The following is a 57,069-nucleotide window of genomic DNA, read 5'->3' on the forward strand; positions in this document are numbered from 1 at the left end:
AGTCACTCCCCTTGAAGGCACTGGCACAGATGAGAGCGCGGCAACCCACATTGTTGATGGCAAACTCCAGCTCGTAGTTGCGATACGCTGGGTTGATGCAGACCATGATGGCGCCGATGCGGGCCGTGGCGAACTGCACCAGGCACCACTCTATGTTGTTTGGCGACCAGATGCCGACCCTGTCCCCCGGCTGGATGCCGAGCGCTAGCAAGCCCAGTGCCAGCCTGTCTATCTGGATGAGGTATTCACGGTAGTTCCAGCGGATCTGCTGGTGACGCACTACAACGGCGGGGCGGTCGGGGAAACGTTCGGCTATCTCTTGCAGATATTCGCCAATGGTCTGGTGAAGCAAGGGCTGGTCGCAAGGACCGGTCCGGTAGCTGAGCAGTGAGGTCATGGGGTGACTCCTGGCCACATTCGATGGATATTGCCTACTGCTCGGCTGGCACGCTTTTTTCAGCTTGTTACGTTAATGTAAAAACCACCCATTAAAAAGACTCACTTTGGTCTAATACTCACCATAAAAAACGGCCAACCCAAGTTGACCGTTTTAAATCCCAGACTCTTGCCTTAGAACAGCAGATGCGCCACACCGGCAATGACCGGCAGGGTCACCAGGGTGCGCAGCAGGAAGATGACAAACAGCTCCCACAGCTTGACCGGGATCTTGCTGCCCAGCAGCAGGGCGCCCACTTCCGACATATAGATGAGCTGGGTGACCGACATGGCGGCAATCACGAAGCGGGTGATGTCGCTCTCTATGGTCGAGGCCAGCACGGCCGGGATGAACATGTCGGCAAAGCCGACCATGATGGTCTTGGAGGCGGCCTCGGCCTCCGGCAGTTGCAGCAGCTCCAGCAAGGGAACAAATGGCGCACCCAGCCAGTTGAAGATGGGGGTGTGCTCGGCCAGCATCAGGGCACAGGTACCGATCGCCATCACCACCGGCAACACGCCAAACACCATGTCCAGCGCATTCTTCACCCCTTCCCGCGCGACCGCACCAAGATCGGTCATGCTGTCAGCCTTGGTCAGCGCCCGCTCTAAGCCATAGCTCATCACGCTGTGCTGATGGGGCACTGACTCCTGCTTGCGGCACAGGGGAGTGCCATCGGCATAGATGTCCTTCTTCCAGGAGAGCGGCGGCAGGCGCGGTACCACTATGGCGGCGACCACACCCGCCAGACAGACAGTCAGGTAGAAGGGAACGAACATATGCTCCAGCTTCACCTGGGAGATCACCACCAGGCAGAAGGTGATGGAGACCGCTGAAAAGGTGGTGCCGATGACGGCGGCTTCACGCTGGGTATAGAACTTGCCCTCGTACTGCTTGCTAGTCAGCAGAATGCCAACGCTGCCATCCCCCAGCCAGGAGGCGAAGCAATCCACGGCGGAGCGCCCCGGCAAACGAAACACAGGGCGCATGATGCGGGTCATCATGGTGCCGACAAACTCCAGCAGACCGAAATCCAGCAGCAGGGGCAACAACAGACCGGCGAAGATGAACACCGAGAACAGCACAGGCAGCAGATCGTGCAGTACCAGACCGCCGGTAGCACCGGAACGCAACACCTCGGGCCCCACATTGAAGAAGGTCAGCAGCACGAACACTCCACCCAGGACTCGCACACAGGCCCAGAAAGGGGAGACGTTAAACAGGCTGTTGAGGAAGGGGCGACGCACCAGGATCGCTGGCTTGAACAACCAGGCGATCAGCGTCATCAGCATGGTGGTGGTAATGATGGCACTGACCATGGCCACCAGATAATCGGCAAATACCGTTTGCACCAGCTTCGCCAGCACGGCAACCGGAATGGTGACGTTCTCGTCATAGATGACGGGGGTCATGAACAGCAGGATCCCGATGAGTGACGGGACCAGGAACATCAGCACGTTGCGACGAGTATTGAGCGCAGGCGCTTGCAGAGTCTTTTCCAGCATGGTCTACAGCCTTAATGTTACTTTTCCTTAGCCAGGTCAACTTGCATATTCATGCTCTCACCCGACAAAACGGGCGCAAGAATACTCCAAAAAAATGCACAAACAAGCCCTTAATGGATCATTTCAAGCATAAATATTTTTGCAGGCGAACCTTCCATAAGAATGACCTCAAACAGATACGCATATCAATTCATTACAAATAGTTAGTGCATTGTTTCAAAGAGGTTACATTCAGGTGCGCAGTATAATCCGTTGCGGTTGGCAGGCAATAAGTGACATGAGAAATATATCTATGTGGTGATCCGATCGATCCAGATGCGCCCCATAAAAAAACCGGAGCCTGTTGCCAGGCTCCGGTTTTTCTCATCGGTGGGCAGAAGAGCCGCACCGATCAGGCAGGATAGAGTGATCAGTCACGAACATAGATGACTTCAACGCCATCATCTTCGTCATCATCCCAGTCTTCCTCATCGAGCCCTTCATCGAAGGCCATTGAGGCGGCCAGCGCTTCGGCTTCGGCTTGGGCCAGCTGGTTCTTGTGGTAGTCATCCCACTTGAACTCCACCTTCTCGATGGCGTCCCTGGCATCTTCCGCCAGTTGACGAGGCATGGTATCCAGCAGATCCAGGATGTCGTAGCACACCTTCTTGGTGCCTTCCTTGCTGATGGCGGAGATCTGGTAGACGGGGCCTTCGTAGGCCAGCGCCGTCTTGACGCGCTCCATCACCTCGACCGCCTCTTCTTCCAGGATCAGATCCATCTTGTTGAACACCAACCAGCGCGGCTTGCCAGCCAGCTCAGGGCTGTACTTTTCCAGCTCCTTGACGATAGTCACGGCGTTCTCGGCAGGATCCGAGCCATCGACCGGGCAGATATCGACCAGGTGGATCAAGACCCGGCAGCGCTCGAGATGCTTGAGGAAGCGGATACCCAGGCCAGCACCTTCGGCGGCACCCTCGATCAGACCTGGAATGTCGGCTATCACGAAGGAGCGGGAGTTCTCGCCACGCACCACACCCAGGTTCGGCACCAGAGTAGTGAAGGGGTAATCGGCTACCTTGGGACGGGCGGCGGACACGGCACGGATAAAGGTGGACTTGCCAGCATTGGGCAGACCCAGCATGCCGACATCGGCCAGCAGCAGCAGTTCCAGCTTCAGAGTACGCACTTCACCCGGCGTACCGCTGCTCTTCTGGCGCGGCGCCCGGTTGACTGAGCTCTTGAAGCGGGTGTTGCCCAGACCGTGGAAGCCACCTTTGGCGACCAGCAGCTTCTGGCCATGATGGGTCAGATCACCCAGCAGTTCGCCTGTGTCTTCATCGCTGGCACGGGTACCGACCGGCACACGCAGTATCCTGTCCTTGCCGCGACGGCCGGTACAGTTGGCGCTCTGGCCATTCTCACCGCGCTCGGCCGCGTGGAAACGCTCGAAACGGTAGTCGATCAGGGTATTCAGGTTTTCGTCGGCAATCAGATAGACATCACCACCGTCACCACCGTCACCACCATCCGGGCCGCCGTTCGGGATGTACTTTTCACGGCGAAAGCTCACACAACCGTTACCACCGTCACCGGCATCGACTCGAATCTGGACTTCATCAACAAACTTCATAGGTAACCGTCACCTTAATTCGAAAAACCGATACGCAATTATAGTGGTACAGGCCCCTGCGGGCGATACGCATCTTAGCGATGAATGCCCCGCGCAACACCAGGCACATCTACGTTCCGTTTTTTCGTAAACTGCGTCAGAAAAACAAAAGCCCCGCCTGTTGGCGGGGCTTCGGATCCTTGCGGTCCGTAATTACTCAGCAACGATGCTAACGTACTTACGATTCAGCGGACCTTTAACTTCGAACAGGATCTTGCCAGTCGCTTTCGCGTACAGGGTGTGATCCGTGCCCAGACCAACGTTGGTGCCAGCGTGGAACTTGGTACCACGTTGACGAACGATGATGCTGCCTGCCAGAACTGTTTCGCCGCCGAAACGCTTAACGCCAAGGCGTTTAGCTTCAGAATCGCGACCGTTGCGGGATGAACCGCCAGCTTTTTTGTGTGCCATTTATCGGACTCCTCTAATTAAGCGCTGATGCCAGTGATTTTGACTTCAGTGAACCACTGACGGTGGCCCGCTTGCTTACGATGGTGCTTACGACGACGGAACTTGACGATAGTCACTTTCTCGCCACGGCCGTGAGCCACAACTTCAGCTACAACCTTGCCACCTTCAACGAAAGGAGCACCTACTTTAAAAGTGTCGCCTGCAGCAACCATCAGAACTTCATTGAAGTCGATAGTAGCGCCAGTCTCAACGTTCAGCTTTTCCAGACGAACGATTTGACCTTCGGCCACACGGTGTTGTTTTCCGCCGCTTTGGAATACCGCGTACATTTGATTAACTCCGTAAAGGCGTGTCTTTTGCTCAAGGCCAGACACGCGCAAAAACCTATAACAATGGGCCAGCATTCTACGCAAATCGATTTGCTCAGGCAAGGCCAATTTAGCAAAAAGTTTATTTTGTGCGCATATCTGCCGCCGTGAATAAACGCTTAACTGTAACCCATTGTGAAATCGTGTAGAATCCCCGCCATTACTAAAACCGCAGTTATTGCTGCCGTGACGTTACGAGACTTATGGACCAACAGACTATCCGTGCGCTCTGTGCTGCCGACATGACGGCGGTGAATGAACTGATCCTGGCGAGACTTCAGTCCGATGTCAGCCTGATCAACCAGCTGGGTTTCTATATTGTCAGTGCAGGCGGGAAACGGATGCGCCCCATGCTGACAGTGATGGCCGCCCGCGCACTGGGATACGAAGGTCAGGATCATCTCAAACTCGCCGCCATCATCGAATTCATTCATACCTCTACCCTGCTGCACGACGACGTGGTCGACGAATCCGATCTGCGCCGTGGCCGGGAGACCGCCAATGCGCTGTTTGGCAATGCTGCCAGCGTGCTGGTCGGCGACTACCTCTACAGCCGCTCCTTCCAGATGATGAGCGAGCTTTCCAACCTGCGAGTGATGGAGATCCTGTCGGATGCCACCAATACCATCGCAGAGGGGGAAGTGTTGCAGCTGATGAACTGCAACGATCCAGACACCACGGAACAGAGCTACATGACGGTCATCTACTGCAAGACCGCCAAGCTGTTCGAGGCCGCCACCCGCCTCGCGGCCGTGCTGACCCATCAGCCCGCGCCCGTCGAGCAGGCCATGACCGACTACGGCAAGTATCTGGGCACAGCCTTCCAGATCATCGATGACGTCATGGACTACTGCTCCCAGAGCGATGAGATGGGCAAGAACGTCGGTGACGATCTGGCCGAAGGCAAACCGACCCTGCCGCTGCTGCGGGCCATGGAAGTGGGCTCACCCGAAGAGCGCCAGCTGGTGCGTGATGCCATCGAGCACCGCAACGGCATGGAACATCTCGACCAGATTCTCGGGATTCTCGACCGCACCGGTGCGCTGGAGTACTCCCGCATGCGTGCCAGGGAAGAGGCTGACAAGGCCATTGCCGCCCTCGCCATCCTGCCGGACTCCCAGCACAAGCAGGCGCTGGAAACCCTGGCCCAGATGGCGGTACAACGCAGCGCCTGAGTCAGCGATATCTGCTGTTGCATAAAAAAAGAGGCCTCGGGGCCTCTTTTTTATTGTCTGTGCTGCAATGGAACTCAGAGCCAGCCACATGATTCAGTGGCCCAGCATCCAGAGGATGACGGCGCCCGCCACCACCAGAGATCCACCGATACGGCGCAGTTGTTCTGGTGGCTGTTCGCTCAGCAACCGCAGCATCTGTTGCCAGGCTTTGGGCATCAGCAAAGGGCCAAGCCCTTCAAACAGCAATAGCAGCCCCAATCCCATCAGAATGGATGTCAGCATCTCATCTCCTTGCACAAAAAAGCCGCCCGTATCCGCGGTTGGTCTCATGCCATAAAGCAAAAGGGCCTGAATCATCAGGCCCTTTGGTCTTATGCTTGTCTCTTACTGCTTGGTGCCGTGAGGAGACTTGAGGTAGCGGAAGAACTCGCTGTCTGGTTTGAGTACCATCAGGTCGTTGCCACCGGCAAAACTCTTGCGATAGGCCTCCATACTACGCACGAAGCTGAAAAACTCGGGGTCTTTCTTGTAGCTGTCGGCATAGATCTTGGCGGCTTCAGCATCCCCTTCACCACGCAGTTGACGCGCATTACTCTCGGCATCGGCGATCATGACGGTCACCTTGCGGTCGATGTCGGCACGCAGGATTTCGGCCTGCTCGCGACCCTGGGAGCGATGCTCACGGGCCACGGCCGTCCGTTCGGCACGCATCCGCTGATAGATGGAGCTGGAGACTTCCACCGGCAGGTTGATCTGCTTGATCCGCACATCAACTACCTTGATGCCGAGCTCGGAGGAGCGTGCCATCTTCATCAGGGCATCTTCCATCACGGTACTGCGCTCACCGGAGACGATGTCCTTGATGGTGCGGTTACCGATCTCGGAGCGCAGACCGTTGTTGATCTTGCGCTTGAGCAGGTCTTCGGCCTGGATCTTGTTGCCACCACCCGTTGCCAGGTAGTACTTGGAGAAGTCCTCAATCTTCCACTTCACGTAGGAGTCGATGATGAGATCTTTCTTCTCGGAGGTCACGAAGCGATCCGCCTGGCCTTCCAGGGTCTGGATGCGGGCATCCATCTTGCGAACCTGATCGATGAGCGGCACCTTGAAGTGCAAACCGGGCTCATAAAGCCGCGGCTCGCCGGATTCAACCCGCTTCACCTTGCCAAACTGGACGACAATCCCCTTCTGACCTTCATCGATGATGAAGATGGAAGAGAAGCAGACCATGGCGGCCACAGCGATGACACCAATAGCTATTTTTTTCATCTATTAGTTTCTCCCTGAGCTGAAACGGTCACCGCTACGCAGCGGGGTCGGTGTGGAATTGGCCCCTTCGTTGGACGGCGGCGTCGATTCCACCACTGACGTGCCAGCCGGACGAGCCGGTTGCACTGCAGTTGCTTTACCAGACAACTTGTCGAGAGGCAGATAGATCATGCTGTTGTTACCAGCGGGCATGTCCACCAACACCTTGTTGGCCTGTTGATAGAGCTCTTCCATCGTTTCCAGATAGATACGCTCACGGGTCAATTCAGGTGCGGCCTGATACTGGGGCAGCAACTCGTTGAAGCGAGCCACTTCACCCTTGGCCTTCAGCACTATCTGGGACTTGTAACCTTCAGCTTCCTGCTCCAGACGCTTGACCGAGCCGCGAGCCTTTGGCTCAACTTCACGGGCATAGGCTTCTGCTTCACGAATGAAACGCTGCTCATCTTCCTGGGCGGAAATGGCATCATCGAATGCATCTTTAACCTCTTCAGGCGGACGAGCCGGCAGGAAGTTGACGTCGACGATCTGAAGACCCATCTGATACGGTTCAATGATACCGTCGATCACCTGCCAGGTTTCCTGACGGACCTTTTCCCGACCCGTGGTCAGGACATCGTCCATCCGGGTGTGACCCACGACATAGCGCAGGGCGCTATCGGTGGCCTGACCCAGGCTCTCGTCAGCATTGGTGACGCTGAACAGATACTGCTCGGGATCGACCACGCGATACTGCACGTCCATTTCGACACGCACTACGTTTTCGTCCTGAGTCAGCATGAAGCCGGAGGCGGGCAGCGAGCGTACAGACTCGACGTCCACCGGGATCACCCGGTCGATGAAGGTCGGTTTCCAGCGCAGGCCCGGATCCACGTTATGGGAATACTCCCCAAAACGCAGCACCACACCCCGCTCTGCTTCGCGAATGGTATAGAAGCCGCTGACGACCCATACCACCACAGCAACCACCAGGGCGATAGAGAGACCAAAACGGCCCATCTCGCCACCTGACTTGCCACCACCCAGCAAACCACCAAAACGGCGGCTTACCTTGCGCAACATCTCGTCCAGATCAGGGGGTCCCTGATTCTTGCCGTTGTTCCCCCAAGGGTCACGGTCTTTGCCGTTGTTTCCAGGCTCATTCCAAGCCATCAGCATCTCCATTAATACAAGCGGATGGATATCAACTCTATCTGGCCATCAATCATTGATGAAGCCTGCAAACATTCATCTTCATCGACGAATCAATGCCTGATAAAGCGTTGTAAATTCTCGCCTTCCTGTTTCACGAGGCGGTTCCAGTCGGCCAGTTGCAGGCGAACTTGCAACACAAAATCCCCCTCCTCGCTGAAACCTTCCTGCTCAATGCCTTTGAGACGATAGAGCGCACTTCGCAATCTGGCGGCCGAAGGGGGTAACTGCAAGGTGTGATGCACCATGGATCCGGCCAGCAACTCGGTCAGGGCCGTAAACAGGTATTCACAGCCTTCACCGCTCTGGGCAGACAACCAGAGTCGCACCGGGCGCCCCTCATCATCCCGCTCCAGACCTGCCGGACGATCCGCCAGCTTGTCTATCTTGTTACAGATCATCAACTGGGGCCTGTCATCGGCCTCAATTTCGGCCAACACCTGCTGTACCGAATCGATATTCTCTTGCATCTGTTCGTCGGCACAGTCCACCACGTGCAGCAACAAGTCCGCTTCGCGGGTCTCCTGCAGCGTCGCTTTGAAAGCTGCGACCAGATCATGGGGCAAGTGCCGAATAAATCCAACTGTATCCGCCAGAATCACATCACCCACATCCCGGATCACCAATTTACGCAAGGTGGGATCCAGTGTTGCGAACAATTGATCGGCAGCATACACGCTGGCAGCTGTAAGTTGGTTGAACAAAGTGGATTTTCCGGCGTTGGTGTAACCCACCAGTGAAACGGTCGGTACCTCATTGCGGTTACGGGCGCGACGGCCCTGTTCCCGCTGTTTGGCCACTTTGTCGAGCCGACGCAAAATCGCCTTGATGCGCTCACGCAACAGGCGGCGGTCGGTTTCCAGCTGGGTTTCACCAGGGCCGCGCAGACCGATCCCGCCCTTCTGACGTTCAAGGTGGGTCCAGCCGCGTACAAGGCGAGTAGAAAGATGGCGTAACTGGGCAAGTTCGACCTGCAACTTGCCTTCGTGGGTTCGGGCGCGCTGGGCAAAGATATCTAGGATCAGGCCGGTTCTGTCCACGACACGGCACTGGAACAGGCGTTCCAGATTGCGTTCCTGGGCAGGGGTCAGGGCATGGTTGAAGATCACCACATCTGCGCCCAGCATCTGCACCTGGGACGCGATCTCTTCAGCCTTGCCGCTGCCGACAAAGAGTTTGGCGCTGGGCGCACTGCGGTTGGTGGTCACCACCCCCAATGCATTGACGCCGGCCGAGCTCACCAACATTTTGAGCTCTTCCAGATCCTCCCGCTCACCCTCATCACTGAAGTTGACGTGCACCAGAACGGCCTGTTCGCCGGCTTCATAACGGTCAAACAAGCGCTTGCTCCTTGACAGGAATCATGACGAATCTGAATTGGCGAGTCGTCTCGCCTCGAGATATCACGCTTCAGCTTCACCCTGTTCTTCGCCAGCTGCGCCAGGGACGTGCTGGTGATGGTTGACGGCACGGGCCGGCACCACGGTGGAAATAGCGTGCTTGTAGACCATCTGGCTCACGGTGTTCTTCAGCAAAATGACAAACTGGTCAAACGATTCGATCTGACCCTGCAGTTTGATGCCGTTCACCAAATAAATAGAAACAGGAATCCGCTCACGGCGCAGCGCATTCAAAAACGGGTCTTGGAGAGATTGCCCCTTAGCCATCTTCTTTTCCTTATAGTTTGTTGTTTTTAAACACCGGATATCAATATAACAACCTGATTATACAGGAGTGTCAAGCCACTCCGGCACGGGCAACGACCCTTGCCAGATTGCCAGACTCACCAGATTCCAGCCAGGTGACTTCAGGCCAACCGCGCAACCAGGTCATTTGACGCTTGGCCAACTGGCGGGTGGCAACAATACCGCGATAGCGCATCTCATCATACTCCACTTCCCCTGCCAGGTAGTCCCACATTTGGCGGTAGCCAACGCAGCGAATAGCTGGCAGGTCGGGGGTGAGATCGCCTCGTTCATAAAGCGCACGCACCTCTTGCTCGAAGCCACTTTGCAACATCTTGTCAAAGCGCTGTTCGATACGCTTGTGCAACAGGGCGCGATCGCTCGGGGCAATGGCAAACTGGTGTACCCGATACGGCAACCCTTCCCCCTGCACCTGAGTCAGTTCGGTCAGGGTTTTGCCACTGATGCGATACACCTCCAAGGCCCGGCTAAGACGCTGCGGGTCATTGGGATGAATGCGCGCGCCGGCAACCGGATCGATCCGCACCAGCTCATCGTGCAGCGCCTGCCAGCCGAGGCGTGCAGCCTCCTCTTCCAGCTCGGCGCGAATGGCCGGATCGGCGGATGGCAGCGGAGAAAGCCCCTCCAGCAGTGCCTTGAAATAGAGCATTGTGCCCCCCACCAGCAGCGGAATGCGGCCGCGGGCGACAATATCGTTCATCTCCCGCAGGGCATCGCGGCAAAAGTCGGCGGCCGAATAGCTCAGGGCAGGATCGATAATATCGATCAACTTGTGGGGAGCCAGAGCCAACTCTTGCGCCGTCGGCTTGGCAGTTCCTATATCCATGCCGCGATAGATAAGCGCTGAGTCCACGCTGATGATGTCGCAAGGCAGGGTTTGGCACAGGGCGATGGCGAGATCCGTCTTGCCGGAGGCCGTTGGCCCCATCAAAAAAATTGCATTCGGCAAGTCAGCCACGTTCAAATTCCTCGATCAGATTTACCAGCCACAGCGAGCACATCACGGGCTTATTGCCAGGCTGTGTGTTGGAACAAGCACTCGGCAACTCAGCCGCCATGTGCAAACGCCTCCAGCACTGTCGTCAGCGACACGGGGCGCACCATGCGAATATCTGCCAATTGGTCACTGAAATCGGCCACAAGTTCCGTCAGCAAGCGATTGGCTGTTGAAAAATCGTATATTTTTTCGTGGCTTATCCCCTGCTCAACCAGCCATTGGCATAATACTTCAGCCAGCTGGCTCGCATCACTGTCAGATCCGCTCTCGATAATTTGCAACAATTCGGGTAATAGCCGCACCAGATCGGTCTGACGCAGCAAGGCTGGCACCCGAGTCAGGATCATGGTGTCACGCCCCCCGCTTTTCAACTCCAGCCCTATCCGTTTGAGCAAACGTTCCTGCGCTTCAACCAGCGATATCAGGTTTTTCGGCAGCTTGAACGAAACTGGCAGCAACAGGGGTTGCGCAGCCAGCCCCTGGCCCCAGGCTTCCAGCAACCAGTTGCGCAGCAGCAGGCGCTCAGCCCGCACCAGAGAGAGCAAAGCCAGCTGGCCATCTCGCACCAACAACAGATAGGCCTGCTCCACCAGGGTGAGTGCCTGCCAGACTCCGGGTACGGTCTGAGCTGCTGCACTGGGCACCATTGCAGCGGTAGCGGATGCAGCAGACGCGGGCCCGGCACTAGGCAAGGTGGTGAGCAGTGCGCCCATGCCCCGCATCGCCTCCCGGCTGGGTGGCTCAGGCGGTTGGTAGTTGCCGGCACGCGCCGCGCCCCCTTCTCGCACTTCATTCGTCGAGGCAGGAGCCCGATAGCTGTGTTCGGCGCCATACCACTCGGGACGAGGCGCCTGCCCGGGATATTCAATCTGCCCGCTTACCGGTAGTTCGACCAGGGTTTCGGCCAGCGGCTCTTCCTGATGAGCGGCGCTGACCCCTTCGCGGCGCAGCGCAGTAAACAGCGCCTGGAAGATAAAATCGTGGATCAGCCGCGCCTGATGAAAGCGCACCTCGTGTTTGGCAGGATGAACGTTCACATCCACCTGGTGGGGATCCAGCTCGATATAGAGCACATAGGCGGCGAAGCGGTCGGTGGGCAGCAGCTCGTCATAGGCCTGGCGGATGGCATGATTGATGAGCTTGTCGCGCATCATGCGACCGTTCACATAGGTGTATTGCAGGTCGTTCTGCGGTCTGGCTCCCTCAGGCAGTGCCAGCCACCCCCATAGACGAACGTCGCTATGTTCGCTCTCCACCGCCAGCGCATGGTGCATGAAGGGGGTTCCACAAACGGCGGCGAGGCGACGCTCCTGCTCCGGCACCGTATTGGCGGCCTTGTACTGGCGCATCACCTTGCCGTTGTGACGCAGGATCAGGGTGACATCGAAACGGGAGAGCGCAATGCGGCGCACCAGCTCATCGATATGGGCAAATTCGGTCTTTTCACTGCGCATGAACTTGCGCCGCGCCGGGGTATTGAAGAAGAGATCTACCACTTCCACCGTGGTGCCAACCGGATGGGCCGCCGGTTTGACGGTGACGTTCATCTCTCGCCCTTCCGCCTGTGCCTGCCAGGCTTCGGACTGATCCTGGGTGCGGGAGGTAAATGTGAGACGGGAGACAGAGCTGATGGAGGCGAGCGCCTCCCCGCGAAAGCCGAGACTGCAGATCCCTTCCAGATCATCCAGGGTCGCCACCTTGGAGGTAGCGTGGCGCGACAGTGCCAGCACCAGCTCGTCTTTGGCGACGCCGCAGCCGTTGTCCCGAATGCGGATCAGCTTGGCACCGCCCTTGTCGATGTCTATTTCGACCCGGTCGGCGCCCGCATCCAGGCTGTTTTCCACCAGCTCCTTCACGACAGAGGAGGGCCGCTCCACCACCTCTCCGGCGGCAATCTGGTTGGCCAGGATCGGCGGTAAAATACGGATCGGCATGGTTTACTCCTGACTTTTAATCTTGCGGGATCCAGACACTTTCACCACTGAGCAGGACCGATCCACCGCATCACCGCCGGCGACAACCTGGTTGGCCAGGAGGAGCGGTAAAACAGGGATCGGCATGGCTGACTCCTGGTTTTTATTCTTGCGGGATATAGAGCACCTGCCCTATCTGGATATCCCGTGATTTGAGTTTGTTGATCTCCACCAGCCGGGCCTGACTCACCCTGTGCTTCTCGGCAAGGCGGGAGAGGCTCTCGCCCCGTCTGACGACGTGGCGCAGCATTCTGGACTTCTCATTGGCCTGCACGCTGGTGACAGGTACGCTCGGCTCCTTGGCGGCCACCGAGTAGGGTTTGATCACTCCGGCACCAGACGAGCTGCTGACACTGCTGACAGGCGCACCGCCATCGCGCACTGTGGCAGGCATACGATTGGTCACCACGGGCTGGGATTGTACCTGAACCGGTTTGCTCACGGCGGCAGGCTTGTTGACGGCAACGGGCCTGCTGACGGCAGCCGGCCGACTGGCCTGTCCCTTGCCAGTCAGCATGGCGCCCTTGGTCGGATGAGCACGGTAGTAATTGCGGATCCCCTCGAAGATGGCGCGGGCCAGCTTGTCTTGATAGGCGGGGGTAGCCAGCAGCTTCTCTTCCGCATGGTTGGAAATAAAACCTGTCTCTACCAGCACGGAGGGAATGTCCGGGGCTTTCAGCACAGCCAGACTGGCATGCTCCGGCGCCTTTTTGTGCAATCTGGCCACCTTGCCCATGGAGCGCAGGATCTGGCGGCTGACGTCATAGCCCTCGGCACGGGACTTGTCCATGGAGAGATCGAGGAAGGTCTGCGCCAGATAGGGATTCGGGTCGGATTCGGCCAATACCTTGCCTACCCCACCCAGCAGTTCCCCCTGTTTCTCCTGTTTCTCCAGCCAGCTGCCCATCTCGCGGTTGGCGCGGTTGGTCGACAGCACCCAGACAGAGGCGCCGCGCGGCGTCGAGTTGTGGAAGCTGTCCGCGTGAACGGAGACCAGCAGATCCGCCTTGGCCTTGCGGGCAATTTCGGAGCGCTTGTTCAGATCCACGAAGTAGTCCCCGCGGCGAGTCAGCACGGCGCGCATGCCGGGTTCCCTGTCAATGAGTGCCGCCAGCTTCTGGGATACCGCCAGGGTGACCCGCTTCTCATAGGTGTGACGGGGACCGATGGAGCCCGGATCTTCCCCGCCGTGGCCCGGATCGATTGCGATCACCACCCCCTTGCCTTTACCCCCCACAGGAGTGGCTTGCACGGCGGCGGCAGAGCGCTTCTCTTCATAAGGCAGGTCTATCACCAACCGGTGGCCATAGGGGCCTGCCGGCGCCAGCGGAAACACCACGGGTTTGATGGTGGAACTGAGATCCAGCACCAGCCGCAGTCCACCCTTTTCCAGCGGCGAGCTCTCGCGGATCTTGCGCACCAGCTCGCTGTTGTTCCCGATACGGGCCAGATTGGCGACGTTGTTCGCCCCTTTGAGGTCGATCACCAGTCGATCCGGGCCGGTCAGGGTGAAGTAGTTGTAATTGGGAGCACTGCTCATGTCGAGCACCACCCGGGTGTTATCCGGCGATGGCCATACCCGCACACTCTTGAGCTGATTCGCCCAGGAGGGTAAGGCCATCAGAGAGAGGGCAATAACAAGGATCAAGCGCACGTAGATGACAACCGTTCCAGAATGGCTTCGCCAATAGCAGTGCGGGCTTCTATCAGAGCCTCACGCTGCTCGTTTACATAAGTCAGGGTAATGTCCAGATCGGGCGCCGGCAGCCAGCCTTCCCCCTTCTCCGGCCACTCCACCAGACAGAGGGTATTGGCAGCAAAGTAGTCACGGATACCCATGAACTCCAGCTCTTCCGGATCAGCCAGACGATAGAGATCGAAGTGATAAACCTGCCAATCGGCCAGTTCATAGGGTTCAACCAGGGTATAGGTCGGGCTCTTGACCTTGCCCTGATGCCCCAGCCCTTGCACCCAGCCACGGGTCAGGGTGGTTTTTCCGGCCCCGAGGGAGCCGTGCAAGAACACCGTGGTCGCCTGCAGGCAGGCATGTGCCAGACGGCCACCCAGTGCCACTGTTGCTGCCTCGTCCGGCAGTGTCATCATCAACTGTTTTGCCATGTTCTTCTTTAACTTGTTATGGAGTCGGGATTAACCAGTCGACGGATAAAGGGCAGCAGGTCTGATGCCAGCATACCTCTCTCTCCGTCTGCGGCGGCCAGATCGGCCGCTTCCCCGTGGATCACGGCTCCCAGCCGGGTTGCCTCGACGGCAAACCAGCCCTGAGCCAACAGGGCGGCGATTATACCAGACAAGAGATCGCCCATGCCGCCACTGGCCATGCCGGGATTGCCCTCATCACAGAGCGCGATTTGCTTGCCGTCATCAATGAGCGACCCCGCGCCCTTGAGCAGCACTACGCCGCCAAAGCGCTGCTGCAGGCGCCGCACAGCGGCAAAACGATCCGCTGCAATGTCGGCAATGGAGCAGCCCAGCAGGCGTGCCGCCTCACCCGGGTGAGGCGTGAGCACCCAATTATCCTGATGACGGGGACATAGCGCCAGCCAATTCAATCCATCGGCGTCCAATACCAGCGGCAAGCTGTCATTGACCAATAATTCAAAATGGCGCCGACCCCATTCGTCCTGACCGAGTCCCGGCCCCACCAGCCGCACCGAAGCCCAGTACTCATTCGTATCAATCACTGAGTTCATCAACTCGGCTTGATAGAGGCTGACGGGCCCATGACTCGGATGCTGGCACACCCGTACCAGACCCGCTCCCGCCCGCAGGCAGGCAAGACCCGCCAGTACTATGGCTCCCTGCATGCCCACATTGCCCCCGGCCAGCAGCACCTTGCCGTGGGAGCCCTTGTGAGCCGAGCGCTGGCGCGGCGTCAGCAGGTGTTTGAGGCCGGGATAATCAATCCGCTCAGCCGCCGCTTGCAGCGTCTCCTCTGGCATGACTCCGAGGGGATCGCAGTCGAGTTGGCCCACCCCATCCACACCATCGCTGGTAAGCATGCCCTGCTTGATGCCGATGAAGGTGAGGGTGCGAGTGGCACGCACCAGCGCCCCCATGGCGCAGCCGGTATCGGCATTGAGGCCGGAGGGCAGATCCACCGCCAATACAGGCGCGCCCAAGCTATTGATTGTTGCGACGATCTTTGTCAGAAGCGGCGATAGGGGGGTATGGACACCCGTGCCAAGCAGTGCATCTATCACCAGGTCCGGCGGCGGCAGTGAATCCAGCTCGCTGGCGCCTGCCATCAGCACAGTCCCCCCCAGCGCCAACCAGTCATCGGCGGCTCGCCTGGCATCCCCTTTCAGCTCGTCAGGCGCTCTGGCGGCGATCACCCGGGGTTCAAGGCCTATCTGTCTGGCGAGACGTGCCAGCACATAGCCATCCCCGCCGTTGTTGCCCGGGCCGACAAAGATCCACCAGCGGCGGCTCTGCGGCCAATGATGGGTGGCATAGGTACGCAGCGCCGCACCGGCACGCTCCATCAGGGCGTAGAGTTCCTGCCCTTCTCGCTCGGCCCAGCGCTGCTCCAGCGCGCGGACCTGTTCAGTCCGCCACAGTGATTGTGGTAAACTGCGCACCTCTTTCCCGCTGATAGCATCCCCGATGACCTTTACCATGACGGCTCCTGACTTTCATCCATTAGCCCTGGCTGAGACGCTTCGGGCACGCGATGCGACATGACCACATCTGATTTTCACTGCCGGTTGACCCAGGACATCAAGCCTTGCGGACCAGGTGCAGCATGACCATACCTGATTTTCACCGTCGATTGACTCTGGATATCAAGCCTGTGGAGCTCGATGCAGCATGACTACGCCTGATTTTCAGCAGTTGGCTCACGATATCAAGCTATGGGCAGGCGAGCTAGGATTTGACCAGGTCGGTATCACGGACACGGATCTTACCCTCGAGGAGCCCAGGCTGCAGGCCTGGCTGGATGCAGGCCATCACGGCAGCATGGACTACATGGCCCGACACGGCATGATGCGGGCCCGCCCCCATGAGCTGCTGCCGGGCACACTGCGGGTAGTGTCGGTGCGCATGAACTACCTCCCCTTCGAGGCGGGTTTTGCCGCCACCCTGCGCGATCCGACCCTCGGGTACATCAGCCGCTACGCTCTCGGCCGCGACTACCACAAGGTGCTGCGCAACCGCCTCAAGCAACTGGGGGAGCGGATCGAACAGCGTTGTCAGGCGCTGTTTCAAACCACCCAGGACACAATGGGAGAGTGGCGCCCCTTCGTCGACTCGGCCCCCATACTGGAGCGGCCGCTGGCCGCCAAGGCGGGACTGGGCTGGGTCGGCAAGCATTCGCTACTGCTCAACGAATCGGCCGGTTCTTTCTTTTTTCTGGGGGAGCTGCTGCTCGGCCTGCCCCTGCCCATCGATGCCCCGGTGGAAAAAGAGCAATGCGGCAAGTGCGTGGCCTGCATCAATATCTGCCCGACCGGTGCCATAGTCGCGCCCTATGTGGTGGATGGGCGCCGCTGCATCTCCTACCTAACCATAGAGAACGACGGTCCCATCCCGGAAGAGTTCAGGCCGCTCATGGGCAATCGCATCTATGGTTGTGACGACTGCCAGCTCATCTGCCCCTGGAATCGCTATGCAGATGCAAGCCCGGAACCCGACTTCAAAGCGCGCCCCAACCTGCACCGCCCGCCCCTGCTGGTGCTGTGGCGCTGGGCCGAGAGCGAATTTCTCAAGCACACTGAGGGGAGCCCGATCCGGCGCATCGGCTATCAACGCTGGCGCCGCAACCTGGCGGTGGCGCTTGGCAACGGCCCGGCTACGCCAGAGGTGATCGCCGCCCTGCAACTGGCGCTCACCAGCGCCGAGCCCATGGTGGCCGAACACATAGAGTGGGCACTGACGACCCTGGCCAAACGCCAGCAGGATGACAACAAAAAGACACGCTTGCTGATCCGTTGCATCGAAAAAGGTCTGCCGGATCACGCATAAGCGATCTGCCCCTTGCCGGATGCACACCATTTTTTCATGCTCTGTCGGCGGTTAACCGTCGGCACCATAAGCACTATAAAAGGAACAATCTGATGCAGATGTTGGGAGTGGATATCGGTGGCTCAGGGATCAAGGGATGCCTGGTCGATACCGAAACAGGCGAGCTGATTGGCGAACGCCACCGTCTGGCAACACCGCAACCGGCTACCCCGGCGGCCGTGGCACATACCCTCAAGGCACTGGTAGAACACTTCCAATGGAAGGGCCCTGTGGGTTGCGGCTTTCCCGCCACCATCCACAACGGCATCGCCAAGAGCGCGGCCAACATCGACAAGAGCTGGATCGAGACCGATGCTGCCCACCTGTTTTCGGATGTGACCGGCCTGCCCTGCCATGTGCTCAACGATGCCGATGCGGCGGGTCTGGCCGAGATGCGCTTTGGTGCCGGCAAGGATCGCAAGGGGATCATCATCCTCATCACTGTTGGTACCGGCATAGGTACTGCTGTGTTCGTCAACGGCCAGCTGCTGCCCAACACCGAGCTGGGTCACCTGATACTGGAAGGCATGGTAGCCGAGCACTACTGCTCGGATGCGGTGCGCAAGCGGGAGGATCTCTCCTGGAGCCGCTGGGGAAAACGCTTCAACAAATATCTGGCCAGACTGGAGTTTCTGTTCTCCCCCGACCTCTTTATCCTGGGGGGCGGCAGCTCAGCCAAGCTCGACAAATTCATCGATCGCATCGAAACCCGGGCGCCGCTGGTGGCAGCCGCCAGTCTCAATCAGGCTGGCATCATAGGGGCTGCCCTTCATGCGGCCGAATGCAGCGCCGAACAGCAGTAAGGCGGCATCCCCTCTTTGGGTCGATGATAGAAAAGAGGCCCGGCAAATGCCGGGCCTCTTTCGTTGCACCTTTACCGCGGCTAGATGTCGTCGAGCCGATGCACACCGTGTACCAGTCGGGTCAAGCGGGTTTGTTCCAGCGACGCCAGCGAGGTCAGCAAGGCAGCTGTCTCGTCGGTCGGGCACTCACGGGCCAGATGGCTCAGCTCGCCGATGAGTTTTTCTTCCTGACGACACACCTGCTGCACTATGTCCTGAGTCTGGGCACTGGCAGGTAGTGCCAGCCGCTGGATCTCGGGCAACAGATCCTCGCTGAAGCCCCGCTCCAGCCAGGTTTCCTTGACGCCCTGACTCAGCTGTCCCTGATAATCGTGCAGATGGGCACTCGCTTCATCTTCCCGCCCTTGCAGATGCGCCAGCAACATGCGACTGCGCTCGCCATCCACTTCTGCCATCAATCGCCCATAACAGAGTCCGAGCTGGTGATGAACCTGTTCGAGGTAAGACAGCAAATCCTTGATCTGTTGAAATCGCATCACTCACTCCTCCTGCCACGCCACACCTGTTGAGTATAAAAAACAACCACACATATCCCAAACCAAAGGAGGTCGCTTTTTGTGCTGCATCAAGGGGATGGATAACAAAAGAGATAAAGGAACAAAGTGGAACGATTTGTGCCATCTTGGTGGCAGCCAAAGAGTGCGAACAGCACTCCTGCTCTCATGACCAACAAAACAGAAATTGAAAGCATATTGTCCAGGTTATATTCGGAGAAAATCAACAATAGCCAAATACAATATTGCAGCCTGATAAACCACTGTCGTCGTTAGTCATCCGGCGAGAATCCTTATCACTTTTTTAGACGTCTAGACGTAGAAACATGCGTTGACATAGCCATCCAGACATCTTAGCATCATCCTCCATGATGACAGAGTAACCCAGTGGAACCTCTGCCCTATTCACCCGCCTGTAGCGCCCTGTGCTTTAAGGCTGTTAGCACGGAAGAATCCATGATTAAGTTGATCGGTCTCAACAAAGTCTACGGTAAAGGCAGTGATGCCGTGCACGCCCTGCGTGACGTGAGCCTGCATGTGCCACAAGGCAAAATTTTCGGGGTGATCGGTGCCTCCGGTGCCGGCAAGAGTACCCTCATCCGTTGTGTCAACCTGCTGGAACGCCCGACAGAGGGGCAGGTCATCGTCGACGGCCAGGACCTGACAGCGCTGCCTGAGCGGGAGCTGACCCAGGCCCGCCGCCAGATCGGCATGATTTTTCAGCACTTCAACCTGCTCTCCTCCCGCACAGTGTTCGCCAATATCGCGTTCCCGCTGGAACTGGCAGGCTGGAGCAAGGCCCAAATCCAGACCCGGGTCGACGAGTTGCTGGCGCTGGTCGGGCTGGAAGCCCGCGCCCACGCCTATCCGTCCGAGCTGTCCGGCGGCCAGAAGCAGCGTGTCGCCATCGCCCGCGCCCTGGCACCGGCTCCCAAGGTATTGCTGTGTGACGAAGCCACCTCGGCCCTCGACCCGCAGACCACACGTTCGATCCTGAGCCTGCTCAAGGAGATCAACGTCAAGCTGGGGCTCACCATACTGCTCATCACCCACGAGATGGATGTGGTGAAGGGGATCTGTGATGACGTGGCCATCATCAGCGACGGCAGTCTGATCGAGCAGGGCGAGGTCGCCTGGTTCTTCAGCAATGCCAAGACCCAGCTGGCCCGTGATTTCATCCACTCCACCATCCATCTGGAGGTGCCGCAGGAGTATCAGGACCGCATGAGCAGCGAGCGAGTGGCGGGCAGCTATCCGCTGGTGAAACTCGGCTTTACCGGCAGCACCGTCGATACACCGCTGATTTCCGAGGCGAGTCGTCGCTTCAACATCGATATCAGCATACTGAGCGCCGATATCGAGTACGCCGGGGGCGTCAAGTTCGGCTTCCTGCTGGCAGAACTGTTCGGGGATGAGGCCCAGTGCGAGGCGACTCAGCAATTCCTGATAGACAACCATATTCAGCTGGAGGTCATGGGTTATGTCCGCAGCAACGACTGATCTGCTCATCACTGCCCTCAAGGGCTGCCAGACGCAGTCCCTGATCACAATCGCATTCAGCTGGAGGTAATGGGTTATGTCCGAAGCCATGATTAATCTGCTGGTCACCGCCCTCGGTGATACCCTGCTGATGGTGTTTGCCTCCGCCCTGTTTGGCTGCCTGCTTGGCCTGCCCCTTGGGGTAGCATTGCACGTCACCAAGGCGGGCCAGATCCTGGCAAACCCGGCCCTGAACAAGCTGCTCGGCATCCTTGTCAACATTGGCCGTTCCGTGCCCTTCATCATTCTGCTGGTGGCCATCATTCCGCTGACCCGGCTGATCGTCGGCACCAGCATAGGCACCATAGCCGCCATAGTGCCGCTGACCATAGGTGCAGTGCCCTTCATCGCCCGTCTGGTGGAAGGTGCTCTGATGGAGGTGCCGGACGGCTTGCTGGAAGCGGCCAAGGCTATGGGTGCCAAACCCTTGCAAATCATCACCAAGGTGCTGCTGCCAGAAGCCCTGCCCGGCATCATCAACAGCGTCACCATTACCCTGGTCACGCTGGTGAACTACTCCGCCATGGCCGGTGCCATCGGAGGGGGTGGCCTGGGCGATGTGGGTATTCGCTACGGTTATCAGCGCTTTGACCCCACCGTCATGCTGGCAACCGTTGTTATTCTGGTTTTACTGGTTCAAATCATCCAGAGCGCGGGTGAGCGCCTGGTCAACACATGTGATCATCGTTAATCGTCGATTTCTGACAGGAGGTTTTTATGAAATTTGGCATTAAATCCGTTGCGGCTGCCTTGTTGGCTGGCCTGGTACTGGCCGGTTGTGGTCAAAAAGAAGAGAACAAGACCCTGAAAGTAGGCGCCATCGCCGGGGCGGAATCCCAGCTGGTGGAAGCCGCGGCCAAGGTCGCCAAGGACAAGTTCGGTCTGGATGTCGAAGTGGTCACCTTCTCCGACTTTGCCACCCCGAACGTGGCCCTGAACGATGGCAGCATCGATCTGAACGCCTTCCAGCACAAACCGTATCTGGATAGCCAGGTCAAGGATCGCGGCTTCGATCTGGTACCGGTTGGCAACACCTTCGTCTACCCCATCGCCGGCTACTCCAAGAAGATCAAGGCCCTGGCCGATCTGAAAGAGGGCGCGCAAATCGCCGTGCCGAACGACCCGACCAACCTGGGCCGCTCTCTGATCCTGCTGCAAAAGCAGGGCCTGCTGACCCTGAAAGAAGGCACAGGTCTGGAAGCGACTGTGCTCGACATCGCCAGCAACCCGAAAAAGCTGAAGATTGTTGAACTGGAAGCGGCACAGCTGCCCCGCTCCCTGGAAGATGTGGACCTGGCCATCATCAATACCGTGTATGCCTCCCAGATCGATCTGCTGCCAGGCCGTGACGGTCTGTTCGTGGAAGACAAGGATTCTCCCTATGTCAACCTGCTCGTCTCCCGTGGCAACAACAAGGATGACGCCAAGGTGAAGGAGTTCGTCCAGGCCTTCCAGAGCGACGAAGTGTACAAAACTGCTGACGAATTGTTCAAAGGCGGCATCGTCAAAGGTTGGTAATCACTCACTCAGCAAAAAAGGCCACGCCAAGCGTGGCCTTTTTTATTGCCGCGGTTATCATAACCGGGAGCACGGCAACACGAACGTAACAGAACATGAAAAAATGGTATCTGGCCTACTGCAAGCCAAAGGAAGAGGCCCGCGCACGCGCCCATCTCGAAGCCCAGGGGATTGAGTCCTATTACCCCATGGTCGAGATCGAGAAGCTGCGACGGGGCAAGCGTGTCCCTGTGCGGGAACCCATGTTTCCCAACTATCTGTTTATCTATGTGGATCTGGAGGAGGTCACGCCGGTCACCCTGAAGTCGACCCGTGGCATCAGCCGCATCATCCACTTCGGCAAGGAGTGGACCGCCATCAGCAGCCAGCTGGTTTATCAGTTGATGAGCCGTGACGACAGCGACGAGGCGAGAGCCAGCTACGCCAACCTGCCGACCCAGGGCGACAAGGTATTGATCGAATCGGGCCCATTGGCCGGATTCGAGGCGATTTATCTGGAGCCGGATGGGGAGAAACGCGCCATCCTGCTGGTCAGCCTGCTCAACCAGGAGACCTCCAGCAGTTTCGACAATCAGGCTTTTCGCCGCCTGTAATGACCCTCATCAGGCAGGCGTTCATGACAAGCAACGCCTCATTCCTCCTGGTGAGCCGGCTCAACCAGGAGACCTCCAGCAGCTTCGATAATCAGGCTGTCTGCCGCCTGTACCAATGCTGAGGCGGGCCATCTGGCCCGCCTCATTTATTTATCCAGATCATCCGCCTTGGCGGCGTTATCAGGCCCCCAGTTCGAAGCGACTGATGACGGACGTCAAACGACCCGTATCCTGTGCCAGTCTGGCCACTATCTCTTCCCCCTGCTGGCTGCGCTGGCTCGATTGCCGGCTCAGCCCGGCGATCTCTTCCACTGTGCCCGCCACCTCCTGGGCAACCCGCGACTGCTGCTCGGTAGCGGTGGCAATGGCCCCCAGCTGACCGGACAGATCCTGCACCAGCTGCAGCATGGTATCCAGGGTCTGCGTCACAGAGGCAACGGCGTTGCGGCCCTGTTCGACCAACTGGGTACCGCTGCCGACCGTGCTCACCGTCTGGCGGGTCTGTTGCTGAATGCTGGCGATGGTCTGACTGATCTCCTCGGTTGATTGACTGGTGCGACTGGCAAGCAGACGCACCTCATCGGCCACCACGGCAAAGCCACGCCCCTGCTCCCCGGCCCGCGCCGCCTCGATGGCAGCATTGAGCGCCAGCAGATTGGTCTGCTCGGCGATGGTAGCGATCACCTCGGTCACACGGCCGACCTGTTCGCTCTGGGCACTGAGTAGCCCCATGGCCTGATTGGCCTGAGCTATCATGGCGGCAATCTCCTGCATTGTGGTGGTCATGCGACCGAGGGCACTGCCACCTTGCTGTGTCTGTCCCTCAGCCTGGTGGGCCACTCGAGCCGCCTCGGCTATGTTCCCCGCCACATCACGGGTGCTGACCGACATCTGTTCGATCGCCGCCGCCACCGTATCCACCCGCTGATTCTGGCTCGCCAGATCGGTGACTATGGCCCGGGTGGTGTTACCCACCTCGACACACGCCCCTTCCACCTGCCCCACGGCGCCCTGGATCTCGCCGACCAGCTGACGCAGCTGCAACGACATCTGGTTGATGGATCCCGTCAATCCCCCCAGCTCATCCTGACTCTGCACCGGCAGAGGGCGGGACGGCAGACGGCCATTGGCCACCAGATCGGCTCGCACCACCAGACTGGCGATGTCCCGGGTCAGGCGGCGACTGAACAGCAGGGCGACCAGGGTGCCCAGCACTATGACGGTCAGGGTAGCCAGCAGCAGGGTACGGTTGATGGTCTGACCGGCACTGGCCATCTTCTCCCCCATGCTGTCCACTTCAGAGCGAGTCTGGGTCACCTGGGCTGCCAGCTGACTGGCCAGCTGGGTCAACGCAGGTTCTATGTCGGTTGCCATCAGATGATTGGCCTGATCCCAGTCCGGGGCCTGACGCTTGCTTATCACCTGACCGACCAGTTCGGCAAAGGGCGCTGACATCTCTTCAAACAGCGACCAGAGGCTCTTCTGGGCCTCGGAGAAATTGGCCTGCTGCTGTTTCAGCTCGGCGACCCGCTGCTGATGGAACTGGTAGTAATCCTGATACTTGGTGCCATATTCCGGGTCACCCGAGATGAGGAAGTCGCGCAGGGCTGAGAGGGCATTGGAGAGGCTGTTATACGCATCCCCCACCTGCTTGAGCAGCAGGCGGCGATCCCCTGGCAACTGATCCTGCGGGGTGGCCACCTCTTCATTGGCGAATGACTGCAACTGATCGAGGGCCGCTTCTGCCAGCGGACCCGCCTCCAGCAGCATGAGCGTGTGGGCGGGCAGGTTCTCCTCTGTGTGGGCGATGGCCCATACCTGCTCCTGGCGTCCTTTAAAGGCCTTGAGCGACTGGGCAAGCGCGGGAGTGAACTGCTGCTGCTCGATGGCTTGCCAGGCCCCTTCCCACTCCTGTTTGAGGCGGGAGGCCTGGGCCGGATCCTTGCCGAGGATGAGATAACCGCGCAGGGAGGAGACGGTGGCCACCAGCGCCTTCTGGCTCGCTTCATCCCGTTGCAGAGCAGGCAGCGCCTGCTCCAGCAGCGCTGTCTCGACCTCGCCGATCCGGCCGAGCTGGTGATAGACAAGGCCGGAGGAGAGGATCACCAACAGATTGATAAAACAGAAACTAAACAACAACTTGCTTGAAATTTTCATGAACGTCCTTGTTCAACTGCGGGCATGCCGCCTGGCGATCAGTCCCCGATCAGGCCGGGTAACCGTTCGCGCCAGGTGTCGTGCCACCCCATCAATTCATCCCGCGGCATGGGCCGGGCGGAGAAGAAGCCCTGACACACGTCGCACCCCAATCTGGCCAGCAGCCGCCAGGTCAATTCATCCTCTACCCCTTCGGCGACCGACTTGAGTCCCAACTTGCGGGCCAGTTCGATACTTGACTCTATTATGGCCAAGCGGGAGGGGTCCTCATAGCAGCGATCGACGAAAGAGCGATCCAGTTTGAGCTCGGTGAAGGGCAGCAGCGCCAGCTGCTGCATGGAGGAGTAGCCGGTCCCGAAGTCATCGATGGAGAGGCCAAAGCCATGCATCCGCAGCCGGGTCAGCACTTCCAGCGACTTGCCCAGATCTTTGACGAACGAGCTTTCGGTCACCTCCAGGGTGATGAGTTCGGGGTTGATGCTCCAGCGCTGGCACTGGTTGATCAGGGTATTGCAGAGATCCCCCTCGATGAGGGAGGTGGTTGAGAGGTTCATCGACAGATTGAGGGAGAGACCTGTCTGCTCCCACAGGTGACCGTCACGCAACGACTTGCTGATGATCACCTCGGTCAGTTGATCGATGAGGCCGTTGTTCTCCGCCAGGGGAATGAAGCGCACCGGCGAGATGAGGCCATAGTCAGGGTGTTGCCAACGGGCAAGCGCCTCCATGCCGACCCAGTGCCCCGAGCCAAAACTCACCTTGGGCTGATACCAGGGCAGCAGTTGATCCTGCTCCAATGCCCGGCTCAGCTCATCCAGCGTCAGGCTGTGACCATCTTCCTCCTGGGCACGCTCCTGCTGTGGGCGCCAGGCGCCTATCAACTGGCTGATCTGCTGCTGGCTGGAGGGCTTTTCGATGCGCCCAAGCACCTGCAGGCCATAGGCGGCGCTCATCCGCAACACGGCCTCGACCACGTCATCTTCCAGTGCACTGGAGAGGATGATACCGCCACGAAAGCCCCCGAGGGACAGACGGCGCAGCAACGCCATGCCATCCATGCCGGGCATGCGCAGATCGCAAAACAGAATGTCGACCTGATGGCGCTGACACATTGCCAGTGCCTCCACGCCATCCTGAGCCTCCAGCAGTGAGGTATAACCGAGCCCACGGATCTGGTGCATCAGTGCCTTGCGCTGAAACGCGTGGTCTTCCACCACCATGATCGCCAACTCATGCTGTGTCTTGTTCATCGAGCCATAGTCCAATTTCGCGTGTTATAGAGTTCATCAGCGCCTGTACTGTCTGGCTCAACTCGGTGAGTTCTTCCAGTTGTTTCAGTCGGGCCGCCGCTTCGAGTCGGGCAGCTTCCTCTGCCAATGGTAGCTGTCCTACCATGCGGGCAGCCCCCTTGATGCGGTGCGCAGTCTCTACCAGAGCATACGTATCCTGACGGGCCAATGCCTGCATCATGTCATCACTATCCTGGCGGTTGGAATCCAGATACTCCCGCGCCATGCTGCGGGCCACCGCCTCATCGCCAAACAGCGAGATCCAGCATGCCCCCAGATCCGCAGCGGGTTCAGCAGGCGCCGGTATCACCTCGGCGACCGGTGCAACGACCGGCAACCAGTCCTCCAGCATCTGGCGCAAGGTATCCAGGGTGTAAGGCTTGAACAGCATGTCGTTCATGCCGGCCTCCTGCATCTGCAGACTGGCTTCTTCTGACGTATCCGCCGTGACGCCAATGATGGGCGCCTGTTCCCCCTGCCCTCGCAGGGTCCGTGTCAGGGTATAGCCATCCATCACCGGCATGTGGCAATCGGTGAGCAGCAAGGCAAAATCTTGCCCCTGCCAGGTGCGCAGCGCCTTCTCGCCATCATCCACCACCTCGGCATCCACCCCCAGAATGGCGAGCTGACGGGCCAGCAGAGCACGGTTGATGGGATGATCATCCGCCACCAGCACGCGTCCTTGCAACTTGGCCGTATGGGCCTCGACCGGATTGATCGCTTTCTCTCCCAGCAGCTGATGGCAGGTTTCCAGCAACAGATCCGGATAGAGCGGGGATTGCCCCAGGCGCCACCAGGCATCCGATCCCATGCGGCCGCGCAGTGCCTCCAGCGGGGAGAGCACTATGCCCTTGAGCGCGGATTGCTGTAAACGTGTCAGCCAGTCACTGCCCAGGGCCTGTTCCAGCCAGCCCTCCTCCGCGAACAGCAAGCCACTCAGTGGCTGTTGCCACTGCTGAGGATCCAGACGATTCAGCCTGGCCCCCAGCCGCTGCATGGCAGACTGCAAGGCGGCATCCTCGCCAAACAGCCACCATTCCTGGCCCGCCAGCGCAGGTGCATCCCATCGACTCTCGGTCAACGGAAAGCTGAACGTCAGGCGGGTTCCCTGGCCGGGTTTGCTCTCAAGGGCCAGGCTGCCTCCCATTTTCTGGGCCAGCTGATGACAGATGGCCAGCCCCAGCCCTGTGCCGCCAAAGCGTCGATTTATGTCGGATTCCACCTGCTCGAATGGGGTAAACAGGCGATCCTGCTTCGCTTCGGCAATGCCGATACCGGTATCACTGACGGCGATGAGCAGTTGCTCGGCGCGATAACTGACCTGGATACGGATCTCCCCCCGCTCGGTGAACTTGACCGCATTGTTGAGCAGATTGGAAAGCACCTGTCCCACCCGCACAGCATCGATACGCGCTTGGTCCGGCACGTCTGGCGCCCAATCCAGTGTCACTTTGAGCCCCTTGCCATGAGCCAGGGTGGCATGACCACGGATCACGTCACAGATCACGGAGGCGAGACGGCAGGCTTGATAATGCAGTTGCAGCTGGCCTGCCTCTATCTTGGAAAAGTCGAGCACATCGTTGACCAGATAGAGCAGGTTGTTGGTTGAGGTGATGACGTTGCGCAGCATGTAACGCTGATCTTCACTCAATTCGCTCATCTGCAGCAGCTCCAGCATGCCGTGCATGCCGGAGATGGGGGTTCTGAGTTCGTGGCTCATGGTGGCGAGGAAACGGCTGCGCACCTGCATCGCCTGCTCCGCATAGGCGCGCGCCTCCCTCAGCTCATGCTCCTGACGCTTGAGGGCAGTGATGTCCTGGATCACGCCGTTGAGGATCAGATTCCCCTCTTCCTGCGGCACGAAACTGCCGCGCACTTGCAGGTAGCGATCCCCCTCAGGGCGCTCTACCTTTACCTCCAGGTCGAGCGGTGCCAGTGTCTCGGCGTGGTTGGCGACCTTGCTGACAAAATCCTGCAGCGCCTCTTCGGTAAAGCCGAACACCTCGCCCCCGGACTCCGCTGACAGCATCTCCTGCTGGCTGGCCCCCAGGATCTCGTTCGCCCCTTGCGAGGCATAGAGGAAGCGCCCCTGGCCCGGCCCCTGCCACAGGTACTGATATACAATACCTGGCATGCTGTCGGTGATCTGGGTGAGCCGGGTCTCCGCCTTGCGGGCCCGCGCCTCGGCTTCCTTGATACGGGTCACATCGGTGAGCACCGTCAGTACACCCAGCATGTCGCCGCTCGGTGAGCGGTAGGGGCGCTTGGCATAGATAACGTGAAACAGGGTGCCATCTTGGCGGCGACTGTAACCAGCCCCTTCCAGCTGCTTGCCGCTGTGCCACACATCCTGCTCCTCTTTGAGCACCCGCTCACGCTCCTGGGGCGGCATGCCGTCAAGATCGATACACTCATCGCCCACGCAGGCACCAAGGAAAGCATCCCGATAAGCCTGGTTGCACAGCGTGATGCTCTGCTCCCGGTCACGCAGTGCCACCATGTTGGGCAGGGAGTTGAGCAGGGTCTGCACAAAGGTCAGCTGCTCGTTCAATTTGCGCTCGGCCAGCTGGCGCTGGACTATCTGGCGACGCAGCGTGCGGTTCCAGCCCATGAATAACAGCACGCAGAGCAGAAAGGCCCCCATACCGAAAGATGACCAGAGCAGCACGGTCGCCGGGTTGATGCCGGTCTGGATGGTGAGGGAGAGCCACTTCTGTTCCAGCCTCGACAACTCGTCAGGCCGGATGGAGAGCAAGACCTTGGTCAGGATCTGCTGCAACATGGGATCTTGCTGATGGGCCGCCATGGCGACGGGCACTCGCAACTCGTTGCCGGAGAAGACCACCTGATAGCGGTTGTTGAATCCCTTCTGCAACGCCAGTTGCAGCGTTGTCATGCTCATCAGCACATAATCGACCTCATTCTGATCGAGCAGGGGCAACAGCCTGGTATCACTGCTGACCGTCACCGGATAGGCTCCCACCTCCTTGAGCACCAGTTCCTCCACAGAACCACCGACTATGCCTACCTTGTGCCCCTTGAGCTGATTGAGATCCTCAAGCTCAGCCACCCCCTGTCTGGCCGCGATCACTCTGTGGATGAAGGCGTACTCAGGGGTAAACAGAGAGAATTGGCGGCGTTCGGGCGTCGGCGTCATGGCCGGAATGAAATCCAGTTTGCGCGCCTGGAACAGCGCCTGGGTTTCGGTCCAGCTGCTGGTCGGTACCAGAGTAAACTTGAGACCGGACCGGGTGCTCATCACCTTGAGCAGGTCGGCGATGAAACCCTTGAGCTGACCCGCACCATCGATCTCGCTCACCGCTGGCCAGTCAGGTGCAACGCCGAACTTGAGCGTGGGATGCAAGGCCAGCCAATTCAGCTCGCTCTGGTTGAAGATAATCTGGCGAGGGCCATGAGCCAGTTCATAGTCGACTATGCCCCCCGTCTCCAGAATGCGGCGCCGATCCTCAAGGGGGATGTCGTTGAGCGCCAGCTCCAGCAGTGCCAGCAGTCCCTGATTATTGGGTCCCACTGCCATGGCCAGCGAGGTATCCGTCACCCAGTCCGGGGTGATCACTTTCAGGCCGGCCTGCTGCTGCAGGCGTTGCAAGCGTACCAGGGCAGGGAGATCGGCCAGATAGGCGTCTGCCAACCCTTTTTTCACCATGAAGACGGCCTCGTCGCTGCTGTCTGCCTGCGCCAGCTGGTCCATGCCCAGCTTCTCAAGGTCCTCACAGGAGTTGAATCCCTGTTCACACACCCAGCGTAATTGACGAGCCGCCGCCAGGGAGAGGGTGTCGTTCCCCTTCGCCAACAGCACACCGCGGGGCAGTCCCATGAGATCCGAGGTAAACCGCATTTTCTGTTGCCGCGAGGCACTGGGGGTCACGCCGATCAGCATGTCGACCTCGCCATCAAGCAGCGCTTGCTGGGCACCAGCGTAGTAGGGATAGGTCTTGTAGCGCAGCGTCAGTCCCAGCCGACCTGCAACCAGAGAGGCAAAATCATCCAGCGGACCACTGAACCCCCCCCGGCTATTGGCATAGACGTAAGGGGGCCAGGCCACAGAGGGCATGCCGACAACCAGATCGCTGCGCGAGGCGAGCCACAGGCGCTCAGACAGCCCCAGCCGGTCCTTGTCCAGACTGGTTTGCGCTAAAGCCAAATGGCCCCAGCAGGCAAGCCAGCACAGCAGGAAGGCGCGATAGCAAAGACGCAACATGGATAACTCCTGAACAGATCGGAGAGCGATAATAGGGATTTTGGCAAAATGTGCGAATGAAAATTCGTAACCAAACTCAACCGGATACAAAAATGGCAGGCCCAAGCCTGCCATTTTCTTGCAAGAAGGGGGCCAAGCCCCTTCTTGTCAGGTTATTCGATTCCCAAGTCGGAAGCCGGTTTGATATTCCTGCTCACGGATGTGGGCGACCTGCACATTTTGCCCTTCCAGGCCGATATCTTTCAGCAAGGCAGGTGAGAGGTGCAGGTAGCTGATACGGCGCTCCAGCCGGTTGATCCGTTTCTGAACCAGGGATTCGACAGCGCGTAGCAGAGCCAGTTCGATAGACATGATATTCTCCAGTTGAACGTGCGGTTCTCCCGGAGAGAAGAGATCACCCTGCGGGACAACCGCGGGTGATAAAAAGACAGGGGTTACCTGTTTCCTCCACGCGGTAAAAAAAGAGCACGAGTCTTCGCGCTGCCAATGCAGCGATCGGACGCAACGTTTAGCATTGAATGTTGCATATTCGTCTCCTTACCAAGTGAAAGTTGAACAAGTTGCCACAGTCTAAAAAAAGACCGAATTCTATACAATAACCTCACCCCCATATGGGTGGTGAGTCATCTATCAATGCCTGCGCGCGTTCATTTCTGCCCTTCTCGCGGGCGTATCAGATCCCGGACAGCAAGCGGAACTCTTCCAGCGCATAGGTATCCGTCATGCCGCTGACATAGTCGAGCAACAGCCGCACCCTGTAGTACCACTCCTGCTCTGCACCGCTGTCGAAACGGGGATCCCTGTTGGCCACGGCCAGCCGGTATGCCTTGAGATGACGGGCCGACAAGCGGTGAAACAGGCGACGGGCGAAGAAGAGCTCGCTGCCCCCCTGCCCGGCCAGCAGGCGCTCGAATTGACTGGCGGGCAATGCCAGCAGGCAGGCATAGGTAGAGAGCACACCGCGCAAAGCGGCATAGCCTTCGAGCTCCAGCGCCTCGACCTCGGGGCGCATGAAAACCTGCTCGCGAGCCACCTGCTTGAGGGTGTCGAGCACCATGGCCGCCGGAGCCTGACCGTGCAGCAGGGCCCGGGGATAGGCACCGCTCAGTATGATCTCGTGCTCGCTCACATAGGTGTGGGCGGCCAGCGCGATCAAGTCGTGAGTCAGATGCTGGCGAAAATGGGGGAAGAAGCCTCTGTCCGAGGCGGTGGCATCCGCCAGCAGTCCGGCCATGTAGCTGCCTTCATCGGCCAGACGCAGCGCCTGTTGCAGCTCGCTCAGGCTGAGAATGCGTCTGTCCACCGCATCTTCGAGATCGGCGATGCAGTAAGAGATGTCGTCAGCCGCCTCCATGATGTAGACCAGCGGGTGGCGGCAACCGGGTGCCAGCCCCAGGCTCTGGCTCAGGGAACGGTAGAGGGGTTGCTCACTGAAGAAGATGCCGCGCTTGCTGGTCCAGCCGTGATGCTGGCCGTAATGAAGCCCCGGTAGGGGTTGCTGCGGATACTTGCACAGGGCGGCCAGCTGCCCCAGGGTCAGGTTCAGCTCATGCAGACTGTGCACCAACCGCAGACTCTGGGCATTGCCGTCAAACACCAGCAGATCCTGGCGCAGCTCAGCCCACTGCGGGCTGAGCGTCTGGCCAAGGGCTGCAGCGAACAGGGTATCCAGCTCCTGTGTCAGCCACTGGCTCATCACCTGCTCACCAAAGTGACCGAACGGCGGGTTGCCGACATCGTGCAGCAGGCAGGACATCTCCACCAGATTGATGAAGGCCCCCTCGCACACAGCACCCGCGGGCAGCGCCGCCAGAATGCGGCGGCTGATCTGGCGGCCTGTCTCCTGCACCTCCAGCGAGTGGGTCAGACGGCTGCGTACCGAGGCCTTCACATCGAGCGGGAAAACCTGGGTCTTCTGTTGCAGCCGGCGCACCGGTGCCGCCTGTACGATGCGGGCACGATCCAGCTCGGTCGCCTCAAGCAAGTCTTCCTCACCCCAGGGGTGACTGCGCAGTGACGGGATCAGGCGCTGATACATCTTGTTCATCTCCTTCTGTGCCTGAAGCGGCAACGTAATGAGGCGGCAGACAGGCTCAGGAGAGCAGCCAGCGCTTCAGCCGGGCTATGTCACCCGGGCACTCGCGGCGCAGCGACTCTATCCAGTCCTCCACGTTCTCCCACCAGGCGGGGTGATCCGGACTCTGGATCAGCTGGGCCAGCTGTTGCAGCCGGCGCAGACCGATGGAACCGGCCGCGCCCTTGATCTTGTGCGCCTCTTCCACCACGCCAGCCTGATCCTTGGCAATCATGTTGGAGTCGAGCACAGCCATGTAGTCCGGCATCATTTTCTCGAACAGTTCAACGCTGGAGAGCAGCACCGGCTTGCCCACTGTATCGGCGTAATCGGTGAGGAAGGGCAGGTCAAGCAGCGCATCCTGATTGCCTGCATCGGCTTGCTCGTCGGCCTCATCGTCGGCCAGATCCGCAAACAGGTGACCAATCACTTCGCGCACCGCCCGGGAGCCCAGCGGCTTGCTAATCACATCCTGCAGGCCGCGATCCCGATAATACTGGCGATCGCCTGTGGCATTGGCAGTGAGCGCCACCATGGGCGGCAAACTGTCGCCGTAGCGCGCCAACAACTGGGCCGCCACATCGAAGCCGGTCATGTCCGGCAGCTGGATGTCGAGCAGGATCAGGTCAAAGTCATCGGGATTGGCCATGGCCAGCGCCTGGGCGCCGTCCCGGGCCACCTTGACCACATGCCCCAACTTGTTGAGCAGGGCGCAGGCCACTGTTACATTCAGCTCCACGTCTTCCACCAGCAGGATGTCGAGGGTCGGCATCTCCTGTTCGGAAGTGGCCACCTGAGGTTCGACGCAATCCACCTCCAGCTCGGCGGTGAAGCAAGAACCTTCACCCGGGTCGCTGTCCACATAGAGCTGACCACCCATGGCCTGCACCAGCTGGCGGGAGACGGCCAGACCTATGCCGGTGCCGGTGGCGTGCTTCTTGCCTTGCACCTGATAGTACATGGCAAAAATTTTCTCCTGCTGGGCGCGAGGTATGCCGACACCGGTATCCTCCACCTCGAAGTGCAGTGCCAACTTGCCCGGCACATCGGCCGCGTGGGAGAGGCAACGCACAGTCACGCCGCCCTCATCGGTAAATTTGACCGCATTGCCCACCAGATTCCACAGCACCTGGCGCAGGCGGGTGCCATCGGCCATCACGAACTGCGGCATGTCGCCATCCCGATCGAAATGCAGATAAAGCCCCTTCTGCTCCGCCTGGATGCGCGACAGCGTCTCCAGCTCGTCCAGGAAGGCGGGCAGGTCGATGGGGGTCGGCGCTATCTCCAACCGGCGCCGGTCCAGCTTGTCCAGATCTATGATGTCATTGAAGATATTGCCCAGGGTCACGGCACTCAGGTGGATGGTCTTGAGCTGCTGATGCTGCCGGGGATCGAGGGGAGTATCCATCAGCATGCGACTGAGGCCCACTATGCCGTTGAGCGGAGTGCGCAGCTCATGGCTGATGGTGGAGATGAAAGTGGTCTTGTCGCGGCTCGCCTTCTCCAGCTTGTCCTGATATTGCTTGCGCTCTGTGATGTCGCGGCCAAAGCCGAGCAGGCCGAGCCGTTTGCCAAAGCGATCGAAGAAAGGCACCTTGCGCAGCTCGAAGTAGGCCTTGCGACCATCCGGGTATTCCAGCCACTGCTCATAGGTGAGCGGCTCGTTGCTGGTAAAGACCTGCTTGTCGGTCTCCACCACCTTGTTGGCAATCTCCTGCTTGTAGACATCGAACGGGGTCAGCCCGATGAGCTCGGCCTCCACACGGCCGGTCAGCTCCTCCATGGCGCGATTGCAGCCGGAGAACTGCTCGTCTTCATTGCGGTAGTAGACCAGATCGGGGGAGCAGTCGATGAAGGAGCGCAGCAAGGCGGTACGCTCGCCCAGGTGCAACTGGGCTTTTTCGCGCTGGAACACCTCGTTCTCCAGATCCTCGATCGCTTGCTGACGCAGTGTCTCGGCCCGATTGGTTTCGGCAATCTGGGCGTTGAGGCGGCTGATGTTCTCCTGCAGCTGGCTGTTGAGTTCCAGATCCCGTTCGCGCATGTCTTGCAGCTTGCGCACCATGCGGGTCAGTCGCTGGCGGGAATCCTCCAGCTGATCCACGACGATGGAGAGAAAATAGACGGCCCAGGGGGTCACCAGCAGGCCGAAGAAGACGGAGCGCACCAGGTCGACTATGTCTACGGTGCCGCGCAGAAACAGGGTTACCCCCATCTGGATGGAGACGGCCAGCACTATGATGCCCGTCGCCAGGAACATGCTGAAGCGCACCAGACCCAGCTTGGTCATCAGATCGACGTAATATTGCGCCCAGGATTTGATTTGTTTCATCTTGTTGTTTTCTCCCCGATATTCGCCGAACAGAATACCAGCACGGCGCGCCGAACTCTTGTGCCGTCACGCTATTAATTATTGATTAACGCCATCTGCCAACTGGGATAGCATGCGTTGGTGAACTCAGTCAGCCGCAGTTCAGCTTGCTGTCCTATCATCCCGAGCCATTTCATCCAACAGCTTGTTATTTCAGGAGTCTTACCGATGCGCACTCTCACCCTGCTGAGTCTTGGCCTGCTGGCAGCCAATGCCGCACACGCCGATCTGGGGGAGATCCCCAAGCAGTCCGGCTGGTCCGGTTTCCTGCTGGGCGGGGTCAACGCCGTCAGCTACAAGTCCAACTTCTATGCGGGCGATGACAGCAACAGCCGCATCAATGACCTCGGCTCTCCCGACAGTGAAAGCGGTCTGACTCCCCTCATCAACGCCGACATCCGTTACACCTTTGCCGACACCCGTACCCAGGTGTTTCTCGGCAACCTGATCCAGGATGCGATCCGCTTCGACTTCACCCAGCAGCTGGGTCTGCGCCAAGAGATGGGCGACAAGGGAATCGTCGCCACCTCCCTGGTGTTCAACGCCATGCCGGTCGAGCTGTGGAGCGATCCCTTCGCCACCAATGTGGATCGCAGCTCCACCGATGTGAAATCAAAAGGGGTTCGCTTCACTTGGGACAAGATCTGGGGCAGCAACTTCCACGGCAGCCTCACCAGCCGGGAAGTGGATCTGGATGAAGAGCGCAGTGGGCAGCAGTATGACCTGACCCACGGCACCCACTATGCCTCCATGCTGGATCGCAACGGCAAGGTGCACGACATGGAGATCTCCTATCAGTGGCATTTTGGCGGCAACCAGCTGCTGGAGCCCGCGATCCTCTACAAGCAGGCCAGGCTTGATGGCAGCGCCGAGAGCTTCAAGAACACGGGTCTGCAGCTGACCTACGCCAAGCGTGGTCCCCAGTGGTCCATCGTCAGCAACGTCTATGCCGGCAAGCGCAACTATGACGAGGCGAATCCCATCTTCGGCCAGAGCGCCGATGCAAACGAGTTTGCCATCAACGGTACCTTCTTCTGGCACAGTCTGTTCGGCGTCAAGGATCTCGCCGCCACCTTTACCGCGGCCTACTCCACCGCCAACTCCGACATCAGCTTCTACGACAGTCAGGCCACCCGCGTCAGCACCGGCCTGCTCTACAACTTCTAAACCGGTCCATCCCAGCAACAACAAGGCCACCCCATGGGGTGGCCTTGGCATTTGTGCACGGGGCTGACGTCAGATACCGAGCGAATCGAGCAGATCGTCGTGCTCATTGGCCACCTTGGCGGCAACCGGCGTCGGCTTGGATGCCGCCAGCTTGGTCTGGGCGATCAGCGCATCCGGATCCAGCTCCTCTTCGTCCATGCCATCACTGTGAATGCGGATGAACTCTGTCCTGTCCATCGCCAGCTCCAGATAGAAGATGTTGTTGCGGGAGGTGAAGAAGGTAACCCGGCGCGCTTCCGGGTTGTCGAGGTTGGTGTCGACGCTCAACATCACCTGCTTGTTCAGCGCCAGCATTTTCGGCTGGTTCTGGGTAATATGAGTCTGCAGATCACGGCCCACCTTGACGGTGAAACTGCCGACGATCTGGTTCATCAACTCGCCCATGACGTTGCTCACCTCGTCCGAAGTGTGGGAGATGGCGAGATCTTCCTTGGAGAGGCCCATGCTGAGCATGTAGCTCTCGTACAGCTCCATGGCCGCAGAGGCGGAGAAGTTGATCACGACCAGGCCGGAGAAACCACCGTCGAACAGCACGAAACAGCCGATATCCGGCTTGAGGCAGGTCTTGCTGATGCGCTGCACCATGCCGGAGAAACGCACCTGACTCTGGGTCGCCGCACTCAATACCCCCGTGACCGAATGGCACAGACTCAGCAACACATCCTCTGTGGTCAATACGGCGTCGTTGTCGGCTCTTGTCACTATCATGGGACCTTCCTGAACATCGAAAATGGGCTTATCTATACCATAACTCTAACAGATAGCGCGGCTTGAGCTCTGAAATAGCGAGCCGCCTCTCACTTGACTCAATTATCAACGCAAAGCGGGATGAAACCGGCCAGATGGGCAAGCCGGGCACGCCAGCTATCGGCTTGGGTTCGCAAGGCCTGCGGGTCATATGGCAAAGCGGGGTGAGCCCCCCAGATGGGGCCTGGCCAGGCTTTGTCCGTGGTGAAGCGGGCGACATGGTGCAGATGCAGTTGCGGTACCAGATTGCCCAGCGCCCCGATGTTGATCTTGTCCGGGCTGAGGGCCTGTTCCATCAGGGTGGCGACGGCGCAGGACTCCTGCATCAGCTGTTGCTGCTGAGCGGGCGCCAGATGGTGGATCTCGCGCAAGTTGTCTACCCGTGGCACCAGGATAAGCCAGGGATACTGGCTGTCCTTGGCGAGCAGGACACGGCAAAGCGGCAGATCCCCGAGCAGCTGGGTATCCGCCTGCAGGCGAGTATGCAATTCAAACATGAAGACCTCGTTGGATAAGGTGGGCGCAATGCACGATGAGAGCCCCCACGTTACTGCAACGGGCTGCAAACTTAAAGTCGCGGCACTGCCCAGCCGACGAAGCGCTTGCGAAGCTCCGGGTCCGCCTGCAAGAAAAGTTGCTGCAACCGCCCCTCCAGTTCGCTGGTTTCCACAGCAGGTACAGCCTTGCCCGCTGCTACTGTGGTTGCCGCTCCGGCCATCGTCAACGCTGCCTTGCCACCGCTGCGGTTGTACTCCTCGAGCCGGGCTCGCCAGTCCATACCGATCAGCATGCCGCTGGTTACCAGTGCATCCTGCTGAGTATCGAGCGCCTGACCATTGGCCTGCAGCGTCACAACTGGCGCCTTGGCATAGGCCACCATCGCCTGCTCATCGGCTGGCTGTTGGGCCACCAGCGTCAAGCGCTGGTTGCTGGCCTGATAACGCACCACCTGAGGATCGGATCGCACCTGACGATCGTTCTCGCTGCTATTGCGACTCGGGATCACCCCCTCATATCGCACCAGCAATTGCTGCTCCCCATCCGCCAGGGTAGCGTGCTGCTCATCTTGCAGCTTGCCCGCACTGACCGCCAGGATCTGGAAATCCGGTGGCACCACCACCTCGACGGCGGCCTGCGCCGTACTCATGCCCAGCGCCGACCACAGCAGTGTCAAACCACTCCACTTCTGATAACCCTTCATGCTCGCTCATCTTCCTGATCGCTACGATGGGCGCAGGGTAGCAGCCGAAGATGACAGAAAAATAACGCCGGTCAGAGCAAGTAGCGGGGCCGCTCGGCAAACCACTGGGCCAGCACCTGCTTGAACAGCCGGATCTTGCGTGGCACCCGCCGCTGCTGGGCGTGCAGCACATGGAGCTGATGCAGACCGCTCTGCCACCCGTCGAGCACGGTCACCAGCTCTCCCGCGGCCAGCGCGGGCTCCACCAGCATCAGAGGGCACTTGGCATAGCCCATGCCGGCGCGGGCCAGTTGCAGTACGGTACTGTAGTGATTGGCCCGCACCTTGCCTTGCACCAGAATATGGGCCTCTTCCTCTCCTCTGCGAAAGTGCCACTGCTCCCAGGCGGGGTTGCTCCCCTGCAACAGGCAGGGCCGCCCGCCCAGCTCATAAGGGGTGGCGGGGATCCCCTCCCGCGCCAGCAGGGCCGGGCTTGCCACCACCACGTCCTTGAGCTGACCGAGTGGCAACGCCACCAGGTTGTCGGGGATGCTGCTCATGGCGCGCAGCGCTATGTCGTTCTCCCCCTGACTCATGTCGACCATGGCATTGGTGAAGTTGAGTTCGACCTCGACACCCGGGCAGAGCACTGCAAAACGGCCAAGCAGCTCACTCACCATGCGATCTCCTGTGCTGACCGCGCAGGTAAAGCGCAAGCGGCCAGCATCCTCCTCAGTCAGTGCCTGGATATCCTCTTCCGCCTGCCGGACTAGCGCGAAAATCTGCCCCGTCTGCAAATAGAGGGTCTTGCCCGCCTCGGTGAGGCTGAGCCTGCGGGTAGTGCGCTGCAACAACTGGGCATTGAGAGCGGCTTCCAGGGCGCTGACATGACGGCTCAGCATCCCCTTGCTCACCCCCAGGGCATCGGCAGCGGCAGAGAAGCTGCCTCGCTGCACCACCTCGTAAAAGCTGGCCAAATGGGCGATATCCATCATTAGCTCCAATATGGAAACAATGAGTTTATTTTACGCGCTTTTTCCCCCGTTTCATCGCGCTAGAATCTACCTATCCCAACCAGGAGTGAAACTGATGAAGATTATGATTGTGGGTGCCTCCGGCACCGTCGGCTCTGCGGTCAGTGAACTGCTTGCCAAGGACCATCAGGTGATCCGGGTCGGTCACAGCCGTGGCGATGCCACTGTCGACATGCGCGATCCCGCCTCCATCAAGGCGCTGTTTGCCCAGGTGGGCCAGTTCGATGCGCTGGTCGTCGCCAGCGGCAGCGTGGCCTTCAACAGCCTGACCGAGATGACCGACGAGCAGTGGCAAGTAGGGCTCCAGAGCAAGCTGATGGGCCAGATCAACCTGACCCGCGCCGCCATCCCCTATCTGAATGACAAGGGCTCCATCACCCTGATCAGCGGTATTTTGAGCGAGGAACCCATCAACTGGGGAGTCAGTGCGACCACCATCAATGGCGCCATCGAGCACTTTGTGAAGGCCGCCGCCTGCGAGCTGCCAAAGGGCTTGCGCATCAATGTGGTGAGCCCGACCGTGCTGACTGAGTCGATGGACAAGTACGCCGACTTCTTCCCGGGCTTCGTGCCGGTGCCCGCCGCCAAAGTGGCACTGGCCTACCAGAAATCCGTGCTGGGCGTGCAGACCGGGCAGGTGTTCAAGGTCAACGGCTGATAGCCGCCGCCCTCTTGCCGCCAGACCACCAATAAAAACGGGCCCCGCACTGGGGCCCGTCTGTTTGTCGGCTTGTGCCTTTTGCCACCGGCAAACGTTTGTTTTTCGATGACAAAAAAGGCGGCAACCCTTAGTCGATCAGACCGTACTGATCCCGCAGCACCTCGATGATCTCCTGCTTTGGATTGGCGGAGCGCACCAGCGGGTGACCGATGATCTTCTCGGCGATCCCGACGTAGGTGTTGGAGATATCCATCATCACCTCGGTCGGCAGCTTGTTTCCTTTGGCCAGGGCGAAACGTTCCGGCATGCGGTTCTTGTTGAGCAGTATGTCCGGATCCGGGAAGTGGTTGAGCAGCCACTGACGGAAACCCTCTTTGGACTTCTCGACGATCTGGCCATCACGCAGCGCCGCGCCATCCCAGATGCGGGAGCTGTCGGGGGTGCCCACTTCATCCATGTAGATCAGCTTCTCGTTGCCAGCCGCATCCTGGACATAGCCAAACTCGAACTTGGTGTCGACGAAGATCTGATCCAGGGAAGCAAGCGCATCGCTGATGACGTTGAAGCCCTCTTTGAGCAGCACTTCGTAGCGATCGATGTCAGCCGGTTTGCTGAAGTTGAAGCCTTGGTAGTGGCGTTCGATATCGGCGCGGGAGACGTTGACGTCATCGGCTTCCGGCACACCATCCAGCCCGGTCAGCACACCCTTGGTGGAGGGGGTGATAAGGATCTCCGGCAACTTCTGATCCTTTTTGAGCCCTTCTGGCAAAGTAATACCGCAGAACTCACGCTCGCCATCCTTGTAGGCACGCCACATGGAACCAGTAATGTACTGGCGGGCGATCGCTTCGATCATCACGGGGCGGGCTTTTTGCACGATCCAGACGAAGGGGTGCGGAATATCCAGGATGTGGCTGTCGGCCAGTCCCTTCTCCTTGAACAGCTTGAACCAGTGGCTGGAGATGGCGTTGAGCGCAGCTCCTTTGCCCGGTACGCCATTCAGCCCGTCGACACCTTGCCAGATGCAGTCGAAGGCCGAGATGCGGTCGCTGATCACCATGAGGGCGAGCGGCGCATCGGCAGGCACATCATAGCCTTTCTCTTTTATGAGCCGGGCACTGTCTTCGGGGGTCAACCAGTAGACGCTGCGCACTTTGCCGGAATGGACAGGTTTATCGGTACGGATCGGTAAATCGTCATTCACCGCCAATACTTGATCTGCAAGACTCATGGCTAATAACACTTCCTGTTTGTGGGAGGAATAAAACAGGGGCACCAGGCCCCTGTTTCTGGGGGGTTAACATATCAAGCGCATCAGACCCTGTATTTACAGGGGGATTAACCTAACAAAACAGGGGCACTAGGCCCCTGTTTCTATTCTGTTTTTGCTGCCTGGTCAGCCAAGCCCTTGGCAAAGGCCTCGGACAGGCTGATGTACATCTGGGAGATGACGCCGGACGCCACTGGCTTCTTGTCCTTGTCGAACAGGGTGATGGAGGTCTTGCCCCCCGCCATCTCGCCCAACTGGAAGCGATACTTCTCCTCTTCCAGCTTGAATGGCTCACCGCCCTTGGCTTTCCAGAAATCACTGCCCGGTTCGTCGTATTCGACGTCGATCCAGCCCAGGGACTGCTGGGTATCCTTGATGGTGAAACCATAGGCCGGCAGCACCTGATTGAGGCGACGCCAGACCAGATCAAAGGAACCGTCCGCAATCCAGGCACTCAGCTCGTTGTTGTCCAGACCCAGCTGCAAACCCATGCCATCGTTGGCCTTGTGCTGCTCGCGGGACTTGAGCTGCTTGTCGTAATAGAGGGAGAACTGGTTCAGGGCGCGGGTCGCGTAGCGCTGGGCATCGGCTGGCGTCAACACATTGGTGGTCTCGCCATCAATGGTCTCTTCGTGATCCAGCACCCGCACCGACATGTTGACGGCATGACGCTGGGCATCGTTGCGCACTGTGAACTGGTAACGCTGGCGGATGTTGAAATCATCATCCTCTTCACTCCAGCCATCGAGGGCCTTGGTGTTGTCAAACCAGCCGGTCTGCAAGACGCCAGCCTGCTGATCCAGCTTCTCTGTGGTCACCTTGTACTGGGCCAGGAAGTTCATCAGGAAGGCCCAGGTATCACGCTCCACGCTCTGATTGGTACTCAGGGCATAGAAGGCCACTGTGGGTTCGCTGGCATTGGGCACGACCTGGCTGCCCGGTACCACTGTCAGCAACTGGGCAGGCGGACGCACGTCAATCTTGGCGCCAAGAGCACCGTCACGGCTGCTCTCTGGCAACGCCGGGATGTCGAAATTGCTGTTAAAGGCGGGGGTACTCAACCCGGACGGCACCAGAAACGCACGACCTTCAAGGCGGGCATCCTCGTACTCGAAACCACGGTTGGCCATCTTGCGATCCTGGGGTGAACTACAGGCTGCCAACACGGCAACGGTCGCTACACTCAGCACCAGGCGCACTGCATTTCCCTTTCCATTTGCTTTAAACACTCGCCATCAACTCCGCAGTCGTCAGTGCTCGCGTCATCGCTTGTTCGCCCTCTGGGGTGAGGTCGGTGAGCGGCAGACGCAAGGTCGCCGTCGCAATCAATCCCAGTCGTGCGCAAGCCCACTTCACCGGAATGGGACTCGGTTCGCAGAACAGAGTCTGATGCAACGGCATCAATCGATTGTTGATGTCATGCGCCTGCCCGGCATCACCGGCCAGCGCAGCACGACACATGTCGGCCATCTGGGCCGCTGCAATATTGGTGGTGACCGAAATGACTCCGTCTCCCCCTTGCAGCATAAAATCACATCCACTGGCATCATCGCCACTATAAAGCGCGAATTCCTCTCCGCACAGCTCACGCAGCAGCGGAGTACGGCTCAGATCCCCGGTGGCCTCTTTCAGACCTATGATGCCGGGTACCCTGGCTAACCGGGCTACCGTCTCCGGTTTGAGATCGCAACAGGTGCGACCGGGCACATTATAAAGAATTTGGGGCAGACCACTAGCCTCGGCGATCGCACAATAGTGACGATAGAGGCCTTCTTGGGTGGGTTTGTTGTAATAAGGGGTAACCGAGAGACCCGCCACCACGCCCGTTTCGGCGAATCGTTTGGCAAGGGCGATGGCATGGGCGGTATTGTTGGATCCGCAACCAGCGATGACGGGAATGCGTCCGGCGGCCAGTTCCACGGTTTTTTCCACGACGGCGATGTGCTCCTGCTCGCTCAGGGTCACCGATTCCCCTGTGGTACCAACCGCAACGATGGCGGCTGTGCCCGCGCTGACATGATAATCGACCAAGGTGGCCAGACTGGCCCAGTCGACTTCACCTGAAGCCAGCATGGGGGTAACGAGCGCAACAAGACTACCGCGTAACATGGATATTTCTCCCGATTTTCAGGGGCGTTATGGTAAAGCTGCCCCCTTGGAAAAACAAGGGAGGCAGGGGGCAAGCCATGATACCATCCGGCACAAAACGCTGTGCGCGAGCGCAACAGCATGCGCCAAATCGTGGTCGTGACCACCACAGGCAGGGCTCGCCGCAACAACATTCTCAACAAGGTTGTCATGTCAGGGTGCAGAAAGTTGCCAGAGCGCTCCCGCTGTACTCACATTCACAACCAGCTAATGGACGAGAGAAGATTTATGACTCACTACCTGGTCGTAACGGCCATAGGCACGGACAGGCCTGGCATCGTCAATGAAGTCACTCGCCACGTCAGTGGGTGTGGCTGCAACATTGTCGATAGCCGTCTTGGTATCTTCGGTAATGAATTCACCTTCATCATGCTGCTGTCCGGTGACTGGAACAGCCTGATGCAACTCGAGATAAGCCTGCCCCTGCGCAGCCAGGAGTGGGAGCTCATCACCATGATGAAGCGCACCGAGCGCCACCATTCGCTGCAATACGACATCAGCGCCAACGCCGAGATCCTGATCCGGGATCAGCCTGGCATCGTAAGTCAGTGCACCCAGTTCTTCAGCGACCACGGCTGGGACATCCAGGCCATGCAGACCATGACGCTGGAGCAACAGCCCTACAACCTGCTCAAGGCAAGCTTCCAGCTCAATCTGGCCAAGCAGGGAGAAGCAGCCGGTTCGGATACGGCCTTCGCCGGATTCTGTCGTGAACTGGGCGCTGAATCGTTCGAATTCATCGTCAACAACAAACACGCCTGACGACCAACCCCAAGGAGAATCCATGCAACCTTTATCCGCTGGCACCCTGGCCCCCGACTTTTCCCTGTCAGATCAGGATGGCAATCCAGTTCGTCTATCCGACCTGCGCGGCAAGAAAGTGCTCATTTATTTCTATCCCAAGGCGATGACCCCTGGCTGCACGACCCAGGCCTGCGGTCTGCGTGACGTCAATAGCGAGCTGGCCGCTCTCAACGTGGTGGTGCTCGGCATCAGCCCGGATCCGGCCAAGCGCCTGAAGAAGTTCGAGGAGCGCGACAGCCTCAACTTCCGCCTGCTGGCCGATGAAGATCACGCCGTCGCCGATGCTTTTGGCGTCTGGGGCCCGAAGAAGTTCATGGGCAAGGAGTATGACGGCATTCACCGTCTGAGCTTCCTCATCGATGAAGAGGGCAAGGTCGTCCACCGCTTCGACAAGTTCAAGACCAGCGACCACCATCAGGTGGTGCTCGACCTCATCAAGGGTTGAGCCCAAAGACATATAAAACACACCATGCAAAAAGGGCCTGCAACTGCAGGCCCTTCGCTTGTCTCGCTCGCCGAGATCACAGTGTGATGATGGCATCACCTGATGAGTCAAGGCCGGGTCGCCATCTTGGCGGCCCAGTTTTCGTTGCCCCGTCTGCCAGGACCTGTGGCCACAGCGACGGAGTCATGTTTGTGATGGTCTGGCATGCACCTGTGTCGGGTGCCTTGGTGGCGAGTCATCCGGGCACAAGCCAGATGACTCCTTTATTGTTACCAGCTCAAGCCGCAATGCAAGCACGCAACCGCTGCTTTTAATTAACCAGAAACCGCTCCGTTTTGATTTCCCGATCCGGCTTTCTCACCAACCTCCCCTGCCAGATCAAAAAATTCATCTGAGATATGGGTTAACGTGACCCCAGTTTCATTTTCCAGTGAGAAAAGCCCATGAACATGAGCCACACCGAACGCCTGATCCTGAGCAACCAGTACGAGATCCTGGCCAAACTCAATCCGGAGAAAGCGGCCTCTTACCAGCGGGCAAGCACCATCATAGCCCGCGGTTACTGCCTGCAGATCCTCGAACTGGAGAAGAGCTTCGGTCATCTGGATCTGGCCACCTGTCAGGAGGTGATCGACACCCTGGAACTGCACCATGCGCTGGCCATCTCCTGGGGCAATCTTGATGGGGCCGATCAGAGTGAAATCACCGCCAGCCGGCTGGAATTCAACGGCTACAGCCGCAGCCAGGAGCGGGAGCTGGCCGACTACGTCTGCTTCCTGCTGGAAGTGGACAAGCGCTTCCCCGAGCTCAAGTGCCCATGTGACGAGCTTTCGAGCGACATTGCCATGCGCGACAAGTACCAGCGCATGCTGACCGTATGGCGCCAGTGCCCCCGTCAATACAAGCTCTCCATCCAGGAGATCCGCAAAGTATTGGCGGCCTGATCGACATAGATGGAAAAGGCGCCTCTGGGCGCCTTTATCTGATTGGAAAACCTTGTTCGCTTATTCGTAGAGAAAAGATTTGTCCAGCTGCTTGAAAGCAGCATTGAGGGTATCAGCCAGCTCTTCGTAACGGGGCTGGGCCACCAGTTGGCGATGACTCCCCTGCTCATTCATCTTGCCGTTGATCTCGCGATACCAGCTGGCAAGGGAGGGAGGCAGACGGGTATCGGCACGCTGACCAAGCCAGTAGTAACCCTGCAGCGGCAGACTGAGCAGAAACAACACTGAAGTCATGACCGAAGGCCAGTAGTGCAGCTCACCGAGCTGGAACTGCAGCATGACGCTGAGCACCGCCAGCGCCGGAATGATCTTGAGGGCGAATTCGGTGGCCTTGATCACCCGATTCTCCGGAAACATGGAATTAAGCTCGGGACGGCGGGGCCAAAGGGTCATATAATGACGGCCTTGCTGTAACTTAGTTCCAAAAATGTTCATGCTCATGCTACCTCCGAGCTTTTTTTGAACGTATTAACGGCAAAACCTCGACTATATTTGATGCGCAATAACAAAGGTTGAGGATGACTTTGTTATTTTTCAACAATCGAGTTATCCTTTGTACGCCCAATTTTTGCACCAACGGCCTGCCGTTGAGCTGTCAGGGACGTCTGGATTTCGGGTCTTGTATCACTATACAAGGGGCAAGCAACAGATTGCCAACCCTCATAAGGATAAGTTGAAAGTTTTTGGACGCAACGCGTCCAACGCATCCTCCTACACAACCCAATCTGCGATAGGATTTATTCATGAGTAAGCTGGTTCTTGTACTTAACTGTGGCAGCTCGTCCCTGAAGTTTGCTGTCATTGACGCAACCACCGGTGATGACCTGTTGTCCGGCCTGGCCGAGTGTTTCAACCTCGACGACGCCCGCATCAAGTGGAAACTGAATGGCGAGAAAGGCAGTGCCGATCTGGGCGCTGGTGCCGCTCACCAGGAAGCGCTGGACTACATCGTCAACAAGATCCTGCCGCTCAATCCGGAACTGTCCCAGAATCTGATCGCCATTGGTCACCGTGTTGTTCACGGTGGTGAGCGCTTCACCTCCTCCGTCGTGATCTGTGATGACGTGATCGCCGGCATCGAAGCCGCCGTACCTTATGCACCGCTGCACAACCCGGCTCACCTGATCGGTATCCGTGAAGCCCGTCGTATCTTCCCGGCCCTGGCCGACAAGAACGTGGCCGTGTTCGACACCGCCTTCCACCAGACCATGCCGGAAGAAGCCTTCCTGTACGCCCTGCCGTACAAACTCTACAAAGAGAATGGCATCCGTCGCTACGGCGCCCACGGCACCAGCCACTACTACATCAGCCTGGAAGCCGCCAAGCAGCTGAACAAGCCGGTTTCCGAACTGAACATCATCAACTGCCACCTGGGCAACGGCGGTTCCGTCTGCGCCATCAAGAACGGCAAATCCGTTGATACCTCCATGGGTCTGACCCCGCTGGAAGGCCTGGTCATGGGTACCCGCTCCGGCGATCTGGATCCGGCCATCATCTTCTTCCTGCACGACAAGCTGGGCATGAGCGTGGCGGATATCAACACCATGCTGACCAAAGAGTCCGGCCTGCAGGGTCTGACCGAAGTGACTTCCGACTGCCGTTTCGTTGAAGACAACTACGACAGCAAAGAAGAAGCCAAGCGTGCCATGGATGTTTACTGCTATCGCCTGGCCAAGTACATCGGCGCCTACGCCGCCGCCATGGACGGTCGTCTGGATGCCGTGGTCTTCACCGGTGGTATCGGTGAAAACTCCGCTCCGATCCGTGAAATCACCCTGAACAAGCTGGGTCTGCTGGGCTTCGACGTCGATCACGACGCCAACCTGGCTGCCCGCTTCGGCAAGGGTGGCGAGATCACCAAGGCTGGTTCTACCAAGGCCCTGGTTATCCCGACCAACGAGGAGTGGGTCATTGCCCACGACGCACTGGAACTGGTCGGCGCATAAATTCGCTGTAGAGCAAGGCCGCCCCAGGGCGGCCTTTTCCTGATCCCAAAAAATGAACAAGGGGTATTAAGTGGCACGCACTATTATGCTTATCCCGGTCGGCACTGGTGTCGGCGTAACTTCCGTGAGTCTTGGCGTTGTCCGCGCCATGGAACGTCACGGTGTCAATGTCAGCTTCTTCAAACCGGTCGCTCAGCCGCGTCCGGGTGAAACCGGTACCGAGCGTTCCACCGCCGTGATCCGCGCTGCTGCCAACATCAACCCGCCCGAGCCATTCGCCCTCTCCTACGCCGAGAACATGATCACCTCCAGCAACACCGACATCCTGCTGGAAGAGATAGTGGCTCGCTTTGAAGAGCACGTGAAGGCCAGCGGTGCCGAAGTGCTGGTCATCGAAGGCATGGTACCGACCGACAAGCAGCCGTTTGCCAACAAGCTGAACTATGACGTTGCCAAGGCGCTGGATGCCGACATGGTGTTCGTGACCCATCCGGGCAACGACTCCAGCCAGAAGCTCAAAGAGCGCATCGAGCTGGCCTGCTCCAACTTCGGTGGCGTCAACAACCCCCGTATCGTTGGTTGCGTCATCAACAAGGTAGGCGCTCCGGTTGACGAGCACGGCGTGACCCGCCCCGACCTGACCGAGATGTTCGAGGCGCACCACCACGCTTCTGAAGCGGCCCACAATCTGGAAGTGCTGCAAGTGTTCGGCAAGAGCCCGCTGCGCATCCTGGGTTGCATCCCCTGGAATACCCAGCTGATCGCCCCGCGCGCCAAGGATCTCGCCAAACATCTGGCCGCCAAGATCCTGCACAAGGGTGAGCTGGACAGTCGTCGCCTGCAAACCGTGACCTTCTGTGCCCGCTCCATCCACAACATGGTTGAGCACTTCCGTCCTGGCAGCCTGCTGGTCACCTCCGGCGACCGTTCCGACGTCATCGTCTCCGCCTGCCTCTCCGCCATGAACGGCGTCAAGCTGGGCGCACTGCTGCTGACCGGCAACTATCATCCCGAGCCGCAAGTGATGGCCCTGTGCCAACAGGCCATGGCCACCGGCCTGCCGATCATGATCACCGGCACCAACACCTGGCAGACCGCCGTCAGCCTGCAAAACTTCAACGTCGACATTCCGGAAGATGACCGCGAGCGTATCGAGCTGGTGCAGGACTATGTGGCTGGCCACATCGACAAGCACTGGATCGAGTCTCTCTCAGCCAAGTCTACCCGTTCCCGTCGTCTGAGCCCGCCGGCGTTCCGTTATCAGCTGACCGAGCTGGCCCGTCAGGCCAACAAGCGTGTCGTGCTGCCGGAAGGCGAAGAGCCGCGTACCATCAAGGCAGCTTCCATCTGTGCCGAGCGTGGTATCGCCCGTCCTGTGCTGCTGGGTAACCCGGAAGAGATCCGTCGCGTTGCAGAGCAGCAGGGTGTGGTGCTGACCGACCGTGTCGAGATCATCGACCCGCTGGAGGTGCGCGAGCGCTATGTGCCGCGTCTGGTCGAACTGCGCAAGAACAAGGGCATGACCGAAGTGGTTGCCCGCGAACAACTGGAAGACAACGTGGTGCTGGGCACCATGATGCTGGAGCGTGGCGAAGTAGACGGTCTGGTATCCGGCGCGGTACACACCACCGCCAACACCATCCGTCCGCCGATGCAGATCATCAAGACTGCCCCGGGCTCTTCCCTGATCTCCTCCATCTTCTTCATGCTGCTGCCTGATCAGGTGCTGGTGTACGGTGACTGCGCCATCAACCCGGATCCCACTGCCGAGCAGCTGGCCGAGATTGCCATCCAGTCCGCCGACTCCGCTGCCGCCTTCGGCATCGAGCCGCGCGTCGCCATGATCTCCTACTCTACCGGTACCTCTGGCGCCGGTGCCGATGTAGAGAAAGTGCGTGAAGCGACCGAGTTGGCCAAGGCCAAGCGCCCCGACCTCATCATCGACGGTCCGCTGCAATACGATGCGGCCATCATGGAGAACGTGGCCAAGTCCAAGGCCCCTAACTCACCGGTTGCAGGTAAAGCCACAGTGTTCGTCTTCCCGGATCTGAACACAGGCAACACCACCTACAAGGCGGTACAGCGTTCCGCAGATCTGGTCTCCATCGGCCCCATGCTGCAAGGCATGCGCAAACCGGTCAACGACCTGTCCCGTGGCGCCCTAGTAGACGACATCGTCTACACCATCGCCCTGACCGGTATCCAGGCAGCTCAGGCCGAGTAATCGACCTTCAGCCGACCCTGTGAAAAACCCGCCGAGAGGCGGGTTTTTTTATAGTGGGCGGGCGACATGTTGATCCGCAAGATCAAATCAGGATCCTGACCGGATCCCAATGCCTCTCTCCATGACTTGTCTGGCAAGGCTGGCAGGATAAGCAAACACTCACACCCGCCACAGGGGATTGCACAATTGCACCCCAACAGAGATCAGATCAAAATACCCCTTTAAGATCAGCTCACTAACACTAGACACACCGCTAATCTACAGAGTTTTCCACAGCTTTTGTGGATAGTTTACTGATCATTTGAAAGAAAATGACAGACCCGCACTTCCCCCTGGCTCAACTTGCGCCCGTGAAAAAGGGCTCCGAAGAGCCCCTTTGGGATAACAAATCCACCTGCCGAACAATCAGGGGCGCAGTGCCTTGTCCGCCCGGGAGATACCGCACACCCCGGAACGCACCACCTCGATGATCTCGTTGGTCTGGGCCGCGGTCTTGATGAAGGCGTCCAGCTTCTCGCTGGTGCCCACCAGCTGCACAGTGTACTGCTCCGGGGTCACGTCGACGATCTGGCCACGGAAGATGTCCGCCAGCCGTTTCAGCTCGTCGCGAGCACCACCGGCGGCGCGCGCCTTGACCAGCGCAATCTCCCGCTCGATATGCTCCCCTTCGCTCAGGTCACACACCTTGAGCACGTCCACCAGCTTGTGCAGTTGCTTCTGGATCTGCTCCAGCACCCGCTCGTCACCCATGGTGACGATTGTCATGCGCGACAGGGTGGGATCCTCGGTCGGCGCGACCGTCAGGGTCTCGATGTTGTAGCCGCGCTGGGAGAAGAGGCCCACCACGCGGCTCAGGGCGCCGGATTCGTTCTCCAGCAGAACGGAAATTATATGTCTCATCAGGTTCTCTCCGTCTTGCTCAGCCACATCTCATCCATGGCACCAAACTTGATCTGCATCGGGTAGACATGCTCATCCGGATCGACCGAGATATCCATGAACACCAGCCGATCCTTGATGGCAAAGGCTTTCTCCATGGCGCTCTCCAGCTCCGCCGGATCGCTCACCGCGATACCGACGTGGCCGTAGGCTTCCGCCAGCTTGACGAAGTCGGGCAGGGATTCCATGTAGGAGTGGCTGTGGCGACCGCCGTAGAACATCTTCTGCCACTGCTTGACCATGCCAAGGGCGCGGTTGTTGATGGAGATGATCTTGATGGGCACACCGTACTGCAAACAGGTGGAGAGTTCCTGAATGTTCATCTGTACCGAGCCGTCACCAGTGACGCAGCAGACCACGGCATCTGGGTTGGCAAACTGGGCGCCCATGGCGGCCGGAATACCAAAACCCATGGTGCCGAGGCCTCCGGAGTTGATCCACTGGCGCGGCTTGGCAAAGGGGTAGTAGAGGGCGGCGAACATCTGGTGCTGGCCCACATCGGAGGCAACGAATGCCTCCCCCTTGGTCACCTTGTACAGGGTCTCGATCACCTGCTGGGGCTTGATCAGGGTGGGGTGGGTCTCATAGGCCAGGCAGTTGCGGGAACGCCACTGGGCGATCTGGCTCCACCAGTCTGCCAGCGCCTGCTTGTCGTTGTCGAAGCCGCACTCGCGGATCACTTCCAGCATCTGCTCCAGCACGGTTTCCACCGAGCCGACGATGGGCACATGGGCCTGTACCGTCTTGGAGATGGAAGTGGGATCGATATCGATGTGCACTATGGTGGCATTGGGACAAAACTTGGCCACGTTGTTGGTGACGCGATCATCGAAGCGGGCACCCACGGCAAAAATCAGATCCGCATTGTGCATTGTCTTGTTGGCTTCGAAGGTGCCGTGCATCCCCAGCATGCCGACAAACTGCGGATGGGTGCCAGAGAAGGCTCCCAGCCCCATCAGGGTGGTGGTCACCGGCAGGTTCAGCAGCTCGGCCAGCTTGGTCACCAGATGATCCGCATTGGCATTGATGGCACCGCCGCCCACGTACATCACAGGGCGCTGCGCATCTACCAGCAATTTGGCGGCCCGCTTGATCTGGCCCTTGTGTCCGGCCTTGGTCGGATTGTAGGAGCGCAGCGAGACGGACTCGGGATACTGATAGGGGAATTTCTCTTTCGGGTTCTGCACGTCTTTGGGCAGATCCACCACCACAGGCCCCGGGCGGCCGCTGGCGGCAATGTAGTAGGCCTTCTTGATGGCATCGGGAATGTCGCTGGCTTTCTTGCACAGGAAGCTGTGCTTCACCACAGGACGGGAGATGCCGATCATGTCGGTCTCCTGGAATGCATCCTCCCCGATCATGCTGGTCGGTACCTGACCGGACAGGATCACCAGGGGGATGGAGTCCATGTAGGCGGTCGCGATCCCCGTGATGCAGTTGGTCGCGCCGGGACCCGAGGTCACCAGCACTGTGCCCACCTTGCCGGTGGAGCGGGCGTAACCGTCCGCCATATGCACCGCGGCTTGCTCGTGCCGCACCAGGACATGCTCCATCTTGCCGTTTTCAAAGAGAGCGTCATAGATGTCGAGCACTGAGCCACCAGGGTAGCCGAAAACGTGCTCAACTCCCTGATCTTCCAGCGCTCTAACCACCATCTGGGCGCCTGATAACATCTCCATGATAAAGCCCTCCAGGCTTTGCTCCGTTAAGCGAAAGCTATCGACAGTCCGCTGCTTCCCGGCAGCGCCGGCCCCGTGTCTTGTTGTTGTCTGAATACGGGCCAGGCGAGTTCGGTGCCGTCGATAGTAGAAAAATAGGTTTTTTCCATCATTCACCCGAAAAGCGGGTGAAAATCCAACTTAACCCGCTTGCGAACGCTTGTCCACGGCTTTGTCTGACCAGAACAGTCATAAATTTCAAACAGCTATTAACATTCAGTGACTTGGTGAAAACGGTGGGAACAAAGCGGGGAAGATGGGGGACTGGCTAGCGGATCATGCTGTCACTATGAGAAAAACAAGAAAAAATAGCCCACCCGTCGGGGTGGGCCGTCGAGCAGAGCACAGACTTACTGTTCGTCTTCCGGCTCCGCCAGCCAGATCTGTTGATCCGGATCCGTCTCTTCACAGACCGAGATGCTGACCCCCATGTCCAGCAGCTCGTGCAGCGTAAGATTGTCTGCCAGTGTCATGGTATCGCCGTTTTCATTGGTAAAGCGCATTGTGTCCGTCCTCTCCTTGGTGGGCTCCCTTTCAGTCTAGTCAAAGGCGCTCACTTGCGATAACCAAGTACTGTTTAATGCGCAGCCCCCTTCCAGCTCACTCAAGCGATCACACACCTCTTCCGGAAACAGGGTGCGAGCCCACAGTCGGCGCGAGAGCTGTGCCACGCTCTCCTCTGCCCCATTCGCAAGCCAGCTCGCCAGCTCGCCCGCCACATCAGGGTAGAGGATCTGGCCCGGAGCCGACGCATCCAGCCAGGCGCGCACCGCATTGGCATCCAGTCCATCCATCAAGTGGGCCAGCCCCATCAGCTCCAGCGTCTTGCTGTTGGTCAGTTGCTCGAACTGCCCTCCCAGCGGCTTGACCAACAGCTTCTTGCCAAGGGAAAGCGCCTCCGACGCCAGCTCAAATCCCCCGTTGGTAATGACACCCCGGCAACCTGCCAGAACCTGCTTGAATCCTTCCCGCGCCTGCGGCTCGAAACGTATGTTGCGCCACTGGCTGGCGCTGCGAATGGCCGGGTGAAAGCAGACGAAACGCTGCTGATTGAAGCGCGACAAGAGAGCTGCGATGGCTTCAGTCTGTTCAAACGGCAGATAGACCAGGATCTGCTGATTGTCGGGCAGTGCAACGATGGGATCTATGATGGGGGGCAGCAGTGGCTGACCGAAGTGAAACCAGTGCAGTCCGAGGGATTGGCGAACCGGGGCAAAATGACGCATCAGCTGGCGATTGAAGCCGCTCTCGCCCCAACGCGGGATCGGCCAGTCAAAACTGGCCTGATGGCTGATGGTGAGGCTGGGCTTGCCCCAGCGATGGGCCGCGTGAGCACTGAGCGGTTCGAAATCGCTGATCACCAGATCGTAATCGCGGCAATCCAGGGCCCGCATATCCCGCCAGAAGCGCAGGGGTGAGAGCCCCTTGAGGGTACGCCAGCCAGAAATGGCCCCCTCGTGGCTGACAAAGGTGATGCCGGCAAAGGTACGGTAGTCGCCGAACTCGTCCATCTCGAAATAACCATCGGCGGGGCGACCGCTGAACAGGTAATCGACCTCCAGCCCCTGCGCTCGCAGTGCACGAGCCAGGGTACGGCTGCGGCTGATATGACCATTGCCGGTACCCTGCACGCCAAACAGTATCCTCATCCCTGATGCCAGCTGAGCGCAAGCAGGGCGCAACCACCGCCGAGCAGGGCACCGGCCACCAGATCGCTCAGGTAATGCACCCCGAGCAACAGACGCGATGCCCCCACCAGTGCGGCCCAGACAAACAACAAGGGCGCCCAGAGCGGGAAACTGGCGGCCAGCACGGTCGCCATCAGGAAGGCGGCGGCGGTATGACCGGAGGGCAGACTGTAACGATCGGAGGGGGTAATGAAAACCGGCAAACCCACCGGCCGCTGGCGTTTCAGCGCATTTTTGAGCAGCAGATAGAGCGGCAATTCGATGGCAAAAGCGAGCAGAGCCACCCCGACCAGTTCACGTTCCGCCTCCCCCTGCCACCAGAGCAGTGTCGCCAGTACGGCGTAGAGGGGCCCGTCACCGGTGCGGGAGATGAGCCGACTGATCCTGGCCTGTGGCCGGTTGTAGGAGTGGAGCAGGCAGATGCGGCACACCTGCAGGTCCCATTGCTGGATCTTGTTCATAACCCCTCCTTCCCTGAAGTCTCTGTGCAGACTAGGGCAATGGAGTGACACTAAATTGAACAAGGGATAACAGATTTATGAAAAAAGGGCCGAATGGCCCTTTTTTACCGCAAGCGAGGCAAATGATCAGTTCAGGGTGCCGCGCAGGCCGTTTTCCATCAGCCGGCAGTTGTGATCCGCCAGACGGGCCATGAAGTGCTCATCCACGGTCAGACCAAACACCTGCTCGTAGAGATCCTTCATCACGAACGGCTGCCACATCATGCTGAGAAAGGAGATCTTCAGCATCTCGGGATCCAGGTTGTCACCCAGCTCGCCATTGCTCTTCATTGACTCCAGCAAGGCATCAAACTGGGGCAGTTGACGTTCCAGTAGACGATTCAGCACAAAATCCCGCCCGGGACTCTTCTCGGTCGATAATGCGCTGGAGATGGCGGAAGTGAGTTCGCTGTTGGGCGCCATCACCTGATAGTAGGTGTTGAGCAGCTCATTGAGGCTGCGGTTGCCAATCTCGTCTTGCCATGCCTGGTCCAGCGGCTCGGCCACATCGCCCAGCACTGCCTTGTAAAGACCCTCTTTACTGCCGAAGTAATAATGGATCATCGCCAGATTGGAGCCGGCCAGCTCGGCGATCTCGCGGGTAGTGACTTTGCTGTAGGGCGTATTGAGAAAACGCTCACGAGCGGCACAGAGCAACTTGTCACGAATGTCAGAACGTCCGACCGGACGACCAGGTCTGCGTTTTTCCATTGGATACCTCAGATAATTCAGCAAAAACTGATAAGTCGATCTGATTGCATAGATGATCGAGTACAGCAGGAATGACCAGATAATCGGGCAAGGGCCGAATATGGGACAAGTAAATTTGCACTCCTTTACAATCCGATTAAATAAACCAGCGGATTGAACCGGTGAGTCCGGGTTGACACAGCATAAAAATCTCGATATTGGTAACAGCGTTATCGACTGGAAGGATTGAGTCATCATGCATATTGCCGCTCCGCTACTACTACTCTCCCTAATCGCGACCAGTCGCGCGGGATCCTTGTAGCCGGGCTCAGGCATAGCCGGAATTTACAAAAACCCGTGCACCCTGCACGGGTTTTTTTATGCCGCCGCAGGATGCACGTTACCGAACTTAGGAAGAGGGAAGTCACATGTCAGATCGGGTCATCATTTTCGACACCACCTTGCGCGATGGTGAGCAGGCCCTGGCGGCCAGTTTGACCGTCAAGGAGAAGCTGCAGATCGCCCAGGCGCTGGAGCGGCTCGGCGTCGACATCATGGAAGTGGGATTCCCTGTCTCCTCCCCCGGCGATTTTCAATCGGTGCAGACCATAGCCCGCCACATCAAGAACAGCCGGGTCTGCGCCCTCGCCCGCGCCCTGCCCCAGGATATCGACGCCGCCGGTGAAGCCTTGCGGGTCGCAGAAGCTTTTCGCATCCATACCTTTATCTCCACCTCCTCCATTCACGTCGAGAGCAAGCTGAAAAAGAGCTTCGAGGATGTGCTGGAGATGGGAGTCAGCGCCATCAAGCACGCCTTGCGCTACACCGACGACGTGGAGTTCTCCTGCGAGGATGCGGGTCGTACCCCGATTGATAATCTCTGTCGCATGGTGGAAGCGGCCATCAAGGCCGGCGCCCGCACCATCAATATCCCGGATACCGTCGGCTACACGGTACCGACCGAGTTCTCCGGTATCATCCAGACCCTGTTCAATCGGGTGCCCAACATCGACAAGGCCATCATCTCTGTGCACTGCCACGATGACCTGGGACTGTCGGTGGCCAACTCCATCGGCGCCGTGCAGATGGGAGCCCGCCAGATCGAGTGCACCATCAACGGTATCGGCGAGCGGGCGGGCAACTGCTCCCTGGAAGAGGTCGCAATGATCCTGAAAACCCGCGCCGATCTGCTTAGGGTCCATACCAACATCCGCCACAGTGAGATTCATCGCACCAGCGCCCTGGTCAGCCAGCTGTGCAACATGCCGGTGCAGCCGAACAAGGCCATCGTCGGGGCCAACGCCTTCTCCCACAGCTCAGGCATCCATCAGGACGGCGTGCTCAAGGCGAAGAACACCTATGAAATCATCACCCCGGAGAGCATTGGCCTGCCCCAGAACAACCTCAACATGACCTCACGCTCCGGCCGTCACGTCATCAAGCACAGAATGGAGTCCATGGGCTATGCCGAGAGCAGCTACGATCTCGACCACCTCTACGGCAAGTTCCTGACCCTGGCCGACAAGAAGGGACAGGTGTTCGACTACGACCTGGAGGCGCTGGCCTTCTTCAGCCAAATCCACGAAGAGCCGGAGCACTTCAAGCTGGAGTATCTGGGCGTACAAAGCGGCAGCTCTGTGTTGGCCACCGCCTCGGTCAAATTGAAGGTCGGGCAGGATCTGGTCTGCGAAGCGGCTACCGGCAATGGTCCTGTGGATGCGGTCTACCAGTGCATCAACCGCATCACCGGCTACGAGATCCGCATCGACAAATACGCCCTAAAAGCCAAGGGTGAGGGCAAGAATGCCCTCGGCCAGGTCGACATAGTCGCCGAATACAAGGGACGAAAATTCCACGGCATGGGCCTGGCTACCGATATCATAGAGTCCTCTGCCCAGGCGTTGATCCACGTGATCAACAGCATCTGGCGCGCCGAGCAGGTGGCCGAACAGATGGAACGCAACGTCACAAAAACAGACAAGATCAATACGGAGAGTGTGTGAGTATGAGCAGTTATCGG

At 58.8% G+C, this 57,069-nt stretch carries 52 protein-coding genes (2 of these 52 running past the window's edge); 16 read left to right on the top strand and 36 right to left on the bottom strand.

The window, feature by feature from the left end:
• The 5 genes from ONZ54_RS17915 to rplU all read right to left on the bottom strand — a co-directional run.
• On the bottom strand, window positions 1–397 hold the 5' portion of the coding sequence (locus ONZ54_RS17915) for an AMP-binding protein (protein WP_271786829.1). Its footprint begins 1,298 nt before the window's first position; only the first 397 of its 1,695 coding nucleotides appear in the window; its start codon is at window positions 395–397; its stop codon lies beyond the left edge, outside the window.
• 173 nt (window positions 398–570) lie between these two features.
• The gene (locus tag ONZ54_RS17920; RefSeq protein WP_005311682.1) at window positions 571–1,941 is read right to left on the bottom strand and encodes a YjiH family protein; all 1,371 of its coding nucleotides are present in this window, start codon (window positions 1,939–1,941) and stop codon (window positions 571–573) included.
• Window positions 1,942–2,350: 409 nt separating this feature from the next.
• Window positions 2,351–3,553 carry an Obg family GTPase CgtA gene (gene cgtA, locus ONZ54_RS17925; RefSeq protein WP_058393618.1) on the bottom strand — a complete coding sequence of 401 codons (1,203 nt, stop codon included), beginning with the start codon at window positions 3,551–3,553 and terminating at the stop codon, window positions 2,351–2,353.
• 192 nt (window positions 3,554–3,745) lie between these two features.
• Complete coding sequence (rpmA, locus tag ONZ54_RS17930; protein ID WP_005311678.1) at window positions 3,746–4,003, bottom strand: 50S ribosomal protein L27; 258 nt, start codon at window positions 4,001–4,003, stop codon at window positions 3,746–3,748.
• A 17-nt stretch (window positions 4,004–4,020) separates the two neighbouring features.
• Window positions 4,021–4,332, bottom strand: a complete 312-nt coding sequence (gene rplU, locus ONZ54_RS17935; protein WP_005304210.1) for a 50S ribosomal protein L21 — start codon at window positions 4,330–4,332, stop codon at window positions 4,021–4,023.
• Between the two features lie 242 nt (window positions 4,333–4,574).
• Between rplU and ispB the strand changes: the two genes are divergently transcribed.
• A complete protein-coding gene (gene ispB / locus ONZ54_RS17940; protein WP_059113143.1) occupies window positions 4,575–5,546 on the top strand; it encodes an octaprenyl diphosphate synthase in 972 nt (323 codons plus the stop codon).
• 93 nt (window positions 5,547–5,639) lie between these two features.
• Here ispB and ONZ54_RS17945 read toward each other — a convergent pair whose 3' ends face one another.
• The 10 genes from ONZ54_RS17945 to ONZ54_RS17990 all read right to left on the bottom strand — a co-directional run bounded on the left by ONZ54_RS17945 (window position 5,640) and on the right by ONZ54_RS17990 (window position 16,320).
• Window positions 5,640–5,828 (bottom strand): DUF2065 domain-containing protein, encoded by a 189-nt coding sequence (locus tag ONZ54_RS17945; RefSeq protein ID WP_005311672.1) that lies wholly within the window; start codon window positions 5,826–5,828, stop codon window positions 5,640–5,642.
• A 102-nt stretch (window positions 5,829–5,930) separates the two neighbouring features.
• Window positions 5,931–6,815: a protease modulator HflC gene (hflC, locus tag ONZ54_RS17950; RefSeq protein WP_005311670.1), complete on the bottom strand. Its 885-nt coding sequence runs from the start codon at window positions 6,813–6,815 to the stop codon at window positions 5,931–5,933.
• A 3-nt stretch (window positions 6,816–6,818) separates the two neighbouring features.
• Entirely contained in the window at window positions 6,819–7,967 is a 1,149-nt protein-coding gene (gene hflK, locus ONZ54_RS17955) for an FtsH protease activity modulator HflK (RefSeq protein WP_005311668.1), read from the bottom strand.
• Window positions 7,968–8,059: 92 nt separating this feature from the next.
• Window positions 8,060–9,346, bottom strand: coding sequence for a ribosome rescue GTPase HflX (gene hflX, locus ONZ54_RS17960; protein WP_021138373.1), 1,287 nt, complete (start codon window positions 9,344–9,346; stop codon window positions 8,060–8,062).
• 63 nt (window positions 9,347–9,409) lie between these two features.
• Window positions 9,410–9,673, bottom strand: a complete 264-nt coding sequence (hfq, locus tag ONZ54_RS17965; protein WP_005311664.1) for an RNA chaperone Hfq — start codon at window positions 9,671–9,673, stop codon at window positions 9,410–9,412.
• Window positions 9,674–9,743: 70 nt separating this feature from the next.
• Entirely contained in the window at window positions 9,744–10,661 is a 918-nt protein-coding gene (gene miaA / locus ONZ54_RS17970) for a tRNA (adenosine(37)-N6)-dimethylallyltransferase MiaA (protein ID WP_080697378.1), read from the bottom strand.
• 98 nt (window positions 10,662–10,759) lie between these two features.
• The gene (gene mutL / locus ONZ54_RS17975; RefSeq protein WP_271786830.1) at window positions 10,760–12,643 is read right to left on the bottom strand and encodes a DNA mismatch repair endonuclease MutL; all 1,884 of its coding nucleotides are present in this window, start codon (window positions 12,641–12,643) and stop codon (window positions 10,760–10,762) included.
• Window positions 12,644–12,785: 142 nt separating this feature from the next.
• The gene (locus tag ONZ54_RS17980) at window positions 12,786–14,336 is read right to left on the bottom strand and encodes an N-acetylmuramoyl-L-alanine amidase (protein ID WP_271786831.1); all 1,551 of its coding nucleotides are present in this window, start codon (window positions 14,334–14,336) and stop codon (window positions 12,786–12,788) included.
• Complete coding sequence (tsaE, locus tag ONZ54_RS17985; RefSeq protein ID WP_005311656.1) at window positions 14,327–14,800, bottom strand: tRNA (adenosine(37)-N6)-threonylcarbamoyltransferase complex ATPase subunit type 1 TsaE; 474 nt, start codon at window positions 14,798–14,800, stop codon at window positions 14,327–14,329. The genes ONZ54_RS17980 and tsaE overlap by 10 nt, the downstream gene beginning before the upstream one ends.
• An 8-nt stretch (window positions 14,801–14,808) precedes the next feature.
• Window positions 14,809–16,320: an NAD(P)H-hydrate dehydratase gene (locus ONZ54_RS17990; protein ID WP_271786832.1), complete on the bottom strand. Its 1,512-nt coding sequence runs from the start codon at window positions 16,318–16,320 to the stop codon at window positions 14,809–14,811.
• A gap of 190 nt (window positions 16,321–16,510) precedes the next feature.
• Between ONZ54_RS17990 and queG the strand changes: the two genes are divergently transcribed.
• Both queG and ppgK read left to right on the top strand, forming a co-directional pair.
• Complete coding sequence (gene queG, locus ONZ54_RS17995; protein WP_271786833.1) at window positions 16,511–17,665, top strand: tRNA epoxyqueuosine(34) reductase QueG; 1,155 nt, start codon at window positions 16,511–16,513, stop codon at window positions 17,663–17,665.
• Between the two features lie 92 nt (window positions 17,666–17,757).
• Entirely contained in the window at window positions 17,758–18,507 is a 750-nt protein-coding gene (ppgK, locus tag ONZ54_RS18000) for a polyphosphate--glucose phosphotransferase (protein ID WP_271786834.1), read from the top strand.
• A gap of 80 nt (window positions 18,508–18,587) precedes the next feature.
• Here the strand turns inward: ppgK and ONZ54_RS18005 are convergent, their stop codons facing one another.
• Entirely contained in the window at window positions 18,588–19,043 is a 456-nt protein-coding gene (locus ONZ54_RS18005; RefSeq protein WP_271786835.1) for a hypothetical protein, read from the bottom strand.
• A 474-nt stretch (window positions 19,044–19,517) separates the two neighbouring features.
• On the opposite strand from ONZ54_RS18005, the gene metN reads away from it, so the two are divergent.
• From metN to rfaH, 4 genes are all read left to right on the top strand, one after another.
• Window positions 19,518–20,561, top strand: a complete 1,044-nt coding sequence (gene metN, locus ONZ54_RS18010) for a methionine ABC transporter ATP-binding protein MetN (protein WP_058393626.1) — start codon at window positions 19,518–19,520, stop codon at window positions 20,559–20,561.
• 76 nt (window positions 20,562–20,637) lie between these two features.
• The gene (locus ONZ54_RS18015; RefSeq protein ID WP_017411745.1) at window positions 20,638–21,291 is read left to right on the top strand and encodes a methionine ABC transporter permease; all 654 of its coding nucleotides are present in this window, start codon (window positions 20,638–20,640) and stop codon (window positions 21,289–21,291) included.
• Between the two features lie 26 nt (window positions 21,292–21,317).
• On the top strand, window positions 21,318–22,118 hold the full coding sequence (gene metQ, locus ONZ54_RS18020; RefSeq protein WP_058393627.1) for a methionine ABC transporter substrate-binding lipoprotein MetQ: 801 nt from the start codon (window positions 21,318–21,320) through the stop codon (window positions 22,116–22,118).
• A gap of 95 nt (window positions 22,119–22,213) precedes the next feature.
• Complete coding sequence (rfaH, locus tag ONZ54_RS18025; RefSeq protein WP_005311640.1) at window positions 22,214–22,711, top strand: transcription/translation regulatory transformer protein RfaH; 498 nt, start codon at window positions 22,214–22,216, stop codon at window positions 22,709–22,711.
• Window positions 22,712–22,891: 180 nt separating this feature from the next.
• Here the strand turns inward: rfaH and ONZ54_RS18030 are convergent, their stop codons facing one another.
• The 6 genes from ONZ54_RS18030 to arcB all read right to left on the bottom strand — a co-directional run bounded on the left by ONZ54_RS18030 (window position 22,892) and on the right by arcB (window position 34,785).
• The gene (locus ONZ54_RS18030) at window positions 22,892–24,868 is read right to left on the bottom strand and encodes a methyl-accepting chemotaxis protein (RefSeq protein WP_265462387.1); all 1,977 of its coding nucleotides are present in this window, start codon (window positions 24,866–24,868) and stop codon (window positions 22,892–22,894) included.
• 38 nt (window positions 24,869–24,906) lie between these two features.
• Entirely contained in the window at window positions 24,907–26,118 is a 1,212-nt protein-coding gene (locus ONZ54_RS18035; protein WP_058393629.1) for an EAL domain-containing response regulator, read from the bottom strand.
• Complete coding sequence (locus ONZ54_RS18040) at window positions 26,099–30,379, bottom strand: ATP-binding protein (protein WP_271786836.1); 4,281 nt, start codon at window positions 30,377–30,379, stop codon at window positions 26,099–26,101. The genes ONZ54_RS18035 and ONZ54_RS18040 overlap by 20 nt, the downstream gene beginning before the upstream one ends.
• Before the next feature lie 147 nt (window positions 30,380–30,526).
• Window positions 30,527–30,730 carry a hypothetical protein gene (locus ONZ54_RS18045; RefSeq protein WP_271786837.1) on the bottom strand — a complete coding sequence of 68 codons (204 nt, stop codon included), beginning with the start codon at window positions 30,728–30,730 and terminating at the stop codon, window positions 30,527–30,529.
• Window positions 30,731–31,052: 322 nt separating this feature from the next.
• Entirely contained in the window at window positions 31,053–32,417 is a 1,365-nt protein-coding gene (gene dgt, locus ONZ54_RS18050; RefSeq protein ID WP_271786838.1) for a dGTPase, read from the bottom strand.
• A gap of 55 nt (window positions 32,418–32,472) precedes the next feature.
• Window positions 32,473–34,785, bottom strand: a complete 2,313-nt coding sequence (gene arcB, locus ONZ54_RS18055; RefSeq protein ID WP_271786839.1) for an aerobic respiration two-component sensor histidine kinase ArcB — start codon at window positions 34,783–34,785, stop codon at window positions 32,473–32,475.
• Window positions 34,786–34,992: 207 nt separating this feature from the next.
• Between arcB and ONZ54_RS18060 the strand changes: the two genes are divergently transcribed.
• Window positions 34,993–35,991, top strand: coding sequence for a DUF2860 family protein (locus ONZ54_RS18060; protein ID WP_034283655.1), 999 nt, complete (start codon window positions 34,993–34,995; stop codon window positions 35,989–35,991).
• A 69-nt stretch (window positions 35,992–36,060) separates the two neighbouring features.
• Here ONZ54_RS18060 and ONZ54_RS18065 read toward each other — a convergent pair whose 3' ends face one another.
• The 4 genes from ONZ54_RS18065 to ONZ54_RS18080 form a co-directional block, all read right to left on the bottom strand.
• The gene (locus ONZ54_RS18065) at window positions 36,061–36,759 is read right to left on the bottom strand and encodes a DUF3334 family protein (protein ID WP_005311626.1); all 699 of its coding nucleotides are present in this window, start codon (window positions 36,757–36,759) and stop codon (window positions 36,061–36,063) included.
• Window positions 36,760–36,857: 98 nt separating this feature from the next.
• Window positions 36,858–37,295, bottom strand: a complete 438-nt coding sequence (locus ONZ54_RS18070) for an HIT domain-containing protein (RefSeq protein ID WP_005311624.1) — start codon at window positions 37,293–37,295, stop codon at window positions 36,858–36,860.
• 71 nt (window positions 37,296–37,366) lie between these two features.
• Window positions 37,367–37,999 (bottom strand): DUF2057 domain-containing protein, encoded by a 633-nt coding sequence (locus ONZ54_RS18075; protein WP_271786840.1) that lies wholly within the window; start codon window positions 37,997–37,999, stop codon window positions 37,367–37,369.
• A gap of 71 nt (window positions 38,000–38,070) precedes the next feature.
• Entirely contained in the window at window positions 38,071–38,970 is a 900-nt protein-coding gene (locus ONZ54_RS18080; protein ID WP_271788305.1) for a LysR family transcriptional regulator, read from the bottom strand.
• 97 nt (window positions 38,971–39,067) lie between these two features.
• On the opposite strand from ONZ54_RS18080, the gene ONZ54_RS18085 reads away from it, so the two are divergent.
• Window positions 39,068–39,670, top strand: a complete 603-nt coding sequence (locus tag ONZ54_RS18085) for a short chain dehydrogenase (RefSeq protein WP_271786841.1) — start codon at window positions 39,068–39,070, stop codon at window positions 39,668–39,670.
• A 130-nt stretch (window positions 39,671–39,800) separates the two neighbouring features.
• Here the strand turns inward: ONZ54_RS18085 and ONZ54_RS18090 are convergent, their stop codons facing one another.
• From ONZ54_RS18090 to dapA, 3 genes are all read right to left on the bottom strand, one after another.
• Entirely contained in the window at window positions 39,801–40,904 is a 1,104-nt protein-coding gene (locus tag ONZ54_RS18090) for a phosphoribosylaminoimidazolesuccinocarboxamide synthase (protein ID WP_005311616.1), read from the bottom strand.
• 143 nt (window positions 40,905–41,047) lie between these two features.
• Window positions 41,048–42,172 carry an outer membrane protein assembly factor BamC gene (gene bamC, locus ONZ54_RS18095; protein ID WP_088814160.1) on the bottom strand — a complete coding sequence of 375 codons (1,125 nt, stop codon included), beginning with the start codon at window positions 42,170–42,172 and terminating at the stop codon, window positions 41,048–41,050.
• Window positions 42,165–43,052, bottom strand: a complete 888-nt coding sequence (gene dapA, locus ONZ54_RS18100; RefSeq protein WP_021139756.1) for a 4-hydroxy-tetrahydrodipicolinate synthase — start codon at window positions 43,050–43,052, stop codon at window positions 42,165–42,167. The genes bamC and dapA overlap by 8 nt, the downstream gene beginning before the upstream one ends.
• Before the next feature lie 267 nt (window positions 43,053–43,319).
• On the opposite strand from dapA, the gene ONZ54_RS18105 reads away from it, so the two are divergent.
• From ONZ54_RS18105 to ONZ54_RS18115, 3 genes are all read left to right on the top strand, one after another.
• The gene (locus ONZ54_RS18105) at window positions 43,320–43,853 is read left to right on the top strand and encodes a glycine cleavage system transcriptional repressor (RefSeq protein ID WP_005311611.1); all 534 of its coding nucleotides are present in this window, start codon (window positions 43,320–43,322) and stop codon (window positions 43,851–43,853) included.
• Window positions 43,854–43,875: 22 nt separating this feature from the next.
• Window positions 43,876–44,340 (top strand): thioredoxin-dependent thiol peroxidase, encoded by a 465-nt coding sequence (bcp, locus tag ONZ54_RS18110; protein ID WP_059113126.1) that lies wholly within the window; start codon window positions 43,876–43,878, stop codon window positions 44,338–44,340.
• A 443-nt stretch (window positions 44,341–44,783) separates the two neighbouring features.
• A complete protein-coding gene (locus tag ONZ54_RS18115) occupies window positions 44,784–45,284 on the top strand; it encodes a YfbU family protein (protein WP_017412149.1) in 501 nt (166 codons plus the stop codon).
• A 60-nt stretch (window positions 45,285–45,344) separates the two neighbouring features.
• On the opposite strand, the gene yfbV is transcribed toward ONZ54_RS18115, so the two are convergent.
• Complete coding sequence (yfbV, locus tag ONZ54_RS18120; protein ID WP_011899053.1) at window positions 45,345–45,785, bottom strand: terminus macrodomain insulation protein YfbV; 441 nt, start codon at window positions 45,783–45,785, stop codon at window positions 45,345–45,347.
• A 302-nt stretch (window positions 45,786–46,087) separates the two neighbouring features.
• Here yfbV and ONZ54_RS18125 point away from each other — a divergent pair, with 302 nt between their 5' ends.
• Together ONZ54_RS18125 and pta are read left to right on the top strand one after the other, a co-directional pair.
• Complete coding sequence (locus ONZ54_RS18125) at window positions 46,088–47,290, top strand: acetate kinase (RefSeq protein ID WP_271786842.1); 1,203 nt, start codon at window positions 46,088–46,090, stop codon at window positions 47,288–47,290.
• Window positions 47,291–47,360: 70 nt separating this feature from the next.
• Window positions 47,361–49,514 carry a phosphate acetyltransferase gene (gene pta / locus ONZ54_RS18130; RefSeq protein WP_042467240.1) on the top strand — a complete coding sequence of 718 codons (2,154 nt, stop codon included), beginning with the start codon at window positions 47,361–47,363 and terminating at the stop codon, window positions 49,512–49,514.
• 405 nt (window positions 49,515–49,919) lie between these two features.
• On the opposite strand, the gene ilvN is transcribed toward pta, so the two are convergent.
• The 6 genes from ilvN to ONZ54_RS18160 form a co-directional block, all read right to left on the bottom strand.
• Entirely contained in the window at window positions 49,920–50,414 is a 495-nt protein-coding gene (ilvN, locus tag ONZ54_RS18135; protein WP_005311605.1) for an acetolactate synthase small subunit, read from the bottom strand.
• Complete coding sequence (locus ONZ54_RS18140) at window positions 50,414–52,132, bottom strand: acetolactate synthase 3 large subunit (RefSeq protein WP_096120112.1); 1,719 nt, start codon at window positions 52,130–52,132, stop codon at window positions 50,414–50,416. The genes ilvN and ONZ54_RS18140 overlap by 1 nt, the downstream gene beginning before the upstream one ends.
• Before the next feature lie 389 nt (window positions 52,133–52,521).
• Complete coding sequence (locus tag ONZ54_RS18145; protein ID WP_010673158.1) at window positions 52,522–52,674, bottom strand: hypothetical protein; 153 nt, start codon at window positions 52,672–52,674, stop codon at window positions 52,522–52,524.
• A gap of 36 nt (window positions 52,675–52,710) precedes the next feature.
• Window positions 52,711–53,820 (bottom strand): MJ1255/VC2487 family glycosyltransferase, encoded by a 1,110-nt coding sequence (locus tag ONZ54_RS18150; RefSeq protein WP_131731240.1) that lies wholly within the window; start codon window positions 53,818–53,820, stop codon window positions 52,711–52,713.
• Window positions 53,817–54,320: a phosphatase PAP2 family protein gene (locus tag ONZ54_RS18155; RefSeq protein ID WP_021139762.1), complete on the bottom strand. Its 504-nt coding sequence runs from the start codon at window positions 54,318–54,320 to the stop codon at window positions 53,817–53,819. Before ONZ54_RS18155 ends, ONZ54_RS18150 begins: the two co-directional genes overlap by 4 nt.
• A gap of 126 nt (window positions 54,321–54,446) precedes the next feature.
• The gene (locus tag ONZ54_RS18160; RefSeq protein WP_021139763.1) at window positions 54,447–55,070 is read right to left on the bottom strand and encodes a TetR/AcrR family transcriptional regulator; all 624 of its coding nucleotides are present in this window, start codon (window positions 55,068–55,070) and stop codon (window positions 54,447–54,449) included.
• A gap of 407 nt (window positions 55,071–55,477) precedes the next feature.
• Between ONZ54_RS18160 and leuA the strand changes: the two genes are divergently transcribed.
• Window positions 55,478–57,052 carry a 2-isopropylmalate synthase gene (leuA, locus tag ONZ54_RS18165; protein ID WP_271786843.1) on the top strand — a complete coding sequence of 525 codons (1,575 nt, stop codon included), beginning with the start codon at window positions 55,478–55,480 and terminating at the stop codon, window positions 57,050–57,052.
• 2 nt (window positions 57,053–57,054) lie between these two features.
• Window positions 57,055–57,069, top strand: the beginning of a protein-coding gene (gene leuB, locus ONZ54_RS18170) for a 3-isopropylmalate dehydrogenase (RefSeq protein WP_096120115.1). Its footprint extends 1,071 nt past the window's final position; the window shows 15 of its 1,086 coding nt (coding positions 1–15); its start codon is at window positions 57,055–57,057; its stop codon lies beyond the right edge, outside the window.

The sequence above is a fragment of the Aeromonas salmonicida genome, from assembly GCF_028355655.1.
Taxonomy (GTDB): Bacteria; Pseudomonadota; Gammaproteobacteria; order Enterobacterales; family Aeromonadaceae; genus Aeromonas; species Aeromonas salmonicida.

What these genes read in the sequence shown, in the direction of transcription:
- ONZ54_RS18015 (WP_017411745.1), top strand. Translation starts at nt 20,638, where the DNA reads ATGTCCGAAGCCATGATTAATCTGCTGGTCACCGCCCTCGGTGATACC.
- ONZ54_RS17945 (WP_005311672.1), bottom strand. Translation starts at nt 5,828, where the DNA reads ATGCTGACATCCATTCTGATGGGATTGGGGCTGCTATTGCTGTTTGAA.
- ONZ54_RS18045 (WP_271786837.1), bottom strand. Translation starts at nt 30,730, where the DNA reads ATGTCTATCGAACTGGCTCTGCTACGCGCTGTCGAATCCCTGGTTCAG.
- queG (WP_271786833.1), top strand. Translation starts at nt 16,511, where the DNA reads ATGACTACGCCTGATTTTCAGCAGTTGGCTCACGATATCAAGCTATGG.
- rplU (WP_005304210.1), bottom strand. Translation starts at nt 4,332, where the DNA reads ATGTACGCGGTATTCCAAAGCGGCGGAAAACAACACCGTGTGGCCGAA.
- ONZ54_RS18060 (WP_034283655.1), top strand. Translation starts at nt 34,993, where the DNA reads ATGCGCACTCTCACCCTGCTGAGTCTTGGCCTGCTGGCAGCCAATGCC.
- ppgK (WP_271786834.1), top strand. Translation starts at nt 17,758, where the DNA reads ATGCAGATGTTGGGAGTGGATATCGGTGGCTCAGGGATCAAGGGATGC.
- ONZ54_RS17920 (WP_005311682.1), bottom strand. Translation starts at nt 1,941, where the DNA reads ATGCTGGAAAAGACTCTGCAAGCGCCTGCGCTCAATACTCGTCGCAAC.
- ONZ54_RS18065 (WP_005311626.1), bottom strand. Translation starts at nt 36,759, where the DNA reads ATGATAGTGACAAGAGCCGACAACGACGCCGTATTGACCACAGAGGAT.
- rpmA (WP_005311678.1), bottom strand. Translation starts at nt 4,003, where the DNA reads ATGGCACACAAAAAAGCTGGCGGTTCATCCCGCAACGGTCGCGATTCT.
- ispB (WP_059113143.1), top strand. Translation starts at nt 4,575, where the DNA reads ATGGACCAACAGACTATCCGTGCGCTCTGTGCTGCCGACATGACGGCG.
- metQ (WP_058393627.1), top strand. Translation starts at nt 21,318, where the DNA reads ATGAAATTTGGCATTAAATCCGTTGCGGCTGCCTTGTTGGCTGGCCTG.
- arcB (WP_271786839.1), bottom strand. Translation starts at nt 34,785, where the DNA reads ATGAAACAAATCAAATCCTGGGCGCAATATTACGTCGATCTGATGACC.
- ONZ54_RS18160 (WP_021139763.1), bottom strand. Translation starts at nt 55,070, where the DNA reads ATGGAAAAACGCAGACCTGGTCGTCCGGTCGGACGTTCTGACATTCGT.
- ONZ54_RS18005 (WP_271786835.1), bottom strand. Translation starts at nt 19,043, where the DNA reads ATGCGATTTCAACAGATCAAGGATTTGCTGTCTTACCTCGAACAGGTT.
- bcp (WP_059113126.1), top strand. Translation starts at nt 43,876, where the DNA reads ATGCAACCTTTATCCGCTGGCACCCTGGCCCCCGACTTTTCCCTGTCA.
- yfbV (WP_011899053.1), bottom strand. Translation starts at nt 45,785, where the DNA reads ATGAGCATGAACATTTTTGGAACTAAGTTACAGCAAGGCCGTCATTAT.
- rfaH (WP_005311640.1), top strand. Translation starts at nt 22,214, where the DNA reads ATGAAAAAATGGTATCTGGCCTACTGCAAGCCAAAGGAAGAGGCCCGC.
- ONZ54_RS18080 (WP_271788305.1), bottom strand. Translation starts at nt 38,970, where the DNA reads ATGGATATCGCCCATTTGGCCAGCTTTTACGAGGTGGTGCAGCGAGGC.
- ilvN (WP_005311605.1), bottom strand. Translation starts at nt 50,414, where the DNA reads ATGAGACATATAATTTCCGTTCTGCTGGAGAACGAATCCGGCGCCCTG.
- ONZ54_RS18085 (WP_271786841.1), top strand. Translation starts at nt 39,068, where the DNA reads ATGAAGATTATGATTGTGGGTGCCTCCGGCACCGTCGGCTCTGCGGTC.
- ONZ54_RS18030 (WP_265462387.1), bottom strand. Translation starts at nt 24,868, where the DNA reads ATGAAAATTTCAAGCAAGTTGTTGTTTAGTTTCTGTTTTATCAATCTG.
- ONZ54_RS18070 (WP_005311624.1), bottom strand. Translation starts at nt 37,295, where the DNA reads ATGTTTGAATTGCATACTCGCCTGCAGGCGGATACCCAGCTGCTCGGG.
- ONZ54_RS17990 (WP_271786832.1), bottom strand. Translation starts at nt 16,320, where the DNA reads ATGGTAAAGGTCATCGGGGATGCTATCAGCGGGAAAGAGGTGCGCAGT.
- ONZ54_RS18115 (WP_017412149.1), top strand. Translation starts at nt 44,784, where the DNA reads ATGAACATGAGCCACACCGAACGCCTGATCCTGAGCAACCAGTACGAG.
- hflK (WP_005311668.1), bottom strand. Translation starts at nt 7,967, where the DNA reads ATGGCTTGGAATGAGCCTGGAAACAACGGCAAAGACCGTGACCCTTGG.
- ONZ54_RS18090 (WP_005311616.1), bottom strand. Translation starts at nt 40,904, where the DNA reads ATGAGTCTTGCAGATCAAGTATTGGCGGTGAATGACGATTTACCGATC.
- ONZ54_RS18105 (WP_005311611.1), top strand. Translation starts at nt 43,320, where the DNA reads ATGACTCACTACCTGGTCGTAACGGCCATAGGCACGGACAGGCCTGGC.
- ONZ54_RS18040 (WP_271786836.1), bottom strand. Translation starts at nt 30,379, where the DNA reads ATGTTGCGTCTTTGCTATCGCGCCTTCCTGCTGTGCTGGCTTGCCTGC.
- cgtA (WP_058393618.1), bottom strand. Translation starts at nt 3,553, where the DNA reads ATGAAGTTTGTTGATGAAGTCCAGATTCGAGTCGATGCCGGTGACGGT.
- mutL (WP_271786830.1), bottom strand. Translation starts at nt 12,643, where the DNA reads ATGCCGATCCGTATTTTACCGCCGATCCTGGCCAACCAGATTGCCGCC.
- dgt (WP_271786838.1), bottom strand. Translation starts at nt 32,417, where the DNA reads ATGTATCAGCGCCTGATCCCGTCACTGCGCAGTCACCCCTGGGGTGAG.
- ONZ54_RS18155 (WP_021139762.1), bottom strand. Translation starts at nt 54,320, where the DNA reads ATGAACAAGATCCAGCAATGGGACCTGCAGGTGTGCCGCATCTGCCTG.
- ONZ54_RS18150 (WP_131731240.1), bottom strand. Translation starts at nt 53,820, where the DNA reads ATGAGGATACTGTTTGGCGTGCAGGGTACCGGCAATGGTCATATCAGC.
- ONZ54_RS18145 (WP_010673158.1), bottom strand. Translation starts at nt 52,674, where the DNA reads ATGCGCTTTACCAATGAAAACGGCGATACCATGACACTGGCAGACAAT.
- ONZ54_RS18125 (WP_271786842.1), top strand. Translation starts at nt 46,088, where the DNA reads ATGAGTAAGCTGGTTCTTGTACTTAACTGTGGCAGCTCGTCCCTGAAG.
- ONZ54_RS18075 (WP_271786840.1), bottom strand. Translation starts at nt 37,999, where the DNA reads ATGAAGGGTTATCAGAAGTGGAGTGGTTTGACACTGCTGTGGTCGGCG.
- ONZ54_RS18140 (WP_096120112.1), bottom strand. Translation starts at nt 52,132, where the DNA reads ATGGAGATGTTATCAGGCGCCCAGATGGTGGTTAGAGCGCTGGAAGAT.
- ONZ54_RS18035 (WP_058393629.1), bottom strand. Translation starts at nt 26,118, where the DNA reads ATGAACAAGACACAGCATGAGTTGGCGATCATGGTGGTGGAAGACCAC.
- leuA (WP_271786843.1), top strand. Translation starts at nt 55,478, where the DNA reads ATGTCAGATCGGGTCATCATTTTCGACACCACCTTGCGCGATGGTGAG.
- metN (WP_058393626.1), top strand. Translation starts at nt 19,518, where the DNA reads ATGATTAAGTTGATCGGTCTCAACAAAGTCTACGGTAAAGGCAGTGAT.
- tsaE (WP_005311656.1), bottom strand. Translation starts at nt 14,800, where the DNA reads ATGGCAAAACAGTTGATGATGACACTGCCGGACGAGGCAGCAACAGTG.
- hfq (WP_005311664.1), bottom strand. Translation starts at nt 9,673, where the DNA reads ATGGCTAAGGGGCAATCTCTCCAAGACCCGTTTTTGAATGCGCTGCGC.
- hflC (WP_005311670.1), bottom strand. Translation starts at nt 6,815, where the DNA reads ATGAAAAAAATAGCTATTGGTGTCATCGCTGTGGCCGCCATGGTCTGC.
- dapA (WP_021139756.1), bottom strand. Translation starts at nt 43,052, where the DNA reads ATGTTACGCGGTAGTCTTGTTGCGCTCGTTACCCCCATGCTGGCTTCA.